48 protein-coding genes (1 of these 48 running past the window's edge) are annotated in these 57,671 nt (G+C 69.5%); 20 read left to right on the forward strand and 28 right to left on the reverse strand.

Annotated elements, in window-relative coordinates; genetic code table 11:
- The 6 genes from WMF29_RS30190 to WMF29_RS30215 all read right to left on the reverse strand — a co-directional run.
- Positions 1–1,183, reverse strand: the 5' portion of a protein-coding gene (locus WMF29_RS30190; RefSeq protein ID WP_437323603.1) for a hypothetical protein. 494 nt of this gene lie to the left of the window's left edge; the window shows 1,183 of its 1,677 coding nt (coding positions 1–1,183); its start codon is at positions 1,181–1,183; the stop codon falls past the left edge of the window.
- A gap of 117 nt (positions 1,184–1,300) precedes the next feature.
- Positions 1,301–1,810, reverse strand: coding sequence for an AAA-like domain-containing protein (locus tag WMF29_RS30195; RefSeq protein WP_437331182.1), 510 nt, complete (start codon positions 1,808–1,810; stop codon positions 1,301–1,303).
- Positions 1,807–4,347 carry an AAA-like domain-containing protein gene (locus WMF29_RS30200; RefSeq protein ID WP_437323604.1) on the reverse strand — a complete coding sequence of 847 codons (2,541 nt, stop codon included), beginning with the start codon at positions 4,345–4,347 and terminating at the stop codon, positions 1,807–1,809. The genes WMF29_RS30195 and WMF29_RS30200 overlap by 4 nt, the downstream gene beginning before the upstream one ends.
- A gap of 343 nt (positions 4,348–4,690) precedes the next feature.
- Positions 4,691–5,035: a hypothetical protein gene (locus tag WMF29_RS30205; protein WP_437323605.1), complete on the reverse strand. Its 345-nt coding sequence runs from the start codon at positions 5,033–5,035 to the stop codon at positions 4,691–4,693.
- Between the two features lie 479 nt (positions 5,036–5,514).
- On the reverse strand, positions 5,515–6,477 hold the full coding sequence (locus tag WMF29_RS30210; RefSeq protein ID WP_437323606.1) for a cyclase family protein: 963 nt from the start codon (positions 6,475–6,477) through the stop codon (positions 5,515–5,517).
- A 52-nt stretch (positions 6,478–6,529) separates the two neighbouring features.
- Positions 6,530–6,982 (reverse strand): CBS domain-containing protein, encoded by a 453-nt coding sequence (locus tag WMF29_RS30215; protein WP_437323607.1) that lies wholly within the window; start codon positions 6,980–6,982, stop codon positions 6,530–6,532.
- Between the two features lie 604 nt (positions 6,983–7,586).
- Here WMF29_RS30215 and WMF29_RS30220 point away from each other — a divergent pair.
- The gene (locus WMF29_RS30220) at positions 7,587–8,138 is read left to right on the forward strand and encodes a DUF1993 domain-containing protein (RefSeq protein WP_437323608.1); all 552 of its coding nucleotides are present in this window, start codon (positions 7,587–7,589) and stop codon (positions 8,136–8,138) included.
- A gap of 227 nt (positions 8,139–8,365) precedes the next feature.
- On the opposite strand, the gene WMF29_RS30225 is transcribed toward WMF29_RS30220, so the two are convergent.
- Positions 8,366–8,785 carry a hypothetical protein gene (locus tag WMF29_RS30225; protein ID WP_437323609.1) on the reverse strand — a complete coding sequence of 140 codons (420 nt, stop codon included), beginning with the start codon at positions 8,783–8,785 and terminating at the stop codon, positions 8,366–8,368.
- Positions 8,786–9,366: 581 nt separating this feature from the next.
- On the opposite strand from WMF29_RS30225, the gene WMF29_RS30230 reads away from it, so the two are divergent.
- On the forward strand, positions 9,367–11,031 hold the full coding sequence (locus tag WMF29_RS30230) for a glycoside hydrolase family 43 protein (RefSeq protein WP_437323610.1): 1,665 nt from the start codon (positions 9,367–9,369) through the stop codon (positions 11,029–11,031).
- 166 nt (positions 11,032–11,197) lie between these two features.
- Here WMF29_RS30230 and WMF29_RS30235 read toward each other — a convergent pair whose 3' ends face one another.
- The 3 genes from WMF29_RS30235 to WMF29_RS30245 form a co-directional block, all read right to left on the reverse strand.
- Positions 11,198–12,427, reverse strand: a complete 1,230-nt coding sequence (locus WMF29_RS30235; RefSeq protein ID WP_437323611.1) for a flavin-dependent oxidoreductase — start codon at positions 12,425–12,427, stop codon at positions 11,198–11,200.
- A 528-nt stretch (positions 12,428–12,955) separates the two neighbouring features.
- On the reverse strand, positions 12,956–13,918 hold the full coding sequence (locus WMF29_RS30240; protein WP_437323612.1) for a hypothetical protein: 963 nt from the start codon (positions 13,916–13,918) through the stop codon (positions 12,956–12,958).
- A gap of 80 nt (positions 13,919–13,998) precedes the next feature.
- Positions 13,999–14,229 carry a hypothetical protein gene (locus WMF29_RS30245; protein ID WP_437323613.1) on the reverse strand — a complete coding sequence of 77 codons (231 nt, stop codon included), beginning with the start codon at positions 14,227–14,229 and terminating at the stop codon, positions 13,999–14,001.
- 98 nt (positions 14,230–14,327) lie between these two features.
- On the opposite strand from WMF29_RS30245, the gene WMF29_RS30250 reads away from it, so the two are divergent.
- Entirely contained in the window at positions 14,328–14,450 is a 123-nt protein-coding gene (locus WMF29_RS30250; protein ID WP_437323614.1) for a hypothetical protein, read from the forward strand.
- Between the two features lie 4 nt (positions 14,451–14,454).
- On the opposite strand, the gene WMF29_RS30255 is transcribed toward WMF29_RS30250, so the two are convergent.
- Complete coding sequence (locus WMF29_RS30255) at positions 14,455–15,108, reverse strand: FMN-binding negative transcriptional regulator (RefSeq protein WP_437323615.1); 654 nt, start codon at positions 15,106–15,108, stop codon at positions 14,455–14,457.
- Between the two features lie 322 nt (positions 15,109–15,430).
- On the opposite strand from WMF29_RS30255, the gene WMF29_RS30260 reads away from it, so the two are divergent.
- A complete protein-coding gene (locus tag WMF29_RS30260) occupies positions 15,431–15,907 on the forward strand; it encodes a helix-turn-helix domain-containing protein (RefSeq protein WP_437323616.1) in 477 nt (158 codons plus the stop codon).
- A gap of 200 nt (positions 15,908–16,107) precedes the next feature.
- Here WMF29_RS30260 and WMF29_RS30265 read toward each other — a convergent pair whose 3' ends face one another.
- The 6 genes from WMF29_RS30265 to WMF29_RS30290 all read right to left on the reverse strand — a co-directional run bounded on the left by WMF29_RS30265 (position 16,108) and on the right by WMF29_RS30290 (position 20,742).
- Positions 16,108–16,785 (reverse strand): hypothetical protein, encoded by a 678-nt coding sequence (locus WMF29_RS30265; protein WP_437323617.1) that lies wholly within the window; start codon positions 16,783–16,785, stop codon positions 16,108–16,110.
- A gap of 70 nt (positions 16,786–16,855) precedes the next feature.
- On the reverse strand, positions 16,856–17,836 hold the full coding sequence (locus tag WMF29_RS30270; protein WP_437323618.1) for an HTTM domain-containing protein: 981 nt from the start codon (positions 17,834–17,836) through the stop codon (positions 16,856–16,858).
- Complete coding sequence (locus tag WMF29_RS30275; protein ID WP_437323619.1) at positions 17,833–18,384, reverse strand: hypothetical protein; 552 nt, start codon at positions 18,382–18,384, stop codon at positions 17,833–17,835. Before WMF29_RS30275 ends, WMF29_RS30270 begins: the two co-directional genes overlap by 4 nt.
- A gap of 694 nt (positions 18,385–19,078) precedes the next feature.
- Positions 19,079–19,621, reverse strand: a complete 543-nt coding sequence (locus WMF29_RS30280) for a hypothetical protein (protein WP_437323620.1) — start codon at positions 19,619–19,621, stop codon at positions 19,079–19,081.
- On the reverse strand, positions 19,618–20,313 hold the full coding sequence (locus WMF29_RS30285; protein ID WP_437323621.1) for a hypothetical protein: 696 nt from the start codon (positions 20,311–20,313) through the stop codon (positions 19,618–19,620). The genes WMF29_RS30280 and WMF29_RS30285 overlap by 4 nt, the downstream gene beginning before the upstream one ends.
- A 105-nt stretch (positions 20,314–20,418) precedes the next feature.
- Complete coding sequence (locus tag WMF29_RS30290) at positions 20,419–20,742, reverse strand: 4Fe-4S dicluster domain-containing protein (protein WP_272094522.1); 324 nt, start codon at positions 20,740–20,742, stop codon at positions 20,419–20,421.
- Positions 20,743–20,921: 179 nt separating this feature from the next.
- On the opposite strand from WMF29_RS30290, the gene WMF29_RS30295 reads away from it, so the two are divergent.
- The 4 genes from WMF29_RS30295 to WMF29_RS30310 all read left to right on the forward strand — a co-directional run bounded on the left by WMF29_RS30295 (position 20,922) and on the right by WMF29_RS30310 (position 25,719).
- On the forward strand, positions 20,922–22,289 hold the full coding sequence (locus WMF29_RS30295) for a sigma-54 interaction domain-containing protein (RefSeq protein ID WP_437323622.1): 1,368 nt from the start codon (positions 20,922–20,924) through the stop codon (positions 22,287–22,289).
- 47 nt (positions 22,290–22,336) lie between these two features.
- Positions 22,337–22,507 (forward strand): hypothetical protein, encoded by a 171-nt coding sequence (locus WMF29_RS30300; protein WP_437323623.1) that lies wholly within the window; start codon positions 22,337–22,339, stop codon positions 22,505–22,507.
- Positions 22,508–23,201: 694 nt separating this feature from the next.
- A complete protein-coding gene (locus WMF29_RS30305) occupies positions 23,202–24,335 on the forward strand; it encodes a glycoside hydrolase family 11 protein (RefSeq protein ID WP_437323624.1) in 1,134 nt (377 codons plus the stop codon).
- 640 nt (positions 24,336–24,975) lie between these two features.
- Entirely contained in the window at positions 24,976–25,719 is a 744-nt protein-coding gene (locus WMF29_RS30310) for a hypothetical protein (RefSeq protein WP_437323625.1), read from the forward strand.
- A 428-nt stretch (positions 25,720–26,147) separates the two neighbouring features.
- Here WMF29_RS30310 and WMF29_RS30315 read toward each other — a convergent pair whose 3' ends face one another.
- Entirely contained in the window at positions 26,148–26,648 is a 501-nt protein-coding gene (locus WMF29_RS30315) for a hypothetical protein (RefSeq protein ID WP_437323626.1), read from the reverse strand.
- On the opposite strand from WMF29_RS30315, the gene WMF29_RS30320 reads away from it, so the two are divergent.
- From WMF29_RS30320 to lysA, 4 genes are all read left to right on the forward strand, one after another.
- The gene (locus WMF29_RS30320; protein WP_437323627.1) at positions 26,647–27,189 is read left to right on the forward strand and encodes a hypothetical protein; all 543 of its coding nucleotides are present in this window, start codon (positions 26,647–26,649) and stop codon (positions 27,187–27,189) included. The two genes, WMF29_RS30315 and WMF29_RS30320, sit on opposite strands and share 2 nt — an antisense overlap.
- Before the next feature lie 284 nt (positions 27,190–27,473).
- Positions 27,474–27,695 carry a hypothetical protein gene (locus tag WMF29_RS30325; protein WP_272094528.1) on the forward strand — a complete coding sequence of 74 codons (222 nt, stop codon included), beginning with the start codon at positions 27,474–27,476 and terminating at the stop codon, positions 27,693–27,695.
- A 7-nt stretch (positions 27,696–27,702) separates the two neighbouring features.
- Positions 27,703–29,259, forward strand: a complete 1,557-nt coding sequence (locus WMF29_RS30330; RefSeq protein WP_437323628.1) for a phospholipase D-like domain-containing protein — start codon at positions 27,703–27,705, stop codon at positions 29,257–29,259.
- A 194-nt stretch (positions 29,260–29,453) separates the two neighbouring features.
- The gene (lysA, locus tag WMF29_RS30335; protein ID WP_437323629.1) at positions 29,454–30,761 is read left to right on the forward strand and encodes a diaminopimelate decarboxylase; all 1,308 of its coding nucleotides are present in this window, start codon (positions 29,454–29,456) and stop codon (positions 30,759–30,761) included.
- A 54-nt stretch (positions 30,762–30,815) separates the two neighbouring features.
- Here the strand turns inward: lysA and WMF29_RS30340 are convergent, their stop codons facing one another.
- From WMF29_RS30340 to WMF29_RS30370, 7 genes are all read right to left on the reverse strand, one after another.
- Positions 30,816–32,084: an AAA family ATPase gene (locus tag WMF29_RS30340; protein ID WP_437323630.1), complete on the reverse strand. Its 1,269-nt coding sequence runs from the start codon at positions 32,082–32,084 to the stop codon at positions 30,816–30,818.
- Between the two features lie 178 nt (positions 32,085–32,262).
- Positions 32,263–33,621 carry an LLM class flavin-dependent oxidoreductase gene (locus tag WMF29_RS30345; RefSeq protein ID WP_437323631.1) on the reverse strand — a complete coding sequence of 453 codons (1,359 nt, stop codon included), beginning with the start codon at positions 33,619–33,621 and terminating at the stop codon, positions 32,263–32,265.
- Positions 33,622–33,907: 286 nt separating this feature from the next.
- Entirely contained in the window at positions 33,908–36,661 is a 2,754-nt protein-coding gene (locus tag WMF29_RS30350; protein ID WP_437323632.1) for a beta-propeller fold lactonase family protein, read from the reverse strand.
- Between the two features lie 269 nt (positions 36,662–36,930).
- On the reverse strand, positions 36,931–38,502 hold the full coding sequence (locus WMF29_RS30355; protein WP_437323633.1) for a response regulator: 1,572 nt from the start codon (positions 38,500–38,502) through the stop codon (positions 36,931–36,933).
- Between the two features lie 88 nt (positions 38,503–38,590).
- The gene (locus WMF29_RS30360) at positions 38,591–41,458 is read right to left on the reverse strand and encodes an ATP-binding protein (protein WP_437323634.1); all 2,868 of its coding nucleotides are present in this window, start codon (positions 41,456–41,458) and stop codon (positions 38,591–38,593) included.
- A gap of 218 nt (positions 41,459–41,676) precedes the next feature.
- The gene (locus WMF29_RS30365) at positions 41,677–42,735 is read right to left on the reverse strand and encodes an ABC transporter permease (RefSeq protein ID WP_437323635.1); all 1,059 of its coding nucleotides are present in this window, start codon (positions 42,733–42,735) and stop codon (positions 41,677–41,679) included.
- The gene (locus WMF29_RS30370; RefSeq protein ID WP_437323636.1) at positions 42,735–43,670 is read right to left on the reverse strand and encodes an ATP-binding cassette domain-containing protein; all 936 of its coding nucleotides are present in this window, start codon (positions 43,668–43,670) and stop codon (positions 42,735–42,737) included. Before WMF29_RS30370 ends, WMF29_RS30365 begins: the two co-directional genes overlap by 1 nt.
- 353 nt (positions 43,671–44,023) lie before the next feature.
- Here WMF29_RS30370 and WMF29_RS30375 point away from each other — a divergent pair, with 353 nt between their 5' ends.
- The 3 genes from WMF29_RS30375 to WMF29_RS30385 all read left to right on the forward strand — a co-directional run bounded on the left by WMF29_RS30375 (position 44,024) and on the right by WMF29_RS30385 (position 48,844).
- Entirely contained in the window at positions 44,024–45,691 is a 1,668-nt protein-coding gene (locus tag WMF29_RS30375; RefSeq protein WP_437323637.1) for a protein kinase domain-containing protein, read from the forward strand.
- A gap of 140 nt (positions 45,692–45,831) precedes the next feature.
- The gene (locus WMF29_RS30380; RefSeq protein ID WP_437323638.1) at positions 45,832–47,031 is read left to right on the forward strand and encodes a tetratricopeptide repeat protein; all 1,200 of its coding nucleotides are present in this window, start codon (positions 45,832–45,834) and stop codon (positions 47,029–47,031) included.
- 1 nt (position 47,032) lies between these two features.
- Positions 47,033–48,844 (forward strand): hypothetical protein, encoded by a 1,812-nt coding sequence (locus tag WMF29_RS30385; protein WP_437323639.1) that lies wholly within the window; start codon positions 47,033–47,035, stop codon positions 48,842–48,844.
- Between the two features lie 209 nt (positions 48,845–49,053).
- Here the strand turns inward: WMF29_RS30385 and WMF29_RS30390 are convergent, their stop codons facing one another.
- Complete coding sequence (locus WMF29_RS30390; RefSeq protein ID WP_437323640.1) at positions 49,054–49,584, reverse strand: hypothetical protein; 531 nt, start codon at positions 49,582–49,584, stop codon at positions 49,054–49,056.
- Positions 49,585–50,075: 491 nt separating this feature from the next.
- Positions 50,076–50,849 (reverse strand): hypothetical protein, encoded by a 774-nt coding sequence (locus WMF29_RS30395; protein WP_437323641.1) that lies wholly within the window; start codon positions 50,847–50,849, stop codon positions 50,076–50,078.
- A 781-nt stretch (positions 50,850–51,630) separates the two neighbouring features.
- On the opposite strand from WMF29_RS30395, the gene urtA reads away from it, so the two are divergent.
- The 5 genes from urtA (at position 51,631) to urtE (ending at position 56,640) form a co-directional block, all read left to right on the forward strand.
- Entirely contained in the window at positions 51,631–52,857 is a 1,227-nt protein-coding gene (urtA, locus tag WMF29_RS30400; protein WP_437323642.1) for an urea ABC transporter substrate-binding protein, read from the forward strand.
- A gap of 134 nt (positions 52,858–52,991) precedes the next feature.
- The gene (gene urtB, locus WMF29_RS30405) at positions 52,992–53,888 is read left to right on the forward strand and encodes an urea ABC transporter permease subunit UrtB (RefSeq protein ID WP_437323643.1); all 897 of its coding nucleotides are present in this window, start codon (positions 52,992–52,994) and stop codon (positions 53,886–53,888) included.
- Between the two features lie 14 nt (positions 53,889–53,902).
- Positions 53,903–55,036 (forward strand): urea ABC transporter permease subunit UrtC, encoded by a 1,134-nt coding sequence (gene urtC / locus WMF29_RS30410; protein ID WP_437323644.1) that lies wholly within the window; start codon positions 53,903–53,905, stop codon positions 55,034–55,036.
- Positions 55,037–55,105: 69 nt separating this feature from the next.
- Positions 55,106–55,933 (forward strand): urea ABC transporter ATP-binding protein UrtD, encoded by an 828-nt coding sequence (gene urtD, locus WMF29_RS30415; protein ID WP_437323645.1) that lies wholly within the window; start codon positions 55,106–55,108, stop codon positions 55,931–55,933.
- Between the two features lie 5 nt (positions 55,934–55,938).
- Complete coding sequence (gene urtE, locus WMF29_RS30420; protein ID WP_272094545.1) at positions 55,939–56,640, forward strand: urea ABC transporter ATP-binding subunit UrtE; 702 nt, start codon at positions 55,939–55,941, stop codon at positions 56,638–56,640.
- 253 nt (positions 56,641–56,893) lie between these two features.
- On the opposite strand, the gene WMF29_RS30425 is transcribed toward urtE, so the two are convergent.
- Complete coding sequence (locus tag WMF29_RS30425; protein WP_437323646.1) at positions 56,894–57,559, reverse strand: hypothetical protein; 666 nt, start codon at positions 57,557–57,559, stop codon at positions 56,894–56,896.
- Between the last annotated feature and the right edge of the window lie 112 nt (positions 57,560–57,671).

Genomic DNA, 57,671 nt, shown 5'->3' on the forward strand with positions numbered 1-57,671 from the left:
GCTCGACCGTCTCGGATATCAGCTTCTCCCGCTCTATTGGATCGGGGAAGGCCCCGGGGATCCGTGTCTTGTAGTAGACCAGGCACAGCTCCGCGTACAGGAAACGGACGCGCTCCGAGCCAGGGAGCTTGTCGTCGACCGCCAGGACCGGCTTGCCGGCTTTTACGGCGTCCTCGATGTACTCGATGAACTTTAGCCTGCTGTTGGCGTCGTTTAGGTTGGCGTCGTTTGGGGGGACACCGCATAAGGCCAGTCGCGGGAGGAAGTCGAAGAGATCGTAGGCCATCGACAGGTATTCGTCGCGACCGATCGCGCCCGGCTGTATGGGATGCCGGTACATGGCCGGCTGGTCCTGGAGCAGCGCGAGGATGATGGAGTACGCCATGAAGAGAAACTCCGTTTTCTCATCACCGGGCGCGTTGCCGTACATATGCTTCGCCAAGGCGTTGAGGCAGGAGTAGAAGTGGACGCATCCCCGGTAGAAGAGCGCCCAAGGATAGAAATAAGCGTATGCTTCGAGGGCCTTATTGATCTGCTTCCGCGCCTTGTCGATGTCTTCGTCACACTTGGTGCCTGCGTCACGATCGCGACCCAGACCGACGCTGGCGTAACGACGGCGATTGACCAGGAGGGCAGCGTAATGAGCATGGCCCCACGGGTAGTTGGGGCGCTGATACAGCGCGATCTCGAAGCACCTCTCGGCGTTCTTGTAATCGGCGAGGTTGTTAAGGTCAGTGAGCCGGACCCCTGGACTCTCGGCCCCGGCCTGGACGCCGTACAACTTGTTCGGGGTGACGGCCAGCGAGGGCAGGTTACCCCGCTGCCGGTATACGTCGCCCAGCCGCGCCCAGGCCCAAGGATAATCAACCTTCGCTCCGGAGGGGTCGTCGGGCAAGCCGGCTTTGGCATCCAGCAGCTCGAGCAGCATACCCTCCGCCTTGTCGAGCCTGTCCTCCAGGTCGCTGAGGGGTAGGTATTGGTCGAGGATCGCCGCGGCGTGATGTGCCTGGATCCACCGCTGCTGAATGCTTGAGAGGTCTTTCTCGTTCTCCAGCTGCGCGAAGAGTTGCTCCGCTTTTTGTGACTTCCTGTCGCGTCGCAGCCCTTCGGCAATCAGGATCTTGTCTCGTAGGTCGCTGGTCATGCGCCCGCCAGCCTTCTCGTCGTCCGCCATCGTCGTCATGCGTTCCCTCCTCGTGCTTCAACCAGCCTTTTTCGAAATAAGCCTGTGCCGCCCAGCTTGCAAAGCAGAAATCCTCCGTCCAGTGCGCCCCCACCGCCCCTAAGACCCCCTAAGACCTCAACCGTTTTCGCCACTCCCATGCACTGGCAGCCGCTCCCCCAGGTACCGCCGGTACAGCTCGCACGCCGCTACCACATCATTGCCCCGGAGCTGCCCCACCCCCAGGCTCACCAGCTTGAACGCGAGGTCCGTGCGGAGCCGCGCAGGCTCCGCCGACGTCATCACCTGGCGCGCCGCTTCGTGCAGCTCCGGCCGCCGCGTGAGCTCCCACAGGAGGTGCTTCAGGTGGTCCGCGAATAGCCCCTGATCCGTGGCGGCCGTCGCGAGCACCTCGGCGAGGCTCATCCCCCTTGCCACATGGTACAGCGCAATCCGCACGAGGTGCGGGTGCCCGCCCAGCAGATCCATCAACGACCGCACCTCCCCCTCCCGGAGGTCGATGTGAATCGTTGTGCCGAGATTGACACGTTCATAGGTATTCCTGTGTCGAGTGTAGAACCGCTTCTCATATAGCCTGTGCGCTTCCGGTCGAGCGCCTGTCCAGCAGACATCGCGCCCGCCCGTCAGCGCTCCGCGTCGGCGGAGAGGCGCTCGCTCAGGTAGCGCCGGTAGATCTCTCTGGCAGGCCGCACCTCGTTGCCCTCGAGCCGCACGAGCCCCAGGCTCACCAGCTTGAAGCCGAGCTCCGTGCGGAGCCGCACGGGCTCCGCGGCCGCCATCACACGCCGGGCGGCCTCGTGGAGCTCCGGCTGGCGCTGGAGCTGCCACAAGAGATGTTTGAGGTGATCGGCGAACAAGCCCTGGTCGGTGGCGGCCGTCGCCAGCACGTCCGAGAGGCTCATGCCCTGCGCGATATGGTACAAGGCGATCCGCACGAGGTGCGGGTGCCCGCCGAGCAGGCTCATCAGCCCGTCGACCTCCGATGCATCCCAGGCCAGCCCATGGCGCCGCGCGATCCCGTGCACCATGCCGGCGTCCCACTCGGACAGCGCGACCGGCAGGCCGACGTTGAACGGCGAGCGGTTGATGTTCATCGGCAGGTACATCTCTGTCGAGTAGGCGAGCACGAGCCGCAGGTTGCGCCACGGCTCCTGGCTCTTGCTCATCTCGTGCCACGCTCGCAGCAGGGCCAGCAGCTCCTCCGCTGTCCCAGGTGACTCGAAGATCCGATCGACGTTGTCCAGCGCGAGCACCAGCGGCTCACCCTCTAGCAAGAGGTGCTCCTCGAAGTAGGCCGTGCAGTTGTCCTTGGCGCCGAAGATCTCGTCCCAGGCGTCGTCGATGCGCGCCGACGGCAGCTTCAGCCGCCGGGTGACGACCGCGCAAAGCCAGCGCAAGAAGCGGTTCAGGTCGCCCACGATCGCGCCGTCGGCCATCTGCAGGTTGATGCTCACGGTGCGCGCGCCCGTCCTCGCGGCGTGACCCAGGAGCCGTGCCATGAGCGAGGTCTTGCCCATCTGCCTGGGGCCCTTGATGCGAACCAGCGCGCCGTCCCGCTTGATCTCTCGCAGGCAGGCCTCCTCGAGCGAGGGCCGAACGACGTAGTACGGCGACTGCGCGCTGACGACGCCGCCCGGGAGCTCGAGCGGGACGTCCTCCGTGGACCGGGGCGTGCTCCTCGGCGGCACCACGGTCGACCCCCTCGCCTCACGCGCTGGCCTGCGCCGCGCCAGGTCGCGCCGACCGATCTTCTCGAGCAGGAAGCGGACGACGGCGGGAGTGTCTTCGAGGCCGCTCCACCCGATTCCTTGCAGATCTTGCAATCGCTCCTGCAAGGGATGGCCCTGCGATGCGCCCTCCGCAACACCAATCCGGACAGGCACGATGTGCGGCCTCCCTGCCTGGCCCTCGCGCAGCTGTCTCGCCAGATCGAGCTCGGCAGCGACCATCTCGCTCACCGCGGCCTTCTCGGAGAGCAGCAGCAAGAACGCGTCGCAGCCGCGCAGCGCCTGGGATACCGCACGCACCCAGTTGTCGCTCTCGAGGACGTTCTTCGGGCCCAGAAAAGGAGACACGCCGGCGGCGACCAGCGCATCGTAGAACGACAGCGCGACCTCGACGTCCTCCGCAACGTCCCCGCGGCAGCTGATGAACACCCTCGGCTCCGGGAGCGCCTTCGAGCGCTCTCCCATGCCCTCGAGGGGCGTCGGCGTGAGCGGAGGCTCGTGCTGCACCTCCAGCGTGGACGTATCCTTGAGGGTAGCGCCCCCCTGCGTCGCACCCGACCGAGGCCGCTCGCCACGCGCGCCCACGATCGACCCCACGGCAGCGGCGAACTCCGCGATCGTCGCGTACCGCCCGTCGCGGTGCTTGCACAGGCAGCGCGCGACCACCTCGTCGAACGCCGCCGGCAGCTCAGGCCGCAAGCGGCTCGGCGATGGCGGAACGGAGGAGAACACGTTCATGATGAGCTCGGGCAGGCCCTTCCCCTCGAAGGGCGGCTTTCCCGTCGTGAGCTCGTACAAGATCACGCCCATGGCCCAGATGTCGCTGCGCCCGTCAACGGTCTTGGGGTCGCTTATCTGCTCCGGCGACATGTAGCGGGGCGAGCCGACGATCGCGCCCGGCTTCGTGAGTTGTTCAGCGTCCTCGGGCTGCTTCGAGATGCCGAAGTCGAGCACCTTCAGAAAAGGCTCACCGTTGCGGCGGCGGGTGAGGAAGAGATTCGCTAGCTTGAGGTCCCGGTGAACAATGCCGAGCGCGTGCGCCTCGGCGATCGCGTCGCACGCCTGCTGCACGAGCACCACCACCTCGTCGAGCGGCAGCGCACCGCGGCTGCAGACGACCTGGCTGAGATCGCTCCCCTCGAGGTACTCCATGACCATGTAAGGCGCGCCGTTGTCCAGGCGGCCCACGTCATACACCCTGGCGACGTGATCGTTGGTGAGGCGCGCCGCGGCGCGCGCCTCGCGCATGAACCGGCTCACGGTGCTGGCATTGGAGCTCGTGCCGCGGCGCAGGAGCTTGATAGCGAAGAGCTGACCGAGGTCGATGTGCCTCGCCGCGAGCACGACGCCCATGCCCCCCTCCCCGAGCACGCGCTCGACGCGGTACTTGTCGAGCAGCGTTTCCTCGAGGCTAACTGTCTCCTCTGCGCTGGACACCGCCTTTATTTGCGCAGGCTACACCCAGTCCTTGCTTTTAGAAAGTGCAGAATGTGACGAGGTGGTTGCGACGTCTCTCTGCGGCTCGCCAGCGACGATCCAGCGAAGCCAAATTCCGCCATGTCTAGAATTGACGCGCCGAGCGCGCGGGGAGTTAGCACTCTCGTCACGAGGTGGATGCTTTACCCAGTTGCAGACAGACTCGTCCGTTCCGTCGTGGCATCGGTCGGCGCTCGATCGGTCGCCCGACGTTAGAGCGACGCCCTTCGCGACCGACGCGCCGCGCGGTGCGGCTCCCTCAGGTGAGGGGGAGGGCGAACCGCACCGCACGACCGGCCCAGCGTCAGTCGATCTTGAAGCAGCGGGTGCTGAGCGTCTGATCGTTCCCGGTCTGCTGGTTCGTCTTGTGATCGTAGCCGTGCGGGCATCCCACGTTGTACCCGTCTGTTCCGATGTAGGGATTGTCGAAGTGGAAGACGAAGTCGCCGTCAGGGGACGTGTAGATGATCGTGCCCTCGTCGCCGGTCATCATGCCATCCGACTCGGCGCAGAACGCCGCCGTCTTGCCAGGCTTGATGACCTGCGGCGGGTTGCTCGCCCACACGCCATGCTCGAGCTTCGACGAGGAGAGGCTCAAGTCGGAAGACGTGGCGTTGGTGATCGTCCAGTTCGTGCTGCGAGCGGCCATGATTCATTCCTCCATTCTTGGATGAGAGCGAGATGATCCGTGGCTACCGGGCTCCCGGTAGTCGAGGGTACCCAGGACCTCCTAAGCGCCCACGCACACGGCAATTGCAGCCATCGTGCCATTGGGGGGGCTTGAGCGATTCAAGGAGATACGCTGAATCCGCCGTTGGATCTGGGTCGCGCGGCAACCGCTTACCGGGGACGATTCGTCCGGCAAGTATTTGCGCGCCAGTGACGGCAGGATGTTGCCGGCGAAGCGGCGCGCGGTTCCGAGCCGGCGAAGCACGCATCTTCTGCTCCCCGCTCCATCACACCTCGATGCGCGCGTGGGTCGCGGCGCAGAACCGTACCTCGACTGCGGGAAGTCGGGCTGGGATGCGAACCGCCATGACGCCACGCGGCGTCGGGGGCTACCCATTGTTTGGTCCACGCTACCAGAACACCGGCCGCCGCCCCCGGCGACGCCTCAGCAACCAGTCCTTACCGCGCGCCGCCTCCCCCGCCCGCCGGCACCAGCGCCAGCACCCGCGCCGGCGCGCCGCTCCCGCGCGCGAGCGGCAGCGGCGCGACCATCACGACCGCCCCCGTCTCCGGCAGCTGGTCCAGGTTGGCCAGGTTCTCGATATGGTACCCACCGGCCCCGAGGAACGTCTTGTGCTGTTCGAACGTCTGGCTCGGCCCGGGATCGGTCGAGAGCGTGTCGATCCCGATGCCGCGCACGCCGCGCTCGTGCAGGTACCGGCTCGCCTCCACCGAGACGCCGGGAAAATGCATGACGCCCTTTGCGTCCTGGTTCTGGTACCGCGCGGGATCGCCCCAGCGCGCCGCCCAGCCGGTCCGGACGAGCACGATATGCCTCGGGCCGAGGGCCCCGTGCCGCGCCTCCCAGCCGCGGAGGTCCTCCACGGTGAGCTGATGATCCGGGCTCGCCGCCACCTTCGCCGTCACGTCCACGACCGCCGCGGACCCCACGAGGTGCTCCGGCGCGATCTGCTCGACGGTCGCCGTCCCGGTCTTGAAGTGCACCGGCGCGTCCACGTGCGTGCCCGCGTGCTCGTCCATCGAGAACCGGTTGATGTAATACCCGTCCTTCTCGACCGTCCCCAGCGTCTGCGTGGCGTACGGCTTGCTCCCCGGGAAGAGGGGCATCTCCGGCGTGATCGGGTGCGACAGGTCGACGACCCGCGCCGACGCGAGATCGATCCCTCCCAGCGCCCCCTGCGCGGCAGCCGTCCCCCCCGCCGCGCCGCCGCCCTCCGCCGGTCCCGCCGACACCGCCGCCGCGGCGGCCGGCGCCGCCGCCGCGCCAGCGCCCCCCGCCGCGCCCGGCCCCCCCGCCACGCAGCCCGCGAGGGCCACCGCCCCCGAACACACCACGCCGGCCGCTGCCCGCCTGGCGCTCACCTGGAACGAGAACGTGCTGAGTTCATCCGCCTTGTGCATGGCGCCCATGTCACCACAGGCCCGCCCACACCACAAGGCGCGGTGCCGCGGCTCACACCTCGTGCAGCTTCACCCGGCGCCGCAGATGCTTGATCAGATCGATGCGCGTCACCAGCCCCACGAACTCGTCCCCGTCCGTCACGATCGGCACGAGCCCGGCGTCGAACATCGGGAGCAGGTCCCGGATCGGCGTGCGCACGTCGACGGTCCGGAGCCGCGTCGTCATCGCCGTCTCCACCGGCTGCTGGAAGCGCGACGCGTCGTCCACGGCGGCGAGCAGCAGGTCCGACTCGTCCAACAAGCCGACGATCTTGCCGTCCTCCAGGACAGGCAGCTGCGACACGTCATAGAGCTTCATCCTCGCGTAGGCGACGAGGAGCGCGTCCCCGCGCTGCACGGTGACGACCGCCCTCTCCGAGTGGCGCCGCGTGATCACGTCGCGCAGATGCCCTGTCGGCAGCCGATCGGTGAAGCCTTGATCGGCCATCCAGAAGTCGTTGTACATTTTCGAGAGGTACTTGTTGCCGCTGTCGCACTCTGCACGTGGTCTTCCTCGACGGGGCTTATCACGAAGACGGCACCGAGCTCGTGTGGAACGAGCTCGGTCACCTGCGAACGCGCGAGGTCGGTCAGGTCCTAGAGCGGATGCTCCGTTACCTCCGGCGGCACGGGCATCTCGAGATCGAGCACGACGTCGAGGAGGACGACGAGCCCGAGGCAGCGCTCTGTGCCTCCGCCGTCTCGGGACGAGAGCCGCGCCACACGTCGTCGCCCCGCAATGGCTCCGCGGGCTCTCGCCGTCTCCTCCGAGCGCGCTCGCGAGCTCGAGCCCGCGAAGCGACCCGATTGTCCCGAAGCGTGGCTACGCCGATGGTGCCGTGCCCCGAGCAAATGGTTCGCGTCGCGCCGTGTTCATGCATCCAGGCGTGACGCCGGACATCCTCGCCACCGGGACGGGGGGAGCGCGCCTCGGGGAGGGGGCATATCCCCGGGGGGCGACCGGACAGGGTGCTCTGGGCGCCGCCGGGCTTCGGCTTCACGACCTGCGTGCACGCCGACGCGAGCGCGGCCGAGAGGCCGCCGACCGACCGAGACCCAAGGAGACGCCCATGACCATCGCCCTGCACAGCCTGACGGCCGGGACCTTCGCACCCTTCCTGCGCAACCTCTCCGCCCTGCTCGACAAGGCAGCGGCGCAGGGCCACGACGGTGCTGCGCTCGCCCAGCTCCGGCTCGCCCCCGATATGCTGCCGCTCTCGATGCAGGTGTGCTTCGTCTGCGACCAGGCCCGCTTCGGCGTCGCGCGGCTCGTGGGCGAGGAGCCGCCGGCGGTGGCCGAGGCCGACGCCGACGCCGACCTCGCCGGCCTCAAGGCCCGGATCGAGCGCACCATCTCCTACGTCGAGTCCGTCGCGGCCGACCGCTACCGGGGTGCGGAGACGCGCACGATCGCCTTCCCGCAGGCGGCCGACCTGTCCGTGGAGTTCACAGGCGAGCAGTTCCTGCGCGACTTTGCGTTCCCCAACTTCTATTTCCACCTGGTCACGGCCTACGACATCCTGCGCAACCAGGGTGTCCAGATCGGCAAGGCCGACTACCTGGCCCACATCGGCTACGCGCTGCGCGGCACCCCGCCTGCCGAGGCAAGCGGACGGCAGTAACCATCAACGGTCGCCCCTCCCGCTGGCGACCCGCAAGGCTCCGGCAGCGCGTCCATGCGAGCGGCGCGCTCGACGGTTCGCCCCGGCGGGACAGTCCCGCCAGGATTTCTGCGACGATGCGGCGGACGCGGGCGGGATATCAATAATTTCAATCTGCTCTGTCTGATTCACGGCAGAGCGCGCGCCCTGCGCGAGGCACGGAGAAGGCGAGAGCGGGGCGCGGCGCCTCAGAAGGCGGCGTCACGGTGCTTCGCCTTGTACTCCGCCTTGTACAGATCATGGCAGGCCTTGCAGCTCGCCTTGGCGCCGTCGATATCGCCCTTCTTGGCCTTCTCCGCGCCTTCCTTCGAGATCGCGACCCACTTCGACATCCCGGGCGGCGGCTTCGACGCCACATAGTCCAGCGCCGACGCGATCTTCGCGCCGTCGCCGCTCGTGGTCGCCGACTGCATCACCGTCTTCATCCAGCCCTGCATCGGACAGGCCTTCTGTCCTTTTGCGCCGCAGCCGAAATCCTTCCCCTCGGCGACCGATGCGGGGACGTCCGCCGCCTCGCCCGCGGCCCACGCTGCGCCCGCAAAGCCGCCGGCAATGCCAATGCTGGCGCTCATGATCATGGCCCCCATCAGCTTCATGCTCATCGACATCTGACGTCTCCTGGTCTGGTGAAAAGCAAGCTCAACCACCCCATCGCAGCACGAAATGTGATCGTTCACATTGCCGACGTCAATCCAAATCGGCCGAGGATGGGGCGAGCTCCTGGCCGGAGCGCGCGCTCGAGTCGACGCGCACAAGAGGCGATACCCAGGGAGCCGGCCGCCCGCGGCATCGAGCGCCAGCCGTCCGTTGACAGGTCGGCGCGGGTCGGCGCGGGTCGGCGCGGGTCGGCATCGAGCGCATCGGGCCGGCGATCACCGCGGTCCGGCGCTCGCCCCGCCCCGTGACGCGGCGCCCCGGATGAGCCCGCCGGCGCTGTCCCCCTTCGGGATCGAGGATCCGCTCGGGCCGGTCGTTTGGGTTTGACACCAGGAATGTGATCGTTCACATTTCGAAAGGGAATACTTGTTCTTTGCCATGGGTGGGTCGTCCTGCGTGCCTTTGCGCGGGCCATCCTCCCATCTGATGGGCGCCTCCGTCGAGTCAGCACCAGGGGTGCGGGGCGCCGGTAATTCCGCTCGCGAGAGGATTCAACGTGCGCCTTAACACAACGTGGTACCGAGCAAGAAGAATGACCCTGTCGGCGATGGCGCTGGCCACCGCCGCCGCGATTCCGTCCCCCGCTCGGGCGGACAACCCGATCGTGCAGACCTCCTACACGGCCGACCCCGCTCCCATGGTGCACGAAGGCAGGTTGTACCTCTACACGTCACACGACGAAGACGTGTCGGTGAACAACTTCTACACCATGAACGACTGGCACTTGTACTCTACCACGGACATGGTCAACTGGACCGACCACGGCACGCCCGCGGGCTACAAGACCTTCAGCTGGGGAACCGGCGACGCGTGGGCGCCGCAGGGTATCGCCAGGAACGGCAAGTACTATCTGTACGTACCGCTGAACAACGCCACCGGCGCGAAGATCGGCGTGGGCGTATCGGACAATGTGGCAGGCCCGTTCATGGACCCGCTGGGAAAGGCGCTGGCCCAGCAGGGATCCGGCAACATCGACCCGACGGTGTTCGTCGACGACGATGGCCAGGCCTACATGTACTGGGGGAATGGCACCCTCCGGTACGTGAAGCTGAACTCGGACATGATCACCACCTCGGGAAACATCACCAACGTGGCGTTGAATGGCTTCACCGAGGGGCCGTGGTTCTACAAGCGAGGGTCGCTGTACTACATGGTCTACGCCGCCATCGCCGGGAGCGAGAAGATCAGCTACGCGACCAGCAACAGTCCGACCGGGCCCTGGAACATCCGCGGCGACGTCATGGACGCTGGCCGCACCTTCACCAATCACCCCGGCGTCGTCGACTACAAGGGGCACTCGTACTTTTTCTATCACAACAGCGCATTGCCGGGCGGCGGTGACTTCAAGCGCTCGGTGTGCGTGGAGGAGTTCAAGTACGGCGCCGACGGCAGCATCCCGAAGCTCACGATGTCCACGAACGGACCGCCCGCCATCGCCACGCTGGATCCGTTCAAGCAAGTCGAGGCCGAGACCATCGCCTTCTCGTCAGGGCTCAAGACCGAGGTGTGCACCGACACCGGCGGCGGCATGAACGTCACGTCCATCAGCAATGGCGACTACATCAAGGTGAAGGACGTCGATTTCCTGGACGGCGTGACCTCCTTCGAGGCTCGGGTGTCGTCCGCAGCCGGCAACGCGAAGATCGAGCTTCACCTCGACAGTCAGAACGGCACGCTGCTCGGGACGTGTGACGTCTCGGGCGCGACGTCCTGGACCACCAAGACCTGTGCGGTCAGCGGGGGCAGCGGGAAACACGACTTGTTCCTGAAGTTCGTCGGTGGCGGCGGCGACCTCTTCAAGTTCAACTGGTGGCGGTTTACCGGACCCACCATGCCGGGTGACGGGGGCGACGGAGGCGGCGGAGGCGGCGGAGGCGGCTCGGACCCGGGAGCGGGCGGCAGCGGTGGCAGCGACGGCGCCGGGGGCGCGACGTCGGGCACCGGCGGCAGCGCCGTCGCCGGGGGCACGACCTCGGGCAGCGGCGGCTCGGTCACCGGAAGCACCAGCGGAACGACCGGCACCGCCGGCTCGGGCAGCAGCGGCAGCGCCGGATCCTCCGGTGGGAACGACGCGGACGGCGACGACTCGGACGGCTCGTGCGCTTGCCGGACGGGCGCGAGCACCGGGAACGGCGGAAGCGCCGTCGCCCTCTGGCTGGTCGCTTCTGCGCTCGTTCTCGGGCGTCGGCGCCGGTAGGCGCTCGCGATCCGGTCGCTGATCGCTGCGAACGGCGGTCGGCATCGCTGCCTAGGTTGGCGAAAACGAACAGGCGTTTGCGGGACTGCGCCTGAGCGGCAGCAGCGGCGAGGTCCCGGCGCAATCCCGCAAACACCTGGATCCGCGAGCGCGCCGGGGGCTCTCGTCAGCGCACGAGGGGCTCCGAGGCGCGCTTCAGGCCGGTCAGCGCCCTGTAGCGGGCGGCGATGGCCTCCAGCTCGCCGGGGGCGAAGACGTCCTCGATACGGTCGAAGCCGTCGGGCGCGCGCTCATAAGCGATCTGCAAGCATTGCTCCGGACCGTTGCGGCGATTGGCCGCGACGATGGCGGCGGTAGCGGGCAGGCGCTCGGCCTCGTAGGCGGCCAGCGCTTCCACCGGATCGGCATGGGCGGCGAGCGCGCGGACCAGCGCGCGGGCGTCCAGGATGGCCTGGCTCGCCCCGTTGGAGCCGTTCGGATACATGGGATGGGCGGCGTCGCCCAGCAGCGTCATGCGCCCATGGCTCCAGCGCGGCAGGGGATCGCGGTCGACGAGCGGGAACTCGTAGATCGCTTCGGCGCCCCGGATCAGGTCGGGCACATCCAGCCAGCCGAAGCGCCAGGCCTCGAACCTGGGCAGGAAGTCGGCGGGGTCGCCCAGCCGGTTCCAGTCCTCCCGTCGCAGGCTCCTGGCGATCGCGAGATCGGCGGCCCAGTTGATCGTCTGGCGGCCGTCCGGCCCCGGTGGGGAGATCGGATAGGCGACGAACTTCTGGTCCTGATGTCCGGCAATGATCATGCTGGCGCCGGTGAGGAAGGGCGCCGCCAGGGTGGTCGCCCGCCAGAGCATGCGACCGCCGTAGATCGGCGGCCCCTCGTCCGGATAGAGGCCGGCGCGCGCCGCCGAGTGGATGCCGTCGGCGCAGATCAGGAGGTCGGCGGAAACCTTCCACGCCGCGCCCGCGCGATCGTGGAAGCGCGCCGCGATGCGGCCCTCGCCCTCGTCGTGGCCCGAGAAACGCCGATCGCAGAGCACCCGATCGGTGCCCAGCCGCTCGACGGCGGCGTCGAACAGCACACTTTGGAGGGCGCCGCGGTGAAGGGAGAGCTGCGGCGTGGCATGACCCGCGAAGCGGCCGCGGGGCTCGCCCCAGATGCGCTGGCCGAAGCGGTTGAAATAGATAAGCTCGCGGGTCGCTATCCCCTGGGCCAACAGGGCCTCGAAGAGACCCAGCTCGCCCAGCACCTCGACGGCGTGGGGCAGGAGGTTGATGCCGACCCCGAGCGGCAGGACGGTGGGCGCCGCCTCGAACACCGTCACCTCATGACCCGACGCGTGCAGCGCCAGAGCCGCGGCCAGGCCGCCGATCCCGGCGCCCGCGACGATCACTTGCATAGGTCCTCCCGTAGACATGCGGCTCGACGCCGCCCCTTGTTGAAGCCGCCGCCCTCTCGATCGCCGTCACGGCGGCCGCGGAGGGTCATCGTCGCAGCCGCCGAGCATTGAAACGAGCGCGCCGAGCGGTCCACAGTTCCTTACCATGATGACCTCGCCGTCGCTCGAGGACAGCACGTACCTGGCGTCCGTCAGCGTGCTCGATCCGAGGAGCTGGTAGTCTCCTCCTCCGGGTCGGCGGGCAGGAAGTCCAAGCGCTTTGTAAATTTCGAGAAACTTCAGCTCCGGTCTCAGGGCCGGGTCGAGCTGACACGATCGCCCTATGCGATCTCGCACGTGTGAGGAAAGGCTCCGGCGGCGAGTCGACGCGAGCGGCGGGCTCGACGTTCGGTCCAGGCCCGTTCACCGCTCAGGTGCCACCGGCAGCCCGAGCAGCCGGCCGATCGCCTCGTGCACGACCCGGGCTGCCTCCGCGTCAGACCATCGAATGGGCGGCGCAAGGTTGGATGCGGCGGGGCGCTCCAGAGCTCACCAGCAGTCGCGGGTGCTCCAGCCGTTCTGAACCACGGTGGCACATGCCCGACCGATGTTCGCCTCGATGAAGGTACGGTTGCTGTTGATTGGCGCCCAGATATTGTCCACGTTGGCACCGCTGCACCCTCCCTTGGAGTTGACTCCAGAAAGGACACCCGAACGAACGGTGCTTTCTGGAGTGGTCGCCGCGCTGGTCAGGAAGCGCAACGGCCCGCCCGAATCGCCGGCGCACAGGTGTGGGTCGGCCTGTGGGACAGTCTTCGTGTAGGCCCCGCCGCTCAAGGCAATACCAGAGAAACTCCCCCCGCGAAGCCTGCCGTCGCTCGCTGGCGAGTCTGCGTAGCCGTAGGCGGTCCCGACGGTCGAGTCACCGCCGGCATTCAGATAGGCTGCGTCCTTCTGCACGATGTTCGCGAAGTTCGTGCCGAAGTTCAACGTGGCAACATCGCGATCCGCGTTGTCGCCGGTCCATGCTTGGGTTGCCGTGTGATACACACCCAGGTACGTCGATGGCACCGCCCAGCTTGCCTGCAGCTGACAACCACCGGCAGGATCCGTGATGCAGGTCCAGGTGCCGTCTTCGTTCATTCGGTAGGCCGCAAACCACGCGGTCCCGGTATCCGGCGGATTGAAGTTGATCGGCGGATTGGCCGTGTCCGGCGTCAACCAGCGACGAATACAATGGGCGGCAAGCACTATCGCGTCACGAGACACGACCTGTCCGCTGCAGCCGGACATGACCCACTGATTCCCGACCTTGAAACCGATATCAACGATGCCACCCGCCCAGCGATTCGAGACGAGCGTTCCGTTCGCCAGCCCTTGTTCAGCCTCACCGAACTCCATCCCGACGACCGCCGGTTCATCACCTGCAACTTCGCCGCCACAGGAAGCAAGGCCCACCGACAACAAGCCCATCCCTGCCAACACCTTGTCTATGCCAAACATTTTGAACATTCACATCTCCCGTACCTGTGGAGGAGCCGCCCCTCCACGACCGCTGCCTGGAGCGCCGAACAGGTTGAATTTTCCTGAATTCAATGCGTTGCGAAGCCCGACCGCTCTGGGATGTCGCCAGGATGCCGGGCAAGCAGCGCTCGCCCCCTCCGACGCCTGATCCCCCCGACGCGGCCGTGGTGCCGCTGCCGCCGCACGCTGTGCTCGTCGGCGTCGGTGCCCTTGCCCGGGATCGCGATCCCGCACCCGGGGGCGACGAGCGAGAGCACCGGGAAGCCGCAGAGCGAAGAGTTGGCTTGCAGGAGCCTCATGACAACGCCTCCCGCCGCACAATCTCCGGGTTCCGTCCCCGCGATCACCATTTCGTCGCGCGCGTGCAGATCCCGGCGCCCGCTTCGATGCGGCCGGCGTGGGGACTGCCCGGGCGCGCTTCGAGGAAGCGCCGCCTCACGTCGAGCGCCGCTCCGCCGTGAGCACGGCGCCCCACGGCCGCCCCGCGCTCGGCTGGGACGGCGGCGGGGAGCGGAGCTGACGGCTCAGCGAGGGCGGGCGCGCTCCATCGCCTCCGCGAGCGCGAGGTCGTCGGGCGTGCCCCGCGCGCGCAGCCCGGCGATGGCGCCGTCGCGATCCTCGGGGCGGCGGTTCTGCGACAGCTTGAGCTTGCCCTCGATCCGCGTGATCTCCATGGAGAGGCCGACGATCGCGGGGAGCAGCGCGGCTCGCTTCTCCGGCGAGAGCTCCGCGACGCTCCAGGGCTCGGCCTGCCCGCGCTCGTTCACGTCGGAGAGGCGCGCGAGCAGCGCGAGGAGCGCGTCGTGGTCCTCGATGGCCCGCGGCGCGCCGTGCGCGTGGACGACAGCGTAGTTCCAGGTCGGCACGTCATCACGCGAGGCGTACCACCCGGGCGAGATGTACCCGTGCGGCCCGCGAAAGACGGCCAGGACCGGCGTGCTCCCGTCGAGCGCGCGACGGATCGGGTTGGCCCGCGCGACGTGCGCGAGCAAGGTGCCGTGAGAGCCGCTGTCACGTTCGAGGAGGAAGGGCACGTGCGCGATCATGGGCACGCCGTCCTCCCCGGGCGCGATGAGCATGCCGAACGGGTGCGCGTCGATGAGATCGTGGAGATCGGCGAGCTCGGGCGCCTCGTAGACCCGGGGGAGGTAGATGGATCGCGGCGCGCCCGTCGTCATGACCGCAGGGTGTACCACGGAGCGCGCGCCGGCGGCGAAGGGGCTCGTCTACTGGGCGGCCTTCATCGCGAGCGGCAGCGGGCAGTCGCTGTCCTGTCCGGAGAGGAGCTGCCCGCGGCGCGAGAGGCCGACGTGCCGAGGACGCTTTTTCTGGATCCAGGGCCATATTACCCAGTTATTTGAATTGATTTTCTTGATATTGCTTTCAATTAGCCTGATTCTGGCAGAAAAATTCTGGATTCGGCCCGATTGCACCCATAAAAGCAGGTTGATTTTCTAGATTCCGTCGACTTTTGTCTGGTTCTTTGGCTAGGATGTCTCGATGCCCCTGGTCCCTGCGCCCCCTGTCGCCCCGCGCGGCTACAGCGCCGTCGAGCTTGCGCGCGCCGCCGGTGTCAGCACCGGCACGATCAAGCACTGGTTCGCGGAGGGTCTGATGGACAAGCCCGCGTTCCACGGCCGCCGCACGACGTACGGCCGCGAGCACCTGGTGCGGGCGCTCGCCATCAAGAAGCTGCGCGAGCGCAACCTGCTGCTCCCGGAGATCAAGCGGAAGCTCGCCGAGATCCCGCTCGAGGAGCTGGCAAAGGAGGTGCTGCCGCCCGAGCTAGCCGAGAGCGCAGCGCCCGGCGCGGGGGAGCGCGCGGACGCCGCTGAGCTCGGCCGGGCGTGGCGGCGCGTGGAGCTGATGCCGGGGCTGGAGCTGCACGTGCGCGCGGACGCCGGCGCGGTGGTGCACCGGATGGCGGTGGAGATCCGTGAGAAGTACGGGTGTGAAGGCGAGGAAGGGCGGCGCTAGAGCACCCACGATGAGGCAGCCCCGAGGAAATCAACAGAAGGGAAGAGAAACGGCGAGGGCGCACGGGGCACGCAGGAAATATCTCGTCTCGGCAAAGCCGCCACGGTGATCGTGTCGGGCGGCCTGAGCTTCGCGTATTCGGCCGGACAGCAGTTCTTCGTCCTGCGGAACCCCGATATCGTCTCCTCGGCGCGCCGTCGCTAGCCGCTCGCCTTCTGCGCTCCCAGCGCCATCATCGCGTCCCAGAACATCCTCTCATACGCCTGAAATAGCCTGGTCGTGCGGCGGATCGCGCGGGGCTCCACGCCGCGGTCGAGCCCGTCCTGCACGATGGCGACCGCGGTGTCCTCGAACGACGGCAGCGCCGCGAACGCGTCCAGGAAGGCGGTGTGCTCGGGGCCGAAGCCGTACCGGTCGCGGAGCGCCTTGCCCATCCTGCCGCAGTTGAACCCCCACGCTGGGAAGTTGATGAGCAGGGCGCACGCGATCTCGGCCGCCGAGGCGTTGGCCGCCGCCCAGGCCATCTGGACGGCGTACGCGAACCCCTCCGCGGTGACCTCGTACCGCTCCAGATCGTCCTTCGTCATGCCGAGCTTCCAGCCCATGGCGGCGATCCCGTCCGGCGCCACGAGCTCGCCCTGGAGGACGCCGCTCCAGAAATCGCGCCAGGGCGTGTCCCCGAAGCGCTGGAGCATCATCGCCATCGAGCGCAGGTCGCTGAGCACCACGTGGTGCTGGTGGCCCGGGAAGGCCCTCAATCCAAGGGCCGTGACCTCTCCCCGTTCGATGGCGTCCGGATAGGGGTGGGCCCTCAGCTGATCGTCGATGCTCCGGAGCTCTTCGCGAATGTCTTTCACCAGCGCGGCCGCGGTCTTCATGGATCTCTCCTCCTGATCGGGCGCCATCCTACTACCGCATCGCCGCCGAGATCCCACGACCTGCGGGGCGCTACCCGCCGGCGCGCTGCCCGCTTGCGCCCCCCGCACCCGCGCGATTGTCGCGCCAGCCATCTGCGCGCACCGCGAACGCAGAGATGGTCAGCACGGTCATGATGGCTCCGAAGGTGCCGAGCCCCATGAAGGCCGCGATGCCGACGTGGAGCGCCACGGTGGCCGCCACCCAGAGCCGCCGGGTGCGCCGCGGCCAGATCATGAGGGGATAGCCGCATTCGATGAGCAGCACCATCCAGCCCGCGCCCACGGCGAGCCATGGATAGCGGGCAAGCCAGGTGAAGTCGCGCTGCCGATACTCGGGCAGGTTGAGCGTCCGCCAGATGGCATCGCCGTTCCACCACTGCTCACCGAGCGCCTTTCCCAGCCCGCTCGCGAGGTAGACGATGCAGAGGTGTATCTGCACCACGCGCAGGGCGAGCCGCGCCATGCTCGTGGGCCCGGCGGGCGCGCGGCCGAGCCGTCGATCGAGCGAGAGCGCCGCTCCCGCCGGCATCCACAGGAGATAGAACAGGAAGATGTTGGCGAACTGGTCTACGCCGTAATTCGTGCTGTCCGCCGTCATCATCAGCATCAGGTGGGCGAACCAGGCGCCTGCGGCGGCCACCCTCGTGTACCATCCCGCGAGCAGCGCGCCGAGCGCGAGCACGTAAAGGGCGCCCACGGCGGCGATGATGGGCGACTCTCCGATTCCGAGCGTGGCGAGGCGGTCTATCAGCCAGCCGAGCCGGACAGACCCCGGCCTCCCGAGCGCGTCGAGGAATGGTGTCTGGAGGATGCCCGATCGCCCATAAAGCTCGAAGAGCGCAGGAGCGACCATCGCCGCCTGGAGGAGAAGAACCGAGGCGAGCCCGATCCGGAGGACGGCGAGCGGCGCCGCCGACGCAGGAGCGAAGGCGAAGCGCTCGACGGCCACGCACGCTCGCGCGATCCCACGCTCGAGCGCAGCCCGGGGAGCAGCCGTCGATCGCGCGTTCACGGCGCGCTCCCGCCGCTTTGCTGCGCGCGCACGAGCTTCGCGCGATGCACGAATTTCGCTCGATAATTCAGCTTCCATCCCGTGGGCTTGCCGTCGCGGTACTCCGCCATCGTGGGGAGCTCGAACGTGTCGAGTCGTACGACGACGCTGTCGGCGTCTGGGTGCCTGGCGAGCACCTTGCCGGCCCAGGAAGCCACGAGCGAGCGCCTCACCATCGGATCGTCCTCCAGCGAGAACATCCCGATGATGTTCCTGACCCGGATATCTGCTTCACGGCTCACCCCCGTCTCCAGGACGTCGGTGGCTTTGCTCCCGTTCGCGCCGTTCACCTGAAAGCTCGCGGAGAGCGTCGTTCCGACCCCCGGAGCGAAGAACGAGTATCCGCTGTCCGCTCCGGAGAGCAGGCCATAAACCTGCACCGCCCGGCGCGCCCAGCCCCCGTCTCCCACGCTGACCTGCAGAGCGCCCAGGCAGACCACCACGAGGTGCGCCGCCGCTGCGGCAAGCAGAAGGATGGCCCGTCCTCGGCCCGTGGCTGTTCCGTTCATGCGACTCACCTCCAGGGTGCCGCGACGCCGGCACCTCTCCCGACCGGACGATCCGCGCTGCCGGCACGGCGGCGCTCGGGCCGAGCGTCGACTCGACCTGCAAGCGCCGCCGTGAACCGTCAGGGATCAGCGCTGACCAGCCGTCAGGCTCACGACCGGAGTCGGGAGCCCTGCCCGCGGAACGTCGGCCCCGACCCCCCGATGGCCGCGGTAGCCGTGATGGCCGTGGTGGCCGTGATGGCCGTGAGGCCCGTGGATGCCGTGACGATCGCTGGCGCTCGCGTCCGCCGAGCCCGATGTGCTCGTCTCCTCGACGAGCGCGAGGTCCTGAATCGGTATCGTGCTGGCCGCACGAGCGAGCGGAGCGACAACAACGACCGCGGTCGCCACGAGAGCGCCGTTCAATCTCGACTGTTTCATTTTCGATTCCTGTCCTTCTGCCCGGGCACGCTGACTTACGTGCCGGGTGATGGTGCGCCCGACGCCCAGAGGGGCAAGCGCACAGCCAAGGACGGCCCGGCGCCGTCCGAGGAGGGGCTTGGACCCGGCGAACGTGCCAGCGATTTCTGGCCTCCTGTGAAGGGGACGAGCGGCCTTGTGCGCTGAACAGGCACGAGGAGCTCCTCCTTCTCGTGCTCGTGCGGCAGCAGCGCTACCGCCGCGCCGCCGCCACGATCTCACATCGCTCGGGGCGCTACCCGCCGTCGCGCTCCCCCGCGTGTGCCCCCCGCACCCGCGCGATGATCGCGCCGGCGACCTCCTCGGCCGGCCAGCCCTTGGCGAGCCAGCGCTGCGGGATGCTGTGGGAGCGATCGTCCTCGCGGATCACCAGCGTGATCGGCTTGGCCGGGGGCTGCAGCTCCACCGACTCGACGCGATCGAGCGGCACGGTGACCTCCCGCGCACCACGGAGCGGATGCATCGACGGCAACGAGATCGATCGAGGGCCAAGGACGATCCGGAACTCCTTGAGCGCCGCAAACCGCGCAGCGCCGACGACGCCGAGCGCGCAGAAGGCCCCTGACAGGATCGCCAGCACCGCGTAGAAGACGTCGGCGCCTCCGGGCTCGAAATGGATGATCCCGTTCAGGATCAGGCCGCGGTCGTTCATCTGGGCCCGGTGGGCGAGGACCGCCGCGCAGACCGCAAAGAAGAAGGCGCTCAGGAGGAGCTCCGGGTAGGGACGGCGGAGCGGGATCTCGAGAGCGTCGTCCGCCGCGTGTTCGCTCGCCTTCATCGATAATCCCCTCCGCTGGCGGCAGCCGCCTCGTGCAGCCGCACGGCCAGGACCTCTGCGTCGATCGCCGCCTGGTGCTCGGTCAAGAGGAAGGTGTCGCCGTCCCGGTGGGCGGCGACCCAGGGGAGCGCGCGCGCGTCGCCGATCACCTTGTCCCGGCTGCCGACGAGGACGAAGACGCCCCGCCCTTCGAGGCCGGCGCCGAGGCTCACGCTGCGGATCTGCGCGGCAGGGATGGTGACCGGAGCGCCGTTGGCGGTGAGACGAACGGCGTCGGCCGAGATCGACTCCAGGCGGACGGATTGACCGTGACGCGGATCGCGGAAGACGGCGATGTCACGCCGGAGCGCGAGGGAGACGCCGGTCGCGCCGGCGCCATAAAGAAGCCAGGCGAACCAGGCGAGCGACGGCTTGAGCCCGGGCAGCGCAGCGCCCCACAGCGCGCCGGCCGCGATGAGCGCGGCGGCCACGATGCAGAGGCCCACGCCGGCGCGGATGCGCCGGATCCTGCCGAGCTCCTCGATCGACGTCCCCAGCGCCATGAGCGCCAGCGCGGCGACGCCCAGCCCCGCCGGAGACGCGAGGAAGGGAAGCACGCCCTTCGGGCCGGGCGGCGCCATGCACGCGAGCGCCGCACAGCAGAGCCCGATGCACATCGCGCGCGCCTGGAAGCTGACCGGTGGGCGGAGCACGTGAGAGAATCATGACATCGCGGCGACTCCGGGCTGTCAATGCCCCGCAGCCACCTCCGCCTCTCCTCGTGTCGCCCGCCGATATCGGCCGCTCCCGAGCCGCGCTCAGGTCCTCTCCGGAGCGCGCTCCGTCGCGCGGTCGTCGAAGAAGCGGGCGTTGATCTCCCGGTAACGCTGCCACTCGGCCGGCAGCTCGTCCTCATCGAAGATGGCGCCCACCGGGCACTCGTTCTCGCAGGCGCCGCAGCAGATGCACGACTCGGGATCGATGTAGAGCTGGAGGCCGGCGAGGCGTGTCTTCCGCTCTGCCTCGGGAATGCGCGAGATCTCGTCCGCCGCGAGCGGGCCGTGGATGCAGTCCACGGGGCAGACGGGGACACAGGCGGTATCACACGTGGCGACGCAGGGCTCGGCGATGACGTAGGCCATGAGGGTTCCTTTCCGCGGCGCGGTCCTCCGCGCGCTCTCCTCTCCCTCCTTCGGCAGGGAGCAGGGAGCGTGCCCGCGGCCCGAGCGGCTTTTCCCGGGCTTTCGACGGCCTTGTGCGGTCCAGGCAACGCTCCTACGGTGCCGCACGACGCCATTTCGTCGGCCTCGCTCCGCGCACGATGACCGCCTCCGCCGATCACGCCCTCCTCCTGCTCGCCGACCTCGGCGAGGCCTCGGCCCGCGCGCACACCGAGGCGACGCTCGTCCCTGCGGTGAGCGCCGCGCTCTCGCGCCATCTCCCGCTGCAGCGGCTCGATCTGCGCCGCGGCGCGGCCGCGCCAGGCGCGCCGGAGGTCCGGCGCGGCGCGGGCGGCGAGACGATGGCCGTCTTCGCGCTCCGCGACGCGGAGGGCGCCGTCGGCTGCGCCACGATGGCGCTCGGCGACGGCGCGGCGCTCGACGTCTCGCCCGCGCTGCTCGAGGCGATCGGTCGCCTGCTCGCCGTGGCGCTGCGGCAGGTGCAGGTCCTCGGGCGCGTCGCGGCGATCGCGCGCCGCGCGCAGGGGGAGAAGCGGACGCTGAAGGAGGAGCTCGATCGCGTCGCGCTGCCGAGGGAGGTGGTCGCGGTGGGCCCGGCGATGCGGGCGATCTTCCAGCAGATGGTGCCGCTCGTCGCGCGGCAGGACACGACCGTGCTGGTGCGCGGCGAGACGGGCACGGGCAAGGAGGTGATCGCGCGCCGCATCCACGCGCTCTCGCGCCGCGCAGAGCGGCCGTTCCTCGCGGTCAACTGCGGAGCGCTGCCCGAGGGGCTCGTCGAGAGCGCCCTGTTCGGCCACGAGCGCGGCGCGTTCACGGGCGCTGCGGCGCGGCACCTCGGGCTGTTCGAGCGCGCGAGCGGCGGGACGCTGCTGCTCGATGAGGTCGGCGAGCTGCCCAGGGCGGCGCAGGCGAAGCTCCTGCGCGTGCTCCAGGAGGGCGAGATCGAGCGCGTCGGCGGCGAGGGCGCGGTGCGCGTCTCGGTGCGGGTGATCGCCGCGACGCACCGGCCGCTCGAGGCCATGGTGGCGAGCGGAGCGTTCCGCGACGACCTCTATTATCGGCTGCAGGTATTCCCGATCATCGTCCCCCCGCTGCGGGAGCGGCCAGAGGACCTGGAGCCGCTCACGCGCGTCATCGTCGAGAAGGTGGCGGCGACCTTCGGCCGGACGCCGCCGCGGGTGAGCGCGGAGTCGATGGCGCGGCTGCGGGCGCACGGCTGGCCGGGCAACGTGCGGGAGCTCGAGAACGTGATCGAGCGGTCGATGGTGATGTCGACAGGAGACGAGCTCATCTTGTCAGCGCCGCTCGCCGCTGCGCCCGGCGCGACAGGGCGCGTGATGACGTACCGAGAGGCCGCTCAGCGCTGCATCGAGGAGGCGCTGCGGGCCGCGGGCGGGAAGATCTACGGAGAGGACGGGGCCGCGGCGGCGCTGGGGCTGAAGCCGACGACGCTGCAAAGCAAGATGCGGAAGCTCGGGATCCGGAAGGGCGGAGAGAAGGGCTGACGACCGAGAGGCCCGTCAAACCACGCGACCCTACCCGGTGTGGGGGCGTGATCCACATGGTCTCCAGGCGGCTCCGCCATCGCACCGACGAGCCCGGCGGTCGAGAGATTCCCCTGGATCCGGAGCGCCCCAGGATCGTCGTATCAGAGCTGCTGCATCAGTTCGACCCTGACGGTCAGGCCCTGTTCCTCGTGGAGTTTCACCGCAATACCGGATGACGCCGATCGTCGCAAAACCGGTTTTCTTCGAGAGTTCGTCGCTTTTCGAGGAGAGTGAACGAATCTGGATTCTATCGTCGGACGTACGCGCGCAACGTGGCTGGATCTTGCGCTCTACGAGACAACCAACAGCAGCACGCCAAGGACGCAGCTGGGCGGGCCGGGGAAAAGCGGACGCGACTTAGAAAAGAGTCTTGACTTTCACCTCCTGTCTGTATGAATATTCTAATCCCCTTTGACGATCCGGACCGTACTCGGCCGGGGGCCGCAGACGGTTGCAGGATCGTACAGAGGTCGACTCCGGGTGACACTGCCGGGGCTACTTGCTTCTTGCGGCTTCGCGTTCGAGTTGTTCTTGCTTTTTCCGAGTTGATGCCCGGCCCCGTCACACGGGGTGTTCGCATGTGAGCATCTGTCCGACAAACATCGTGATTGCCAGGCATGTGGTCGGCGCAGGCCCGCGGGCGCATCCGTGATCACCGGATCACGAGCACGCTGGCCGGGAATTTTGAACTTTAACCAAGGACTCGGAGGGCTCGCGTCTTCCTCGATGGTTCACAAATCCATTTCGAGCAGAGGCCGTGACTCCGCCGATCCGATCATGGAGAAATCTTAAATGCGCATCGTTCCCTTACTTGGCTATCTATCCGCTTCGATCGCGTGTGGCCTGCTGGCGTGCAGCGTCGAGAACATCGTGGACGAGGACATCGAGGCACAGGAGGGCGCGCTGGACAGCGCGGATCGCTCGATGTCGGCGAACGTCGCCGTCACCTCGGACTGGGGAAGCGGCTACTGCGCGAACGTGACGGTCAAGAACAACTCCCGCGGCCCGGCGACCACGGGCTGGAACGTCGTCGTCGGGCTCAACGGCTCGACGAGGAGCAACTCGTGGAACGTGAACGCCACGGATTCGGGCGGCCAGTTCACCGCCACGAACGTGAGCCATAACGGCGCGATCGCCAAGGGCTCCTCGACGGAGTGGGGGTTCTGCGCGAACGGCAGCGGGCGGCCCACGATCGCCTCGGTCACCGGCTCCGGCGGCACGATCGACGGCTCGAGCGCGTCCTCGTCGTCGAGCAGCAGCGCGAGCTCGAGCAGCAGCGCGAGCTCGTCGAGCAGCAGCGCGAGCTCGAGCAGCAGCTCGGGCGCGGGAGGCGCCGGCGGCGGCGGCGGGGCGGGCGGCTCCGGCGGGTCGGGCGGCTCCGGCGGGTCGGGCGGCTCCGGCGGCGGCAGCACGTGCAATTCACCCAACCAGCAGGTCTGCGGTAATCAGACGGGCACCCACTGCGGCTACACCTTCGAATACTGGAAGGACACCGGGAGCGGATGCCAGACCAACACGGCGAACGGATTCAACGTCGAATGGAGCAACATCAACAACCTGCTGGGCCGTAAAGGTCTGAGGCCCGGGTCGAAGAACCAGATCGTGACCTACTCGGCCGACTACCGGCCGAACGGCAACTCGTACCTGGGCGTCTACGGGTGGACGAAGAGCCCGCTCGTGGAGTACTACATCGTCGACAGCTGGGGCACCTGGCGTCCGCCGGGCGGCCAGGGATTCATGGGCACCGTCACCAGCGACGGAGGCACCTATGACATCTATCGCACCCAGCGAGTCAACCAGCCGTCGATCGAAGGCAACACGACCTTCTATCAGTTCTGGAGCGTCCGGCAGCAGAAGCGCACGAGCGGAACCATCACCGTCGCCAACCACTTCAACGCGTGGGATCGCCTGGGGATGAAGATGGGGAACCTGTACGAGGTCTCGATGGTCGTGGAGGGCTATCAGAGCAGCGGTAGCGCCAACGTGAACGTGTCGATGAAGTGAGCGCTCGGCCTTGAGCGTCGCATGACGAACGCGCGCGGGATGGCCATCCCGCGCGCCACGTGCCCGGACTTCTTCAGCCCCAGGCACGACTCCCCACCCCTCTGGCAGACACGCGGCGCGAGCTCGAGCGGCTGGCGGCGGCCGTCGCCGATCGCTCTCGCTCGCAATGCATCGGGCGCGCTCAGCTCGCCTACCTCGCAGGAGCCCCTTCGCCGCTCCCGCGGTGTCACAGCTCCGCCATGGCGTCGCCAACCATCGGCGGCGAGAGGGGCGTCGCCCGCGCACGCCCGGGTGTTTGCCTCCCCGCGAGGGCCTGCCGCTGGCCGGCCGCGCTTTCCCGAGGGCCTCCGGGGCGAGGTTCGGGTTCCTTCCGGCCATTCTCGCAGGTATGGTCACGCCAGGCGTCCTGGCTGCCCTCGTCGTTGACCACCCGGCACGACGACCGCACCCTCCGGGTCAGCCAGGCCTCGGAACAGCAGACCATCGCCCGCACCGAGACCTCGATCCCCGAACGGGGAGCCCTCATGCCGCCCACCCGACCCCCCCAGGTTGACCCCACCCTGCACCTCGGCCCCTCGGCTTCGTCAGCCCTCCAGGCGAGCTTCGGGCCCGGCAAGATCACCCGCGACGGGAGCTTCTGATGAGAGAACACGCAGCAGTCCGGACGACGAAGCCCCTCGCGACGGTCATGGCCGCGGCGCTCGCCGTCGTCTGCTGGAGCGCGGCATGCAACGCGATCTCGGGGGTCGACGATCTCGATTTCTCGGGCACCGCGGGCGCGACGGGCGGCGGCGCTGGCGGCAGCGGCGGTGGAACGGCCGGCGGTGACGCGGGCGGCGGCGGCGCCGGTGGCACGGGCGGCACCGGCGACACGGGCGGCGCCGGCGGCACGGGCGGCGCCGGCGGCACGGGCGGCGCCGGCGGCACGGGCGGCGCCGGCGGCACGGGCGACGACAACTCTTACGTCATCCCCTGTGGTAGCGGCAACGTGGCAGTCGGCGTCCACGGCCGGAGCGGCGGCTCGATCGATCAAATCGGCCTGATCTGCGCGCCGCTCGCGGGCGACGGCACCCTGGGCACCGCCTTCCAGACCGTGACCGCCGGCGGCAACGGCGGCGGGCCGGGCAGCGTGATCTGCCCTGCGAACCAGGTCCTGGTCGGGATCAACATCTGGGTCGACACCCAGGTTTACCGGGTCGAGCTGCTGTGCCAGACGGTCGAAGCGTGGAAGATGAGCGATAGCGTCAATGTCGGCCCCGGCATCGGCAACATGCACAGCACAGGTTTCGGGGTCAAATGCCCGATGGGGAGCGCCATCGTTCAGATCATCGGCGAGGCCGACGACTATGTGCACTCCGTCAATCCTGGTTGTCGCGCGCTGTGACGGACCGCTCTCGTTCCGGGGCCGCGGCTCTCGTGAGAACGCCTCGCAGAAGCGGAGCGAGCCAGCGACGGGAGACGCGAGCCGGCCAAGGCGGCGAGCGCGGAGGACGACCTCTCCGCAGCCACGTGGCCATGCGCTCTTCCCATCCCTGCTGGCACAACTAGGCATACCTTGGCCCTCTCCTGGCGTGACAAGGTCGCCAATGGTCGTCTAGCCCGCCCAGGCGCCGCGCCATCCGCGTTCGCCGCTCCGCTGAGAAATTTACTGCCCATCTGGACCCGGAAGAACGCCTCCCGAGGTGCGGCGAATTCTGCTAGAGCTGTGAGCCGCGTCGGGCGCTGGTCGCGCCTCGGCGCAGCGGCAGCTTCTTAGGATCACCGGCAGACGTGCCGCGCTGCGGCAGCGCGCAGCTCCGGCGAACGGGCCTATCACCTTTCGGGCATCAACATGACTTTCCATCGCGAAATCGCACGCTTCACTTGGGTTGGGATCTCCTGTCTGGCCCTGTCCGCTGCGGCGGCGGGCTGCTCGGACGGCGCTGGCGACTCCTCGGAAACGGGGGGCGCGGGCGGCAGCGGCGCGGGGACCGGCGGCGCCTCGAGCGTGAGCTCGGGCGCGGGCAGCCCCGTCGCCGGCAGCAGCAGCAACGGCACCACCAGCAGCGGCAGCAGCGGCAGCACCACCAGCAACGGCAGCACCACCAGCAACGGCAGCAGCAGCAGCAGCGGCGGCGGCGGCGACCCCAGCAGCACCAGCACCACGAGCACCGGGACCCCCGAGACGAGCGCCACGTCGAGCACCGGCAGCGGGACGCCGACCGGCGGGTGCCCGGCGAGCGCGACGTTCTGCTCCGACTTCGAGGGCGACGGGCTCCCCGACGGCGCGACGTACCGTCCCTCGTACCAGGCGGCCGACGCGCTGAAGAACATGGCGATCGACTCCTCGATCTTCCACGCCGGCACGCGCGCGCTGCGCGTGAACCCCGGTGCCGCCGGCTACGACTGGAGGATGCTCTCCGTCCCGTCGCCCGGCTCGACGTTCTGGGTCCGGCTCTACGTGCGCAGCAGCGTCGATCTCGGCCAGTCCGATCACAACGCCTACTTCCAGGCCATGACGGGCGACGGCGAGCCGAACGCGGGCGACAACATGGAGGTCGCCGAGCAGTACTGCCAGATCGTGCTGAACCTGCACGACGATGTCACCCTGTCCACGGGCGGCGAGACCCGGTGCGGGAGCAACGGTGTGAAGCTCCCCAAGGACCAGTGGCACTGCATGGAGGCCTACTTCGACGGCGCCAAGGGCGGCGTCCAGGTCTACGCCAACGGCACCAAGATCATCGACAAGACCGGCGTGAAGACGCTCAACTACAAGACGTTCAGCTTCGGCTACCTCGGCTTCCACGGCCCGGCGCGGACGATGTGGTATGACGATGTGGCGGTCGCGCCGGAGCGGATCGGCTGCGCCCCCTGACACGGCCGAGCGCCGGCGCGTGGGTGATGCCAGCGCGATGGCCTGACCGCCGTCGCGCGCGCCGCGCGGCCTCCTTCCTGCTCCTCCCCTGAACGCGCACCGCCCCCCGCTCGGGGCACGGCCCGGCGGCGGAGGGCCCCGGCGGCCCCGGGCACGCTTGCTCCCTCGCTCCGCCGGCCCCATAGCCTATGTGGCCAGCGCTGCGCGAACCCGCGCGAGCGCGAGCCGTGGTGGCAGCAACACGGTGGCGACGCGACCGCGATCCCGGCACGAAGGTAGATGCGATGCCGTACCTGGTTTTCCGGAATTTCCCCGACAATACACCCATCCCCGATGACTGCTATAGCTGCGACGGCGCGCCGGACTGGGCAGCGTTGCTGGAGTGGATATGCCCCGATCTCTCGCGCGACGAGGCGGAGCGGCTCGCCGCGATCGGCGAAGCGAGCGGGAGCCGGCCCGACGTGGCGGGGCTGAAGCGGCTCGTCGAGGAGCACCTGAAGCCATAGGCGCGCGATGAAGGGCGCACGGACGATCATCGACCCTCGACGCCACACGTGGTGCGACACCCCGGTGGACGACATCGGCCTGCTGGTCGACGCCGACGAGTATTACCCCGAGTTCTACCGGGTCGCGTCCAGGGCGCGGCGGTATCTGCTCCTCGCCGGCTGGCAGTTCGACAGCGACGTCGCCCTGCTCCGGGGCGGTAGGGAGGAGCAGGTGTCGAGCCCGATCACGCTGCTCAAGTTCCTGAACCACCTCTGCGAGCAGAGCCCCGATCTCCAGATCTTCATCCTCGCGTGGGACTTCCACCTCGTGTTCGCGCTCGAGCGCGAGTGGCTCCAGCAGCTCGTCTTCGAGTGGACGAACCATCGCCTGCGCTTCCTCTTCGACGCCACCCACGTCGAGCGCGCCTCGCACCACCAGAAGTTCGTGGTGGTGGACGGCGAGCTCTCGTTCCTCGGCGGCCTCGACCTCTGCGACCACCGCTGGGACGACCGCAGCCACACGAACAAGAACCCGCTCCGCGTCAGCCGAGGAGAGCCGCACAAGCCGTTTCACGACGTGCAGGCCTACCTGCGCGGCCGCGCGGTCGCGCGGGCGCTGACCGAGATCTTCACGGATCGCTGGCGGCGCGCGGGCGGCGTGGACATCACGCTGCCGGACCTCGACGGGGCCGAGCCGACGTTCCCCGACTACCGGCCCGAGGGCGGCGTCCCCCTCGCGGCGGCGCACGTCACGCTGAGCCGCACCGATCCGCACGGCGCGCCCACCGGCGCCGCGCACTGCACGGAGATACGCGACCTCTACCTCGACGCCATCGACGCCGCGGAGCGCTTCATCTACATCGAGACGCAGTACTTCAGCTCTCACGTCATCGCCGAGGGGCTCGCGCGGCGGATGCGCGCGGAGGGCCGGCCGCTCCTCGACGTGGTGCTCGTGCTCAACATGGAGGCCGAGACGATGAAGGAGCAGATCGCCGTCGGCCTCTCCCAGGCCAAGGTGCTCGGCGGGCTGCGCGACGTGGCGGCCGAGACCGGCCATCACCTCGGCGTCTACTACACCCTGCCGGCGTGCGGCGAGGACGAGACCGCCGAGCGCGCCACGTACATCCACTCGAAGCTGATGATCGTCGACGACCGCTTCCTCACCGTGGGCTCGGCCAACCTGACGAACCGCAGCCTCTCGATCGACACGGAGATCAACGCCTCGGTCGAGACCGACGACCCCGACGACGCGCTGGGCCGCTCGATCCGCGCGGCGCGCGCGTCGCTCATCGGCGAGCACCTGGGGGACACGGACTTCGATCGGGTGGACGACCTCGTCGCCTGCCTCGACGGGCTGGCGAGCCCGGCGAGCGGGCCGCGCACGCCTGGGAGCTCGTGCCGGCTGAGGCTCCACCCCTCGCCCACGGCGGACGAGCGCGCCCTGCTCGAGGTGATCGACCCGCAGCAGCTGCCGTTCGACCCCGCCGCGGTCGAGGACATCGACCAGCGCCAGGGCTCGCTGTTCGTCGGCGGGCTCGGCGCGCTCTGGCGGCACCTCTTCGCCAGCCGGGACCCCGCGAAATAGGCGCGCGCGAGGCGCTCCGGGCGAGGGCGCCTGGGAGGCGCGGGCGCGGGCCCGGGCACCCGCGGTCTTCCTGGACCCCGAGGCAGGGCGCGCCCCTTCCGGCCGCCAGGGGCACATGGTAGGCTGTGCCGCGGAATTGCGAACGGTTTCTTCAGGTTGTCTCTCAAAGTTGAAGCGTTGACGCGACGAGGAGTATGCAAGAGGCAGAGATCAAGATCGGGGGCATTTCGGTCCGCGACCTCGCGGAGCAATACGGAACACCGCTCTATGCCTACGATGCCGAGCGCATCCGGGAGAACTTCCGTCGACTCACGCGGGCGCTGCGCGGCAATTACCCGGAGGTGTCCGTCTTCTATGCCATCAAGGCGTGCAACAACCTGGAGATAGCGAAGCTCCTGGTCGACGAGGGCTCCGGCGTGGACGCCGCGAGCCCGAACGAGATCCGCCTGGCGCAGGCGCTCGGGCTGTCGGGCGAGCGGATCATCTACACGGGCAACAGCCTGTCGGACGAGGACCTCGCCGCGGGGCTGCGCGCCGGGGTGGTCTTCAACGTGGATGATCACGGCATCTTGAAGCGCCTGTTCTCGCTCGGGAAGCCGCGCTGTCTGTCGTTCCGGATCAACCCGAGCGGCGAGGACATCGCGACCCCCGACCTGAAGCCGTTCGCGGGCCCGTCCGCGAAGTTCGGGATCCACCCGCGCTACGTGGAGGAGGCCTATCGCACGGCGCTCGAGAACGGGGTCGAGCGGCTCGGGGTGCACATGATGCCTCACTCGCAGGCGCACAAGCCGGAGAACTTCGCGCACGTCACGGGCAAGCTGCTCGACCTGATCGGCCCGGTGGCCCGGAAGCTCGGCTTCGACCTCGCGTTCATGGACATCGGCGGCGGGCTCGGCATCCCTTACCGGAGGGAGCAGCCGTCGCTCGACGTGGAGGCCGTCGCCCGCGGGATCGCCGCGGTGGTCCGGAAGAAGTGCGCGGAGCACGGCCTGAAGGAGCCGCGCCTCGTCATGGAGCCGGGGCGCTACTTCGTCGGGGACGCGGGCTACGTGCTCGGGCGGGTGATCTCGATCAAGCAGGGATACAAGACGATCATCGGCACGGACATCTCGATGAACACGATGGCGCGCCCGGTGATGTACGGCGCGTACCACGAGGTGCGGATCGACGGCCGCCGCGGCCCGACGGCGCCGATGGCGATGACGGGCCAGGTCTGTGAGAACACGGACATGTGGATCGCGGAGCGCGAGTTCCCCGCGGACGTCGCCGCGGGGGACGTGGTCGTCCTGATGGACGCGGGCGCGTATGGCCACGTGATGAGCTACGACTACAACGGCCGCCTGCGTCCGGCCGAGGTGCTCATCGACGGCGGGAAGAGCCGGCTGATCCGGCGGCGCGACACGTTCGAGGACATGGTCTCGCGGATGTGCCTGTCCGACGAGATCAAGGAGCGCCTGCGCGCGGCGTCGGGAGAGGCGGCAGGCGCGAACGGCTGCGGCTGAGCGGCATACCCCTGGGGCGCACGAAGGTGCGTCCCGCTCCCGCGCACCTGAGCTTCATTGCGGGACGGCGAAAGGGACGCTCGCCGCACCCAGCTCAATGCACGGCCCGAAGATAGTCGAGTACACGCCCCGGACCTCGCGGTTCGGGATCGAGAGCAGGTGCGAAGGCTGTTCCATCGGTCCACGCGAGCGCTTCTCGGCCCTGAGGTATCCCGTGAAGACGAGGAGGCTCCACAGCACCTCGTCGCTCCGGTCGAGCTCCCCGAGCGGCACGCTCTCGTCGAGCACGCGCTCGACGCTGCCGCCGTCGAGCAGCGTCGCGAACGCCGGCTCGAGCGCGAGCGCGCGCCGCTCGAGCTGCTCGCGCACCAGATCGTTCGAGATCGAGTTCACCCAGTAGGGCTGCGGCGCGCCGTCTTCGCGGGAGAGGAAGTTCAGGACGCTCCAGGGGTTGTAGACGACGGTGTCGCCGAACAGATACCCGTTGTACCAGGCGCGCAGCGACGGGAGCCGCTCAAGCCGGCCAGACCTCGTGAGCAGCGACTCGACCTCGGGCTCGGTGAACCCGAAGCAGGTGTCGAACTCCGGCGCGAGCAGCGAGTAGACAGCCACGTTGTTGAGACCTGAAAAGATGCTCTCCTGGGCCACGCGCAGGACGCCGGTGAGCACCGCCTTGAACAGGTGCGGATTGCCCTTGAGGCCCTCGGTGAGGAACGCACGGAAGAAGCCGATGACCTGCGCCGAGTAGCCGTGGCGATACCCGGCGTGGATGGGCTCGTCGTACTCGTCGAGGAGGATGACCACACGCTCGCCGTGGGATCGGTGGAGATAGCTCGACAGGTCGAGCAGCGCTGTCTCGTATGCGATCCTGCCAGCCGTGCCGTCGAGGACTTCGCGATACCGCCGGGCTTCACGCTCGCTCAGCGCGCCGCTGTCGAGCAGGTCGCGGTGCTCGTCGAAGAGGCGCGCGATCCTGTCCTGCACGCCCTCCCAGAACGCGTCGAAGCTCTCGGCCTTCACCCCCTTGAAGGTCAGGTGGAGCACCGGGTAGCGCTGGAAGTGCGCGCGGTACTGCTCGCCGGCCTGCCAGATCCGAAGATCACGAAACAGCGGGGAGAGATCCTGTGCGTGCCGCTCGAAGAAACAGCGCAGCATGGAGAGGTTGAGCGTCTTGCCGAAGCGCCGCGGGCGCGGGAGCAGGACGACCTCGGTGCCCGGCCTGTCGAGGAGTTCCTGGATCAGGTGCGACTTGTCGACGTATTCGAGCCCGAGTTCGCGGAGCCGGCGGAAATCGTCGATGCCGATGGGGACCTGGATGCTCATGGCGCCTCGGGCGGGGCGGCGTGCCCTCCCCGACACTACTCCGCCACCCATCAGCGGCAAGAGCCCTGAGCGAGCGGCACGAGCCCTGAGCGTCCAGCACAGTGGGCCGGGCGTTCTGCTTCTCTGCCGGACCCATCGGCACGGCCAGCTCCACGAGCTCGAGCCAGACCAGGTGCCTTCAGGCCGCCGACGCCCGCGGCTTCGCGCCGGCCGCGTGGCGGTTTGCCGGCCGAGCCAGCCCGAGGTTCTCCCGCAGCGTGCGGCCCTCGTACTCCGTTCGGAACAACCCGCGCCGCCGCAGCTCCGGGATCACCAGCTCGATGAAGTCGTCCAGCCCGCCCGGCAGCCACGGCGGCATCACGTTGAACCCGTCGGCGCCGCCCTGCGTGAACCACGCCTCCAGCTGATCCGCGATCTGCTCCACCGAGCCCACGATCGTCCAGTGCCCGCGCGCTCCAGCCACCCAGAGGTAGAGCTCCCGGATGGACAAGTTGCGCTTGCGCGCGATGTCGAACATCAGCGCTTGCCGGCTCTTGTTGTTGTTGGTCTCGGGCAGCTCGGGGAGCGGCCCGTCCACCGGATACGCGGACAGATCGATCCCGCCCGACAGGCCCGAGAGCAGCGACAGCCCGACCTCCGGCAAGATGAGGTCCTGCAGCTCCTGGTACTTCGCCCTGGCCTCCGACTCCGTCCTTGCGACCACGGGGAACACCCCCGGCATGATCTTCAGCTGGTCAGGGTGCCGCCCGTACTTGGCCATCCGGCCTTTGACGTCGGCGTAAAAGGCCTGCGCGTCTTCCAGCGTCTGCTGCGCGGTGAAGATCACCTCGGCGGTCTCGGCCGCGAGCTCCCTGCCCGCCTCCGACGACCCCGCCTGCACGATCACCGGGTGTCCCTGCGGCGGACGCGGGATGTTGAGCGGCCCTCGAACGGAGAAGAACTTCCCCTTGTGATCGAGCGTGTGCAGCTTCGCCGGGTCGTAGTAAGCCCCCGACGCCTTGTCGCGGAGGAAGGCGTCGTCCTCCCAGCTGTCCCACAGGCCGGTCACCACATCGACGAACTCGCGCGCCCGGACATAGCGCTGCGCGTGATCGGGGTGAGCGTCGAGCCCGAAGTTCCCCGCCGCCTCGCCCCCGCCGGTGGTGACCACGTTCCAGCCTGCGCGCCCCTGGCTGATATGGTCCAGCGAGGCGAACTTGCGGGCCAGCAGGTAAGGCTCCTCGTACGTGGTGGACGCGGTGGCGATGAAGCCGATGCGCTCGGTGACGACCGCGAGCGCAGAGAACAAGGTGACCGGCTCGAAGCTGGCCCCATAAGCGGTGCGGCCCTGCGCTCCGGGCCGGTTCTGCAAGGCGAGCCCGTCCGCCAGGAACACGGCGTCGAACTTGGCCCGCTCCGCCGCCTGCGCAATGCGCCTGTAATGCGCGAAGTTGATGCCTCCGTCCGCCTGCGCCTGCGGGTGCCGCCAGGCCGCCACGTGGTGTCCTGCGCCAGGCAAAAAGGCGCCCAAACGGATCTTCCGCTGATTGTCGCTCATGGATGTCCTCGGTCTCGGTCCTTCACGTGCGCGCGAGGGCGCGTCGCCGCGCGACCGCCGCACGCGATCACCACGCGCTCACCACGCCCAGAGCGCAAGCGCCGTGCCCGGCGCCGGAGCCACGGGCGCAGCGGCGGAGATCGAAGCGCCGGCCCTCCCCTGCCCCCCGACGTGCTGCGAGGGCAGCAACGGATCACCAGCGCTGCGGAAGCATTGCTGTCAGGGAAGCACCCGTCCGCGGCAGCTCACCGGTCGATGGGCGGGTGAGCGCGCGCGATCGTTCCGCTCAGCGATGCGGCCACGGGAACGGCCCGTGCGGTCCCCGTCGCGGAATGCTCTGCGGGTCGGCCGGGTCGCTGCCGGCGTCCCGCTCGTCGCCGTCGCGGAAGCCGTCGCCGTCGCGATCGACGCCGATGCGCTCGCCCGACCCGGGCGGCACGCAGGTATACGTCAGCTCGCCGCCGCCCCTCGTGCCCAGCCAGCGGAGCTCGCCGTCCGATCGCCGCGGCGCGCGCGCGCGGTCGGCGTCGAAGCGGCCATTGCCGATGTACAGAAAGCCCACCTCGTCCCCCTGTGACCAGCCCTTGACCACGAGATCGCAGTCGCCGGCGTCGGCGCGCGCCACGAGCAGATCGACGCGGGGGCCGGCCACCGCCGCGTTCGACGACGTGAGCGTGATCTGCTGGCCCACGATGGGCTTCAGGTTCGACTCCAGCGCCAGCATGTACTCCGCCACCTGGCGCTTCAGGAGCTCCCCCTCGGGATCGACAGGGAAGCCGCCGGGGTTCTCCGGGGTCTGGACGAAATCGGAGAAGGCGTTGAACCGGACGAGCGTATCGACGGCGCCGTCGTGGAGGAAGCCAAAGCCGCGGACCTGGTCGCCCATGTGCGCGTTGGAGCCGCCGAACGGGAACACGAACGACTCCGCCATGCCGAACATCCCGACCTTCTGGTACTGATTGCGCAGGTGCGGGACCTTGAAGAGCTGGGTCTCGTTGGCGTTGGCCGATCCGCCGTCGCTGCCGAAGAAGCCCGGCGCGAAGTCGTCGGGGTTGGCGTCGGGGTCGACGACGTGGCACCCGATGCACGAGGCGCCGAGGATGCTCGACACGGGCCCCCCGAAGAAGTCGCGCCCCGCGCTCTGATCGGGCGTGAGCGAGTCGTCGAGCGCGCGGATGGGGTTGGGTGGATACGTGACCTGGAGGATGAAGTCCGTGAAATCGTCCATCTCCTCCTCCGAGATCGTCTCGTCTCGCCCGAGCAGATCGACGAACGATCCGCTGAATTTCTTGAACGCCGCCCGCTCGTCGAACACCCCGCTGTCCGGCTGGGACGTGGGCGCATCATGGCCGCCCGTGCGGTCGCCGCGCCAGTGCATCGGCCCGTGGTTCGCCATGCCGCGCAGGCTCTGGGTCGTCATCGGCCCCTTCATCGGGTGCAAGCTCGTATCCTGGCCGAAGAGATCGGTGCAGAACGGTCCCGGGTTCTCCAGCGCGGTGCCGTCCGGGTTCCCGAGGTCCCACGCGAGGCTGTCGAAGTCGCCGAAGATATGGCAGCTCGCGCAGGACGAGTCGCCGTGGCTCGAGCTCCGCGACGCGTCATAGAAGACGCGGCGCCCCCGGACGACGCTCGGAGGCTCCGGGTTGTGCATCGGCACGTGCGCGACCTCGCGGCGGGTCCGGGTATCGATGACCGAGATCGCGTTATCGAAGCGCGCGAGCACGTAGAGCCGCTGCCTGTCTTCATCGAGGACGAGGCCGGTCGGCCCGCCGCCAGGGACGCGGATCTGGTTCGCGGCGCTGGGCACGAACGTGTCGTTCTCGAGCTTCGCTGTGTCGAAGACGCCGATCTTGTCCGAGCCGAGCGCCGCGACATACAGGGTCGCGCCGTTGCGCGTCACGGCCATCTGCGTCGGTTGCGCCAGGCTCTTCTTGCTCTCGTCGTTCGGTACCGGCGCGCAGCAGCTGCTGTAATCGATGTGTTTGTTGAGGTGCCTCGGGGCGACGCCGCCCGGACCGAGGACGGTGATCCTGCTCTCGTGCAGGTGGCCGCGCACGCTGTGGCCAGCGAAGATCCCGGGCCCCTCGAAGCGCTGCTCGTTCCGGGCGTCGGTGTTGGACACATAGACCTTCCCGTTCACAGGGTTCACGACCATGTTGAACAGGATGGTCCCCACGCCCGTGAAGAATCCGCCTGGCCCGTCCACCTGGCGCGGCGGGTTGGCGAGCGCGTCGATGACGAAGACGTCCTTGTCGGGCAGCGAGAGGCGCACCGCGTCGTCGAAGGGGCGGCCCAGCTCGTCGACCCAGTGGGCTCCGTTGAATTTAAGGATGAGCCCGACCTCCGGCCGGGGGACTCCCTCGAAGTTGGTGTCGGGCCCTGGCAGCCCGCCCGCGGCCTCCCCGCCGTCCGGCACGAGGCTCTCGTCGATGACGGTCGTGCGGTTCCCCGAGTGGAAAGCGGCGGCGTAGACCCGGCTGCCGTCCGGCGTCACCGCGAGCGCGCGCGGCGTATCGCTGAAGAGCGTCACGATGGAGAGCGGCGTGCCGCCGAGCGACGTCCCGAGCCGCCTCGCATCGAACACCCAGACGTCCGCGCGCCCTATGCCGGGCGTCAAGAGCTGCGGATCGAAGGGGGCGTTCTGCCCGCGGTGGGCCGTGGTGATGAAGGCCCGCGAGCGCTGCGGACCGGCGAACACGATGTCGCGCGGCTCATCGCCCACGAGCAGCGTGCGGACGACGCGCGCCCTTTCGGGGTCTCGAACGTCGACCACGCTCACGCTGTCGGACAGGTGGTTCACCACCCAGACTTCATCGTCGCCCCGGGCAGCCACGGCGACCGGCTCGAGCCCCACGGGCACGGACGCCTTGAGCTGCAGACGATTGGCTTCGACGCGGAAGATCTCCAGCCGGTTGTCGGGCGTGTTCACCGCGAAGAGCAGCTTGCCGTTCGCCGACAGGGCCAGGGGGCGGACCTGACCCGATTCGAATGTCGTGAACGGCGTGGCGGCCGCCGCGGGGAGAGCGGCGGCGAGGAGCATGGCCGTAGCACCTGCGCTCACAGCCAGGAAACGGCGCAGACAGCGTGATGGCAGCATTCTTTCAAGCTATGTAGAATAAATAGAATTAACAACAAAAAAACGTTCGGGCGGTCGCGCCGTCATGGCCAGTTCGCTGGCAGTGTTCTGGCTACGTGGTCGCACAGGGTGACAGTCATGATATCGAGTCTCCGTACGCCACCCTACGCCACCGTGCGCCGCCGTGTGCCGCCTCACCCGCGCGGTCCCGCAGGCGCGCCGGCGAGACGACGTCAGCGGACCTGTCGCAGCGCGTAATCGATGCCGCTCCGGAGCGTCCCCCGGGTGACCACGGTGCTGAGATCGATCTCGAGCGAGACGAGCGTTTGCGCCAGCTCGGGGCGCAGGCCGGTGATCACCGTCGTCGCGCCGAGCAGCCGGAGCGCCGCCGCCGTGGCCATCAGCGTGGTCGCGACCGCGGAGTCGATGATCGTCACGCCCGTGACGTCGATGATCACGACGTCCGTCCGGTTCCCGTGCACGGCGTTCAGCGCCGCTTCGAGCGCCTGCTGCGCCCGGCTGGCGTCGATCGTCCCGATCAGCGGCATGACCATGATCCGCTCGGTGATCGGGATGAGCGGCGTGGAGAGCTCCGCCAGCCGCTCTTTCTGCACCCGGATGATCTCCTCCTGCAGCGCCGCGCGCGCCAGCTCCGCGCGCTCGCGCTCGGTGAGCTCCAGCGTCAGCCGCTCGTTCGTCCTGCGGAGCTCCTCGGTCTGGCGCGCGACCTCCGTCTCCAGCTGCTCGTTCGACCTGCGGAGGGCGGCGTAGAGGAGAGCGACCTTCACGGCCACGGCCGCCTGGGAGGCGAGGAGCCTCAGCGTCTCCAGCTGCGTCGGTGTGTAGGGGTGAGGGACCGCCTCGCGCTCGACGTACAGGACGCCCGTCAGCTCGCCCTGATGCATCATCGCCATGCAGAGGATCGACCGCGGTCCGCTCGCCCCGAGGTAGCGGTCCCCGGCGAGGCCAGGCTCGCCGCGCGTATCCTGGATGAAGACGGACTCCTTGGTCCTGGCCACTCCCTGGATGACCGTCACGGCGAGCTGCTCGTCCGCCTCGACGGGCGTCGCGAGCCCCAGCCGGACCGCGTCCGGGCGATCCCTCGTGATCGAAGCCTCCACGAAGAGCCCGCCCTCGCGCGCGAGCACGAGGACGCACCGCTCGGCGCCGGCGTGCTCGAGCGTGATCCGCAGCAGCCGATCGAGCACCCTGTCGAGGACGACCTCGCCGGCGACCGTCTGCGCTGCCCCGATGACCGTCGCCATATGGGCTTGAGCCTGCGTGAGCTCTTCCAAGGCCCGCTCGAGCTCCGCCGTCCGCGCTGCCACGCGCCGCTCCAGCTCGTGCGTGAGCTTCTGCAGCGCCGCCTCGGCGGCGACGCGCTCCTCGACCTGCGCCGCGAGGCTCTTCATCAGCTGCCTGAGCTTCGTTTGCACCCGGACGCGCGCGAGCAGCTCCTCGCTCTGGAACGGCTTGAGGAGGAACTCGACGGCGCCGAGGTTCAGCCCCTTCACCTTGTCCGCGTTCATCTCCGTGCTCGCCGTCATGAAGATGACAGGGATGTCGCTCGTGGCCGGATCCGCCTTGAGCCGCCGGCACGTCTCGAAGCCGTCGATCCCTTCCATCTTCACGTCCAGCAAGATGAGATCCGGGGCCACTTCCTTCGCGAGCTGGATGGCTCGCAGGCCGTTCGTCGCGGCCGCGATCTCGAACCCCCAGCCCGAGAGGTTGTCGCGGAGCAGCCTCAGGTTGCGTGGCTCATCGTCGACGATCAGGACCGTGCCCGTATCACTCACATTCGTCACACTGCCCTCTCCAGCGGCTAACCTCACCCTTCGCGCCAGCGACGCTGCATGAGGATGACTACGCTCACAGCAAATCCCAAACCGACGCTCATCCGGCGCTACCGTCGATGCGCCCGGCGACGAACTCTTCTATCGACTCCAGCCGGAAGTCCTCGGAGAGCTCGCGCAGGTGCTTGGCGAAAGGCGCGAGCCGCGGGTCGCCCAGCTCGAGCTTGTCCGCGTATTTCTGGATGTGGTTGACGAGCCCCTTGCGCGCGAGCTCGCGCAAGGCCTTGAGGTCCTCGTCCGGGGGCAGGACGACATCGGGGGGGCTGGTCACACCCGAGCTGGGGCTCGGCTCCGTCTCCTCGCTGGCGCCGTCCTGCCGCTCGTAGATCCACTCCAGCTTGAGGTGCCGCTGCAGCTTCTCGAGCAGCTCGTCCATCTGCAGCGGCTTGGCCAGGAAATCGTCCGCGCCTGCTTCCAGGCTCTTGTCCTGGTCGGTGATGAACGCGCTGGCGGAGGACGCGATGATGACCGTCCCTCCGAGCTCTGGCACCTTGCGCATGCGGCGCATCATCTCCCAGCCGTCGAGCACGGGCATCGCGAGATCGGTGATGATCAGATCGAACCTCTCGCTCGCCGTCCTGGCCAGGCCCTCCTGGCCGTCGTTCGCCTCCGCCAGCTCGAACCCGAGGGTCGCGAGCATGTTGATGACCACGGCGCGGTTCTCCGGCTTGTCGTCCACAACGAGGAGCCTCCGTCGCGGGCCCCTGTAGCCCACGATCTGCCCCTGCGCCGTGCGCCTCACCGTGTCCGTCCAGTTGGGCGCCTCGGCGAGCGTCAGGTCCACCCAGAAGACGCTGCCTTTCCCGAGCTCGCTCCTGACCTGGATGGAGCTGCCCATCAGCGTGACGATGCGCTGGCTGATCGCCAGCCCGAGCCCGGTACCCTCGCGGTGACGACTCTTGTCTCCGACCTGCTTGAAGGGCAGGAATATCTCGCCCAGGTGTTCGGCGCTGATGCCGGTCCCCGTGTCCTCGATCTCGAAGCGTATCCTGTGCATCTGGGTTCGCGACTCGGGGCTCGCGCCGCCCTCCGGGAGCTCCTTGCGCGCGCCTTGGGGCCCGCATGGCACCTCCACGACCGTGAAGGTGACGCTGCCGTTCTCGGTGAACTTGATGGCGTTGCCGAGCAAATTGAGCAAGATCTGACGCAGGCGCCGCTGGTCGACGCGCACCCCCGCGGGCAGCGTGGGGCCGGGCTTGAACACGAACGCGATCCCCTTCTGCTCCGCGCGGATCCGGCAGATCTCGGCCGTCGCGTGCAAGAACGACGGGAAATGGAAATCGTTGGGGTGAATCTCCATCGTCCGCGACTCGATCTTCGCCAGATCGAGGACGTCGTTGATGAGGGTCAACAGATGAGCGCCGGACTCGGCGATGACCTCGACGCCGCGCAGATCCTGCTGGCCCAGGCTCTTGGAGCGCCGCAGGATCTGGGCGTACCCGAGGATGCCGTTGAGCGGTGTCCGCAGCTCGTGGCTCATGTTGGCGAGGAAGTCGCTCTTCGCCCTGTTGGCCGCGTCCGCGGCGACCGTCGCCTCCTTGAGCTCGGCGGTGCGCTGCTCGACGCGCTGCTCGAGCTCCTCGTTCGTCTTCGCCAGGGCGGCGAACGTCTCGCGGAGCTGCTGGGCCATGCCGTTCAGCGCGTCGCCGATGTGCACGAACTCCCGGGTGCCTGACGCCTCGAAGCGCTGCTCGAGGTCACCGCCCCGGATCCGCTCGGCCGCGGTGACGAGCTGGCGCACGGACGGCAAGGTCACGCGCATGATCACGAGCACGGGCAGCGCCACGAGCGCCAGGATCGAGAACGCCGCGATCAGCCAGTAGTCCCAGTACAGCCCCTTCACCGACGAGAGCAGCGCCGCCCGAGGTACGTCGGTGAGCAGGTACCAGTCCGGCGCGGCGATGCGCGCCGCCACGATCACCCGCTCGTCCGTGCGGCCGACCACGTGCGCCGCCACGGCGTTGTCGCGCTTCGCCGCCTCGAACGCGCGCTTGAGATCGTCGTCGCCGATGGAGTCGACCGTCAGCGTCCCTTTGCTCCCGTGGATCTTGTCCTGGTGCACGCTCGAGACGAGCACCGTCCCGTCGCCCCTCACGAGGGCGTGCTCCGTCCCCGGATACAGCGAGAGCTCCCGGAAGCTGTCCATCACCGCGTTGACCGTGACATCGTGCCCGGCGCTGCCCGCAAACACCCCGTCGTGGAAGAACGGCACCACGACGCTCACCATCCACTCGCGCGCCCCTGGGTCGTAGCTCGTCGGCGTCCAGCGCGGCTTTCCTTCAGGGTTGTTCGCCGGCAGCACGAGCGTCGTCCACTCCGAGTTGACGAAATCGACGGTCGTGTCGACCTGGTCGATGTAGCTCGTGTAGCTGGGCCAGTACATCACGAGCCCGTTCCGCCTGGGGATGAGCCAGGTGTTGATGGGCTCCCCCGGCGCTCCGGCCGAGTACAGCTCGGTCATGCGCTTCAACTGCAGGAGAAAGACCTTCTCCTGGTCGTCGAGCGGGTACCCGGCGGGCAGCCAGATGATGGCGTCTCGCTTGGGCTCGAAGCCCGCGTTGCGCGACACCATGCCGCCGTCGCGCGACGACCCGACGAGGGCGTCGAACTTCTGCGGGGACTCTCCCTCGACCTCATGCAATGCCGAGGTGAGCAGGCGGCCGTACCGGACGACGCTCGCCTCGGCCTGGATGAGGCGGTCGTTCATGCGGCGGGTCCACTCGTCATGCGTCCGCGCGAGGACGCCCAGCTCGTTCTTCAGGATCGCGCCCTCGATGGCCCACGCCGCGATCCACAGCCCCGGCCCGACGAACACGAGCAGCGCGACGGCCAGCGGCCCCGCGACCCAGAAGGACAGACTCGGTGCGGTGCGAGGGCGTTGGCCGCTCCGCTCCCCCCGTTCATTCATGCGGTCATCGTACACGATTACAGGACCGCGCCACTTTGGAAGGTCAATGTCCCGAACAGAAAATATGGACACACGGTAGGATCATGCGAGCCTCACGAGGACTGCTCCGCCACCTCGACGCAGGTTGACTGACATGCTGACTCAGCGAGAGATCGATTGGCGCACAGCGTGCGCCGGTGAGCTCGCGCACCGTGGCCCGGTGGCGCTGGCCGCGGGGGCTACTCCCAGCGGAAGAGCTTGAGGGCGAGCGCGAAGGTCGCGACGCCCCAGGCGAGGAGGAGCGCGAGCTCGGGCGCGATCGCGGCGAGCGGCGCGCCCTCGAGCATCACGCCGCGGAGCGCGTCGTTCAGCGCGGTGAGGGGCAAGGCCTGGACGAAAGGCTGGATCGCGTCGGGGAAGCGATCGGCCGAGAAGAAGACGCCGGAGCAGATCCACATCGGGAACGTGACGAGGTTGCCCAGGCCCGAGATGCCCTCGAGGGTCCGCGGCCGCGCCGCGATGAGCAGGCCGACCCCGGCGAACGACAGCGCGCCGACCACGGCGACCAGCGCGAGCGCCGCGAGCGAGCCGGCGATCGGCACGCGGAGCACGAGGACCGCGAACAGGAGCAGGGCCGCGACCTCGAGCGCCAGGAACACGAGCCGCGCCCCGAGGTGCGACGCGAGGAGCTGCCACCGCGGCATGGGCGACGCGACGAACAGCTTCAGGAGCTTGCCGATGCGCTGCTGCACGATCGCGACCCCGATCCCCCAGATCCCGGTCAGCATCACGTTCATGCCGAGCAGCCCGGGCACCAGGAAATCGACGTAGCGAGAGCCCCTCTCGGCCTCCGTCACCTCGAGCGCGGCGGGGCGGAAGGCGTCGGCGCGGCCCGCCGCGCGCTGGAGCGCCTGGTCCACCTCGAGCCGGGCGAGGCGGCTCTCCGGCCGCGCCGGATCGAACCAGTACGTGGGCGGATCGGTGGCGAGCACGACCAGCGCGACCTTGCCCGTCCGGAGCTCCTGCTGCGCCTGCGCCCGCGGGACCACCCGCGGGACGACCTGCCCCGACGCCTCGAGCGCCGCGCGCCGCGGCTCGGCCTCGGCGCCCTCCTCGACGCTCACCCGCACGGGCTCCGCGGGCTGGTCCCTGAACGCGACGGCCAGCGCCGACGAGAGCAGGATCGGGAACACGAACATCCAGAAGATCGCCTCGGGCTCGCGCAGGAACTCCGCGACCCGCGCCCGGATGAGGAGCGCGAGCGACGAGGCGCGCAGGGAGCGGAGCCACCGCGCCATCACGCCGCCCCGTCGTCCGCGAGCGTCCGCCCGGCGAGCGCCATGAACACGTCCTCCAGGCTCGCGTGGTGCGTCGCGAGCCGCTTGGGCGTGGCCCCGCGCGCCGCGCAGAGCGCGAGCAGCGGCGGGATCACGCGCGCGACGTCGCGCACCGTCAGCCGGAGCGCCCCCTGCGCGGAGCGCACGGCCTCCACGCCCGGCAGCCCCATGAGCTCCTCCTCGGCGATCTCCGCGTCCACCTCGACCTCCACGACGTGCTCGGCGCCGAGCGAGGCGACGAGCGCCGCCGGCGTGCCGAGCGCGAGCAGCCGCCCGCGATCGACGATCCCCACGCGGTCGCAGAGGCGCGCGGCCTCCTCCATGTAGTGCGTGGTCAGGAGGATCGTGCGGCCGCGGGCCTTCAGATCCTCGACGATGGCCCATATCTGACGGCGCGACGCGGGGTCGAGGCCGGTGCTCGGCTCGTCGAGGAACAGCACCTCCGGATCGCCCGCGAGCGCGCAAGCGAGCGACAGCCGCTGCTTCTGCCCGCCCGAGAGCGTGCGCACGAACGCGCTCGATTTCTCCTGCAAGGCCACGCAGCGCAGCGCCTGCTCCGGCTCGATGCCGCGCGGGTAGAAGCTGCGGAACAGCGCGATCACCTCGCCGACCCGGAGCTTGTCCGGAAAGCGCGTCTCCTGGAGCTGGATGCCGAGCCGGGCGCGCAGCGCGATGCCGTCCCCCACCCAGCGCTCGCCCAGCACCTCGACCTCGCCGGCGTCGGGGCGGCTCAGCCCCTCGAGGATCTCCACCGTGGTCGTCTTGCCCGCGCCGTTCGGGCCGAGCAGGCCGAAACACTCGCCGCGCTGCACCTCGAGGTCGAGCCCGTTCACGGCCACGACGTCCCCATAACGCTTGACCAGGCCGCGGCAGACCAGGGCGGGAGCGGCAGACACGGCACGTCTGTATCGCAGAGGACGGCAGAAAGGAACCGGGACACTTCAATCCATCGCGGCCGTCGGCGCGGCCCATCACGGCCTCCGGCGCGACGACGCGTGCTGGGCGGAGGCGCCCTCGGATCGCCCTCAGCAGATGAAGCGCACCTCCACGCGCCCACAGGAGCGCCGGAAAATTCGACAGACGACGCGACGTATCGCCTCTCCGGAGAATCGAATCTCACCAGACACCTGCGGCGAGCGCGTCGAGCGCGGCCCTGCAAGGAACCATCCGGTCCGAGATCGCGGCTGGCCGGTCTGCAAGCTCAGAGCGACGGAGTGGGGGGCGCGTGGTGAGCGATGAAGAGGGAGTGGTGCCCGTGCACTGCGGCGAGGTCATCGCAGACCGCTACCGGGTCGAGCGACCGCTCGGCATCGGCGGGATGGGGGCCGTCGTCGCGGCGCGGCACCTGTCGCTGGGCGAGCTCGTGGCCGTCAAATTCATGCGGCCGGAGCACTGCGGCAACGCGGCGCTGCTGAGGCGGTTCCAGCGCGAGGCGCGCGGGATGTTCCGGATGAAGACGGAGCACGTGCCGCGGATCTACGACCTGGGCGCGCTCGCCCCGAGGCCGGGGATCGCGCTGCCGGTGCCGTACATCGTGATGGAGCACCTCTCGGGCAACGACCTCCGCTCGATCCTGGAGCGCCGCGGGCGGCTGCCGGTCGACGAGGCGGCGGAGTACGTCCGTCAGGCCTGCGTTGCCCTGACGGAGGCGCACGCGCTCGGGATGGTCCACCGGGACCTCAAGCCTGCGAACCTGTTCCTGACGTACCGGACCGACGGCACGCCGCTCCTCAAGGTGCTCGACTTCGGCGTCGCGAAGTTCACGAGCGCGAAGCCGGAGCACGACGGGCTCGAGATGACGACGGCGCGGTCGGTCATGGGCTCCCGCCGCTACATGGCGCCGGAGCAGATGCTGACGCCCAAGGACATCGATCTGCGCGCGGATCTGTGGGCGCTCGGGGTCGTGCTCTACCAGCTCGTGAGCGGCACGCTGCCGTTCGGCGCGGAGACGCTGGAGCAGTTCGTGCTGGTCGTGTCGGAAAAGGCGCCCCGGCCGCTCCGGAGCGTGTGCGCCGATGTGCCCGAGGGGTTCGAGGAGATCGTGATGCGCTGCCTCGAGAAGGACCGGACGCGTCGCCCGGCCTCGGCCCGCGAGCTCGCCGCCGCGCTCGCGCCGTTCGCGCTGCGCGGAGCGCCCGACGCGACGCTGCCCACGGGGGTGCACCGGAGCCAGCCGACGTTCACGTGGCTCGACGATGGGCCGCCCACGACCGCCGCGCGGCCGCCCATGACGTCCGCTCGGCCGCCCATGACGTCCGCTCGGCCGCCCATGACCGCCGCTCGGCCGGCCGCGATCTCCGCGAGGCCGCCCACGACGTCCTCCGGGCCTGCCGAGACGAGGCGCGAAGGCCGCCGCCCCAGGCGAACCTGGCTGGCGGCCACGGCCGGCGCCGTCTCCGCGAGCGCCACGCTGGCCGCGATCCTCCTGTCGCCCGGGTGGCCACGGGCAGCGGGATTGACCTGGGCCGATGGCACCGGGGCGCAGCACCTCGCGGCGGTGCCGCAGGGGCTCGCCGCGGTGCCGAAGGAGAACGCGGTGGCAGCCAGGTCGTTCCAGGAGCCCGATGACATGGCCGAAGGTGCACCGCACGACGGCGCTGCCAGCGCGTGCGACGCTCCCCAGGCCGACGCCAGAGGCGCGCGCCCGGCCGCGCGCAGCGGAGCCGGCGCCGTCCTGTCCACGAGGACCGCGCCGCCCGCACGGGCGGCTGCGGGGAGTACGCAGCGCGCGCCAGCGCGCGGGGCGCGCGCGTCTGAGACGTCGCCGGCGCCCGCAGCTGGAGCCGCTGTGCGGACGGCGGCGGATGCGCCGGCGCTCGCCCGGGGCGCGGCTGCAGGCGCGCCGTCCCTCGCGGCAACGCCCGGTAGCGGCGCTGAAACCGCGACGCCGGCGGGCACGCCGGACAGCCCGTGGTGATCGCCATGCGCCGAGGAGCCCTGCCGAAGGTCCCCTGTTGCTCGCGCCCGCGAGGGCTCGCTTCCGCCCTCGCAGCCCTGTCGCTGTCGATCGCGCCGGCGAGCGGCAACGCTGGCGGGCCCGGTCCGGCGCAGTCCGACATGGCACAGACGAGCCCTGATCTGGCACAGCCCAACCTCGGACAGCTCAACCCGGGACAGGCCAAACCCAACCCGGGACGGCTCAACCCGGGACAGGCCAAACCCAACCCGGGACAGCTCAACCCGGGACAGGCCAAACCCAACCCGGGACGGCTCAACCCGGGACAGGCCAACCTGGGACAGATCAAACCCAACCTGGGACAGCCCGACCTGGAGCAGCCAAAACCCGACCCGGGACAGCCGGGCGGGCACAAGGAGCAGGTGCTCGCGCTCTATCAGGCCGCGACGCGCCTTCTCGAGGCGGGCCGCATCGCCGAGGCGTGTGCCATGCTCGAGCAGGGCCGGACGCTCGATCCAACCGCCCTCAACCTCCTCCTGCGGCTCGGCGAGTGCCTCGCGCGCGCAGGCAGGACCGCGGGCGCCTGGAACGTCTTCAGCGAGACCGCGGCCATCGCGAAGAGCGCGGGAGATCCCCGCGCCGCGCGCGCGGCCGCGCTCGCGGCGGCGCTCGAGCCGCGGCTCTCGCGGATGGCGATCGCCGTGCCCCCCGGGAGCGCCGCGCCGGGCCTGGAGATCCGCCGCAACGGCGTGCTGCTCCTGCCCTCCCAGTGGGGACAAGCGCTCCCGGTCGACCCGGGGACACACACGATCGAGGCGCAGGCGCCCGGCAGGAAGCGCTGGTCGGTCGTGCGCGTCGTCCCGCCCGACGGCGCGGGCATCGTCATCGAGCTGCCCCTCCTGGCGCAGGAGCCGCCTCCTCGCGCGCTCGCCGCCGCGCCGAGAGGCCCCAGGACGCATGCGCCTGCCGTCCTGCCGATCGACGACCGCGGAGGCGACGCCGGCGCAGGGCGCGTGCAGCGCGTGATCGCGCTCGCGACCGGCGGCGCCGGCCTGGTCGGGCTCGGCCTTGGCGCCGTCTTCGGCGCGGAGGCGATCGCCCGCAGGGACGCCTCGAACCGGGGCCACTGCGACGCGCGGAGCCGCTGCGACGCCGTCGGGGTCGCGCTGCGCGAGGACGCGCAGAAGGCCGGCACCGCCTCGACGATCGCGTTCTCGACCGGCACCGCCGCGCTGCTCGCGGCCGGCCTGCTCCTCTGGACCGCCCCGCCCGGCGCCGCCGGCCCGCCCTCGCGCCGCGCCACGGCGACGGCCGCCGCCGGCCCCGGCGCGTTCTCCCTCGTCGTGGGTGGGAGTTATTGACGTGGGCGTACGCGGCACGACCGGGCTCGGCCTGCGGTTCACCCTCGTGGCGCTCGGCTGCGCCGGCTGCAACGCGCTGCTCGGGCTCGAGGACGGCATCCTCGTGGAGGAGGGCTGCGCGCCGCTCTCGACCATCGCCTGCTACAGCGGGCCGCCGGCGACCGAGGGGGTCGGCGCCTGCCAGACCGGCCTCATGCGGTGCAACGCCGCCGGCGACGGCTACGGCCCCTGCGAGGGCGAGGTGACGCCTGCGCCGGAGCGCTGCGGCAACGCGGCCGACGACGACTGCGACGGCGCGATCGACGAGGCGGACGGCGACGGCAGCCACCCCGAGGATCCCGCGGCCGACGGCGGCAGCGCCGTCTGCGCCTGCGCCCCCGGGACCGTCGAGCCGTGCCCGTACGGAGGACCGCCGGGCACCGTGGGTGTCGGCGCGTGCAGCGCCGGCAAGCGGACGTGCGGCGTCGACGGCCGGTGGGGCGCCTGCGCCGGCGAGGTCACGCCGCGGGTCGAGGACTGCACGACGCCGGCCGACGAGGACTGCAACGGCGGATGGGACTGCGGCGCGGTGCTCCCCGGCGGACCGCTCGGCGCGCTCCTCGGCGGCGCAGGCCAGGAGAGGGCGCGCGCGCTCGCGGCGGGCCCCGGCGGCTTCGCGATCCTGGGCGGCGAGTTCGAGGGCTCCCTCGATCTCGGCGCAGGGCAGGTCGCGACCGGCGCGGAGCAGGACGTCTTCGTGGCGCGGCTCGATCCGGACGGCGCCGTGCCGTGGACGCGCCGGCTCGTCGACGAGGGGCGAGGCTCGCTGCAGGCGCTCGCGGTGGATCTCGAGGGAGAGGTCGCGATCACGGGCGAGCTCGTGGGGGTGATGAGCGCCGTGGGGCTCACCGCCGACGCGCCGCAGGGCTTCGTGATCAAGCTGGACGCCGGGGGCGGGCTGCGCTGGGGAGCGAGGCTCCCTGGCAGGCCGCAGGACGTCGCGGTCTCGGCGGCAGGCGAGGTCGTCGTCGTCTCGACGCTGATGGAGCCCAGCGGGACCGACGTGGCGGTGACCAAGCTCAGCGCCGCGGGCCTGCAGCTCTGGACGCACCAGTTCGGCGGCGCGGGGAACCAGGAGCCGACCGGTGTGGCGGTGGACCCGCGCGGCGATGTGGTCATGACAGGGACCTTCGAAGGCGAGCTCCAGCTCGGCGAGGAGGCGCCCCGGCTCTCGTCCGCGGGGATGAGCGACGTGTTCCTGGCCAAGCTCGACGAGCGCGGCGAGCACGTCGCGTCGCTGGCCTTCGGCGACGGCCGCCGGCAGCACGGGGGCGACATCGAGATCGGGCCGGGCGGCGAGATCGCGCTGAGCGGGACGTTCGAGGGCCTGCTCGATCTGGGCGGCAGCGCGCTGTTCTCGGAGGGGATGTCGGCGTTCGTTGCCGAGCTCGGGCCTGCGCGAGAGCACCGCTTCAGCCGGGCTTACCCCGCGGAGCGGCCGCCGCGCCTCGCGCTCGAGGCGGACGGCGGGCTCGTCCTGGCGGGCGACGTCGATGGCCCGACCAACCTCGGAGGCGGGCCGCTCGACGGCGCCGGAGGCGGCAGCGACATCGTCGTGGCGCGGCTCGACGCCGGGGGGCGCCACGTGTGGAGCAAGCGGCTCAGCGCGGCCGCCGGGACCCGCGGCGGGAGCCGGTCCGCGGCGGGGGTCGCGTCGTTCGTTGACCGCGGCCACATCCTGCTGGCCGGAACCGTGGAGGGCAGCGTGGACCTCGACGGCGCCACGGCGGAGTCGACCTGGTCCGACATCCTGGTGGCGCGGCTCTCGCCGTAGGGCGCCGACGATCGCCGGCAGGGTCGCATCCGCCAGGACGGCTCATCGCAGGGGGGCTCCTCGGCGCGCTCGACCCTCGATGGTCGCCGGCAGGACGGTACGCGACAAAACAGGACAGGCGATCTCGTCGAGATCGCCTGTCCTGTCCGGCCGGCTCGGATCACCTCAGGATCGATGACGCACGACGCCGGCTCGGCGCCTGAGAGCCATCACTGGCAGGTGCCCAGGCACTCGAGGTACGGGCTGCACGCCGCGTCGTCTTCGCAGGCGGCCGCGGCGGCCTCGATGCAGGCATCGTCCTCGGCGAGGTCATTCAGGCACGCCACGCAGTCGGCGTTGTTCGCATCCAGGTTGATGGTGCCGTCATCATTGCAGACGTCGCTCGTGGCATCGGTGGTATCGCACACGCTGGCGCACGCGGAGTCAGCCGCGCAACCGCACTGCTCGAACCCGTGAATCCCGAGGGCCTCCACCCCTTCCGCGTACGTCTCATCACAGCAGTCCGAGCAATCGTCCGCGGTCTCGGCGTCGGCGCACACTTCGCCCCCGCCCCCCGCGCCGCCCTCGCCTCCGCCCGTCCCGCCTGATCCGCCCTCGCCCGTGGTGGCCGACGACGTGGTCGTCGAGCCCGAGGCGCCCGAGCCGCCGTCGCCGCTCGTGTCGCCGTCACCGCTCGTGACGGTACAGGCCGCCATCACACCCACGCTGATCAGGATCGCTGCGAAACCGAAAGCTTTCATGAATCCACCTCCAGACGAGTAGGGTCGCGCCGCGCGGCTCGTAACTCGGCATTACACGTCGAGCGACGTCGCCGGGCCACGCTCCCTGTGCACTTCAACGCCACCGTCGGCGCCGGGCGCTGTTCCTACACCAGAATTTTACGTGATGGTATCTGCTTCGTGCCTACAGCTGCGCCCCCGCGCCGCAAGCGGCCGCGCCAGGAGCACGCATGTCTCTGCACAATGTGCGCACAATCCACCGGGACAGATCGGTTGTCAGCCGTTTTATGCAACAGGAGCAGACCCTAGCACAGGGCAGGTGCGGGAGATCAAGCGGCTCTGCGTGGATAACCTGCTCCAGGGGAACGCGCTGGGCACGCGGGCGACCTCGACGGCAAAGGTGAGGCAGAAAGCGCCAACCAGAGCTCACTGGTGGCCTGTCGCGCTCCGAACGATCGAGATCTCGATGGAACGGCGGGGAGCTCTCGGCCCTTCTGCTTCCGCGCGCGGCGTTACGAGCCGCCCGCGGCGCGCCGCATGGCGCAGTCGAGGTCGCCTTTGCAGGGGTCGCCCGCTGTACGCGCGCCGCCTGGGCTCGCCGGCTGCGCGGCGGCCGCCGGTCCACTGCTCTCCGCGGCGCGCCTCGCCGACACCTTGCCCCCGGCTGCGGGGGCGGCGGGTCGGGCCTTCGCCCCGCCCTCGCGCGCCTTGTCGCCCTTCTTCTTCTTGGCCGGAGGCGCCTCGGCGGGCGCGGCCGCGACCTTCGCCTCCACCTTCGGCAGCTGCGTCAGCGCCGCGCTCGCCGCGTGCCGCACGCCGGGCTGCGCAGCGGCCTGGAGCGTCTCGCGCGGGGCGCCGAACCACACCGCGCCGGCGACGACCGCCGCTCCGAGGACGCCCACGATTAGGTAGCGCACGCCCGCCGCCCGTCGCGCGCGCGGCGGGCGCAGGTCGATCGGGACCTCGGAGGGCACGGGCGTGAGATCGGGTGGCCTGAACGCTGGCAGCTCGGAAGGCACGCCGAACGGAAAGATCTCCAGGTAGCTGCTGCGCTCTCCGTCGCCTGCGCCGGACCCGTGGAGTTCCGCCATCCCGGAGCTCCTCGCGCCGTGATCGGCCCGCGCGCCGTTCGTTGTGGTGGCGGCCTTCTCCACCGCGAGCAACGCGCTCAGGGAGATCACCACCGAGTTCTCGTCCCGCGGCCCGGCCGCAACGCCATCCGGCGCCGCTCCGCCGCTCGTGGATCGGCCATCCGTCTCGCCGGGCAAGTGATTGGTGCTTCTCATACGCTCCACCCCGCCTGCCCTCCGTGTCGACCGAGCACAGGGCGCAGACAGCATCTACCAGTGTACTCGCCATTTGCCGCTCTTGATACAAGTTTTTTATTGCACTGGAGAGCGCACCTCATCGCAACCGCTCGCAACAGCTCGCAACAGCGCCGGAGCGCTCGGCGTTCGTGCGCGCAGCGGCCAGAGCGCCCCACACCGTGTCGGCTCAAGCGACATCGGGCGTGACGACCCGGGGCGAGGTCGAGCGTGCGCGTGCAACGGCCTCGCGCCCCGCGCCCCGCAGCCGCTCCCCCGTCGCCCCGCGCCGCGCGCCCCGCGTGCGGTGCATCACACCGGAGCCGGAGCCGGAGCGATTCTCGAGCGGAACGGGAACAACGATGGATCGCGCGACGCGCTTTGTGGTCAGAAATCCAAACGGCCCGCGGAAAACGCACCGCGCCTCCCGGCCGGGCGACATTTCACGTCGGCGAAACCTCGACGAAACATGCCACTCGGCATAAGGCCTTTCACCACGACGTCGTGTGGCTGGCCCTTGTCCGGGGACCGCGCTCTGCTGCGCAGGGCGGCCCTCCGGTGTGTCCAGCCGGGAGTCTCCACTGGCCGGCTCCCGAACTCCCAACGGCTCTTGTGCAGTCGAATCGCCGCGCCGCGTCGATGCAGGGCATTGGACGCGCCCCCGGCACCCAAGGAGGATGCGTTGAATATGTACACGTCTGGGTTGGACGTTGAGGATCGGCCGGCGGCGGGCACCTCTCGGCGTCGGGCGCTCTGCGTCGCGATGGCGGCGCTCGCCGGCGCGGCCCTGCTCTCTGCGTGCGGCAAGGCGAACGAGGAGGCTCCTGCGCCCGGGACGACGCCCGCGGCGCCCGCCTCGGACAGCGCCTCCATCAAGGTCGGCGTCCTCCACTCGCTGAGCGGCACCATGTCGATCAGCGAGGTGGCCGTGAAGGACGCGACGCTGCTCGCCATCGAGGAGATCAACAAGGCGGGCGGCGTGCTCGGCAAGCAGCTCGTGCCCGTGGTCGAGGACGGCGCCAGCGACTGGCCCACGTTCAACGAGAAGGCCAGGAAGCTCGTGCAGCAGGACGCGGTGGCGGTCGTGTTCGGCGGCTGGACAAGCGCCAGCCGCAAGGCGATGCTGCCCTCGTTCGAGGAGCTGAACGGCCTGCTCTTCTACCCGGTCCAGTACGAGGGCCTGGAGCAGTCGCCCAACATCTTCTACACCGGCGCCGAGCCGAGCCAGCAGATCGTCCCCGCGGTCGACTACCTGCTCGAGAAGGGCAAGAAGCGCATTTACCTGCTCGGCTCCGACTACGTCTTTCCGCGCACGGCCAACAAGATCATCAAGGCTCAGCTCGCGTCGAAGGGCGGCGAGCTCGCCGGCGAGGAGTACCTGCCGCTCGGCGGGACCGAGGTCAGCACGATCATCAGCAAGATCAGCGCGGCCAAGCCGGACGCGATCTTCAACACGCTGAACGGCGACAGCAACGTGGCGTTCTTCAAGCAGTTCAAGGACGCCGGTTACACCGCCGACAAGCTGCCGGTCCTCTCGGTGAGCGTCGCCGAGGAGGAGGTGCGCGGCATCGGCGCCGACAACATCGCCGGACACCTCGTCTCGTGGAACTACTACCAGACCACGGACACCCCCGAGAACAAGAAGTTCGTCGACGCGTACAAGGCCAAATACGGCGCCACGCGCGTCACGGACGATCCCATCGAGGCGGGCTACTTCGGGGTCTATCTGTGGAAGATGGCCGTCGAGAAGGCCAAGTCGACCGAGGTCGCCAAGGTGAAGGAGGCCGTGAAGGCCGGAGGCATCGAGTACGCCGCGCCCGAGGGCCTGGTCCGGCTCGACGGGAAGAACCAGCACACCTGGAAGACGGTCCGTATCGGCGCGGTCCGGAAGGACGGCCTCATCGAGGAGGTGTGGAGCTCGGGCAAGCCGGTCCAGCCGGATCCGTACCTGAGCGCGTACCCCTGGGCGAAGGAGCTGGCCGCGAAGTAGCGGGGCGCGGGCGCGAAGCCTGAAGCCCGGACCACTGAGCCGCGGAGGGCGCGGGGCCTCGTCATGATGCCCTCCGCGCCTCCGCAGCTCGAACCCCTCTGTGCGCGGCGTCTCGATCGGTTGGGTGCTCTAGAATGAACGAAGTTCTCCTCCACGCCTTCAACGGCCTGAGCCTGGGCTCGATCCTCCTGCTCATCTCGATGGGCCTCGCGTTCTCCTTCGGGCTCATGAACGTGATCAACATGGCCCACGGCGAGTTCATCATGGCGGGGGCGTACACGACGTACGTCATAGGGCAGCACGTCGCGCCGCTCGTCGGGGGGACCGAGGCCGGGCTCTGGTTCCTGCTCGCGCTGCCGGCCTCGTTCCTCGTGGCCGGCGTGCTCGGGCTCCTGCTCGAGCTCTCGATGATTCGCTTCCTCTACGGCAGGCCGCTCGACACGCTGCTCGCCACGTGGGGCGTCGGCCTCGTGCTGCAGCAGGCCGCGCGGAGCCTGTTCGGCGCGTCCAACGTGCAGGTCTCGAGCCCGTCGTGGCTGAGCGGCGGCGTGGCGCTCTCGGGCGGCGTGCAGCTGCCTTACAAGCGGGTCTTCCTCATCGCGCTCGTGATCGCGTGCATCGTCGCCGTCTACACGTACCTGCACCGCTCCGCGGGGGGCAGGCGGCTGCGGGCCGTCATGCAGAACCGCGAGATGGCCTCGTGCCTCGGTGTCCGCGCGCGCCGGGTCGACGCCGCGACGTTCGCGCTCGGCGCCGGGCTCGCCGGGATCGCGGGGTGCGCGCTGACGCAGCTCGGCTCGATCGGCCCGTCGCTCGGGACGAACTACATCGTCGACGCCTTCATGGTCGTCATCCTCGGGGGCCTCGGGCGGCTGCCTGGCACGGTGGTGGCCGCGCTCGTGATCGGCGTCGCGAACACGCTGCTCGAGCTCTCGACGACGGCGTCGCTCGGCAAGGCGCTCGTGTTCGCGCTGGTGATCGCCTTCTTGCAGTGGCGTCCGACAGGCCTGCTCGCCCTGCGCACACGATAGGAGAGGACATGGACATGGCCCCCCGAGACTCTGCCCTTCGCACCTTCGTCTGGACCTGGGGAGCGCCGCTCGCCGTCGCGTTGCCGCTCCTCGTCGCGCCGCTCGTGCTGTCCGACTTCCGCCTGAACCTGCTCGGCAAGTTCCTCACGTACGCCATCGTCGCCCTGGGGCTCGATCTCATCTGGGGCTATGGCGGGATGCTGAGCCTCGGGCAAGGGCTCTTCTTCGGCCTCGGCGGCTACGCGATGGCGATGTACCTGAAGCTGGAGACCTCCGGCTCGCGGCTGCCCGATTTCATGAGCTGGAGCGGCCTCGAGGCGCTGCCGATCTTCTGGGAGCCGTTCCGCTCGCCGGTCGTGGCCCTCTGCGCCGTCGTCCTCCTGCCGATGGCGATCGCGTCCGCGGTCGGTTATCTCGTCTTCCGGAGCCGCGTCCAGGGGGTGTATTTCTCGCTGATCACCCAGGGGCTCACGCTGATCGCGTCGATCCTCTTCATCGGCCAGCAGGCGGTGACGGGCGGCACGAACGGGATCACGAACCTGAAGACGATCTTCGGCTTCACGCGGGGGGCAGCCGGGACGCAGACGGTGCTCTATTTCGTGACGCTCTTCTGCCTCGGGGCTCTCTATCTCCTGTGCCGGAAGCTCACCCAGTCGCGCTTCGGGCGCCTGCTCGTGGCGATGCGGGACGACGAGAACCGGGTGCGCTTCCTCGGCTACAACCCGGTCACGCTGAAGACGCTGGTGTTCGCGCTGTCGGCGGGCATGGCGGGCGTCGCGGGCGCGCTGTTCGTCTGCCAGGTCGGCCTCATCTCGCCCTCCTCGATGGGCGTGATCCCGTCGGTCGAGATGGTGACCTGGGTGGCTGTCGGCGGGCGCGGCACGCTGATCGGCGCCGTCGTCGGGGCGATCCTGGTCAGCCTGGGCAAGAGCGCGCTCAGCGAGTCGTACCCCGAGGTGTGGCAGCTCGGCTTCGGCGCGCTCTTCGCGGCGTCGGTCATGTTGCTCCCGAAGGGCGTCTCGGGCTTCCTGCAGCGGCACGCCGCGAAGCTCTCGCGCCGCGGCACGGACGTCGCGGCGGGGCCGGCGGGCGGGGGTGAGGTCGACCCGGCGGCGGGCCCAGAGGCGCCGGCGACGACGGGGCGCTGAGGGGGAGGCGCGGAGATGAGCGGAAGCGAGCACGGAAACGAGCGCGGAGACGAGGAGAGGAGCAGCGCGATGAGCCGCGGCAACATCGTCGAGGTCCAGCGGGTAACGGTGAGCTTCGACGGCTTCAAGGTGCTGGACGAGCTCGACTTTTCCATCCAGCGTGGGGAGCTCCGGTTCCTGATCGGGCCGAACGGCGCGGGGAAGACGACGCTGCTCGACATCCTGACCGGCAAGACGAAGCCGTCGAGCGGACGTGTGGTGTTCCACGGAGGTGGGGAGTCCGGACAGGAGGCCGTGGAGGTGAATCGCCTGCCTGAGCACGCCCTGGTGCGGCTCGGGATCGGGCGGAAGTTCCAGACGCCGGCGGTGTTCGGGAGCCTCACGGTGCTCGAGAACCTGGAGGCGGCCATGGGCTTCCGGGAGAGCGCGCCGGGGCTGCTCCGCGGGCTGTCAGCGCCGCAAGAGAGGGAGATCTCCGAGACGCTCGATCGCGTCGGGCTCAGGCGGCGCGCGGACGTGCGGGCCGCGGTGCTCGCGCACGGGGAGCGGCAGTGGCTGGAGATAGGCATGCTCCTCGTGCAGCAGCCGAAGCTGCTCCTGCTCGACGAGCCGGTGGCGGGGATGACCCGGCGCGAGCGCGACCGCACGGGGGAGCTCGTCCAGGAGATCGCGAAGCAGCGGTCGGTGCTGGTGGTGGAGCACGACATGGAGTTCGTGCGGCGCTACGCGAGCACGGTGACGGTGCTGCACGCAGGCAGGCGGCTGTGCGAGGGGCCGGTCGAGGAGGTCCAGCGCGATTCGAAGGTGATCGAGGTCTATCTCGGGCGGGCGCACGACGCGGGGCACGCGCGCGGCGGGGCCAAGGCGCCGGCCGAGGCTCAGGCGGAGGAGCGGTAGCGAGCATGCTGGTTGTCGAGGATCTCGCGGTCTATTACGAGGAGAGCTGCATCCTGTCGCAGGTCAGCCTGGACGTCGCGCCAGGGCGGGTGTCGTGCCTGCTGGGCCGCAACGGGGTCGGCAAGACGACGTTGCTCAAGGCGATCATGGGCGTGCTGAAGCCGCGGCGCGGCAAGGTGACGCTCGACGGGGCGGACCTCACGGCGAGGTCGCCGAGCGACAGGGCTCGCGCGGGGATAGGCTATGTGCCGCAGGGGCGAGGGATCTTCCCCTACCTGACGGTGCGAGAGAACCTGCTCATGGGCTTCGAGGCGAAGAGCGATGCGACGCCTAGCCCCGCTGCGCTGGAAGAGATGATGGAGATGTTCCCCATCCTCAAGAAGTTTCACGCGCGGGCGGCCGGGACGCTGAGCGGCGGGCAGCAACAGCAGCTCTCGCTCGCGCGCGTGCTGCTGAGGAAGCCGAAGCTGCTCTTGCTGGATGAGCCGACGGAGGGGATCCAGCCGTCGATCATGCAGGAGATCGGGGAGGTAATAAAGGGGCTCGGGAAGAAGGGGGATATGGCGATACTGCTGGTGGAGCAGTTCCTGGATTTCGCGCTCTCGACGGCGAGCGAGTACTTCATCATGGATAACGGGGGGATCGTGCGTCGGGGGAGCGTGGCGGAGTTCGACGACGAGATCGCAAGGGAGTTTTTGGCGGTCTGAGGGGCCCCTCGAGGGCGGCCCGGCCCAGGGAGAGGGAGCTCGCGGCGTGGCGCTGGGCGGGGGCCCCGCCGAACTCGCCTGGGACGCCCTCTCGCCGGCGCGCTGCGCACGCCGGCGAGAGGGCGTCAATTGGGCTCGGACATCGGCCCATCCCCCGCCCAGCGCCACGCCGCGAGCTCCCTCTCCCTGGGCCGACGGTGTGTCGACGAGCGGATCGTTCACCGCGGGGCTTCCGCGAGGGAGGCTTCAGGGTTCACTGTTTTTGCTCTTCGATCTCGGAAGCGTCGGAGCAGCCGAGCTTGCGCTGCAAGTCCTTACGCGTCTCCGGTGATACTGGCATGTGCTGTATCATGGCGAGCACCCATTCCGCATCTCGCCGAAATGCGACCCACTGGGCGAAGTCGTCGAGGGCTCGTCCCGAGCGCGCCATCATGAACGGCACCAGGTCGTCCAGCAAGGGCAGCTCGTTGGCGGCGATCCACAGAAACTGAAACGGCGAGGGCCCGATGCGGTAACAGCCGGGCGCGAAGCGCTCCAGCACCCACACGCCGGGCAGCCACGACGGCACGTCGGGAGCGACGATCCACAGAGGCTCCTCGCCCATCCAGGGCGGCGAGCTCGCTTCGATGCGCTCGATCTCGCGCACCTGTCGCCGCAGCTGGGCGCGTTTGACCTCCGCCACGTCGACGTGATCGCCGGCGAGCTTCAACTCGATCCACACTTCCTCATGCTCCCGAGCCTCCGGCCAGGGCGCCGCCAGCCTGGCCAGGCCCTCGGGCCGCAACACCCGAAGAAGGCCAGTCGCCGGCGCGGGCTCACGCCGCACCTCCGGCGCCAACCACCGCGCGGCAGGGCCAACAGCAAAGCGCACCGCCCCCGCCGCGAACGTCTGCTTCGCGAACCTATCCAGCTTTCCCATGCCGCTCGGCTATCAGCTCGCACACCGCGATGCACGTGCAATAACCGCTCTTCCTGGCTGATATAAAGACACTGATCCGGCGGCATGCTCGTAATTCCACGAGCGGAGGCGA

It is taken from the genome of Sorangium sp. So ce381, from assembly GCF_051473845.1.
Lineage (GTDB): Bacteria > Myxococcota_A > Polyangia > Polyangiales > Polyangiaceae > Sorangium > Sorangium atrum.

Bases quoted from the DNA above. Each gene is read 5' to 3' on its own strand.
- WMF29_RS30280 (WP_437323620.1), bottom strand. From the start codon at position 19,621: ATGAAGGCGAGCGAACACGCGGCGGACGACGCTCTCGAGATCCCGCTC.
- urtC (WP_437323644.1), top strand. From the start codon at position 53,903: ATGGCCCCCCGAGACTCTGCCCTTCGCACCTTCGTCTGGACCTGGGGA.
- WMF29_RS30425 (WP_437323646.1), bottom strand. From the start codon at position 57,559: ATGGGAAAGCTGGATAGGTTCGCGAAGCAGACGTTCGCGGCGGGGGCG.
- WMF29_RS30220 (WP_437323608.1), top strand. From the start codon at position 7,587: ATGACCATCGCCCTGCACAGCCTGACGGCCGGGACCTTCGCACCCTTC.
- WMF29_RS30255 (WP_437323615.1), bottom strand. From the start codon at position 15,108: ATGACGACGGGCGCGCCGCGATCCATCTACCTCCCCCGGGTCTACGAG.
- WMF29_RS30310 (WP_437323625.1), top strand. From the start codon at position 24,976: ATGAGAGAACACGCAGCAGTCCGGACGACGAAGCCCCTCGCGACGGTC.
- WMF29_RS30340 (WP_437323630.1), bottom strand. From the start codon at position 32,084: ATGAGCATCCAGGTCCCCATCGGCATCGACGATTTCCGCCGGCTCCGC.
- WMF29_RS30215 (WP_437323607.1), bottom strand. From the start codon at position 6,982: ATGTACAACGACTTCTGGATGGCCGATCAAGGCTTCACCGATCGGCTG.
- WMF29_RS30290 (WP_272094522.1), bottom strand. From the start codon at position 20,742: ATGGCCTACGTCATCGCCGAGCCCTGCGTCGCCACGTGTGATACCGCC.
- urtA (WP_437323642.1), top strand. From the start codon at position 51,631: ATGGCGGCGCTCGCCGGCGCGGCCCTGCTCTCTGCGTGCGGCAAGGCG.
- urtE (WP_272094545.1), top strand. From the start codon at position 55,939: ATGCTGGTTGTCGAGGATCTCGCGGTCTATTACGAGGAGAGCTGCATC.
- WMF29_RS30275 (WP_437323619.1), bottom strand. From the start codon at position 18,384: ATGAACGGAACAGCCACGGGCCGAGGACGGGCCATCCTTCTGCTTGCC.
- WMF29_RS30295 (WP_437323622.1), top strand. From the start codon at position 20,922: ATGACCGCCTCCGCCGATCACGCCCTCCTCCTGCTCGCCGACCTCGGC.
- WMF29_RS30225 (WP_437323609.1), bottom strand. From the start codon at position 8,785: ATGTCGATGAGCATGAAGCTGATGGGGGCCATGATCATGAGCGCCAGC.
- WMF29_RS30315 (WP_437323626.1), bottom strand. From the start codon at position 26,648: ATGTTCTTCAGCGCGTCGGCCGCCTGGTACGAGGGACGGTACGTCGCG.
- WMF29_RS30205 (WP_437323605.1), bottom strand. From the start codon at position 5,035: ATGGCCGCTCGCAGCACGAACTGGACGATCACCAACGCCACGTCTTCC.
- WMF29_RS30245 (WP_437323613.1), bottom strand. From the start codon at position 14,229: ATGAGGCTCCTGCAAGCCAACTCTTCGCTCTGCGGCTTCCCGGTGCTC.
- WMF29_RS30330 (WP_437323628.1), top strand. From the start codon at position 27,703: ATGAAGGGCGCACGGACGATCATCGACCCTCGACGCCACACGTGGTGC.
- urtB (WP_437323643.1), top strand. From the start codon at position 52,992: ATGAACGAAGTTCTCCTCCACGCCTTCAACGGCCTGAGCCTGGGCTCG.
- lysA (WP_437323629.1), top strand. From the start codon at position 29,454: ATGCAAGAGGCAGAGATCAAGATCGGGGGCATTTCGGTCCGCGACCTC.
- WMF29_RS30360 (WP_437323634.1), bottom strand. From the start codon at position 41,458: ATGAATGAACGGGGGGAGCGGAGCGGCCAACGCCCTCGCACCGCACCG.
- WMF29_RS30395 (WP_437323641.1), bottom strand. From the start codon at position 50,849: ATGAGAAGCACCAATCACTTGCCCGGCGAGACGGATGGCCGATCCACG.
- WMF29_RS30240 (WP_437323612.1), bottom strand. From the start codon at position 13,918: ATGTTCAAAATGTTTGGCATAGACAAGGTGTTGGCAGGGATGGGCTTG.
- urtD (WP_437323645.1), top strand. From the start codon at position 55,106: ATGAGCCGCGGCAACATCGTCGAGGTCCAGCGGGTAACGGTGAGCTTC.
- WMF29_RS30325 (WP_272094528.1), top strand. From the start codon at position 27,474: ATGCCGTACCTGGTTTTCCGGAATTTCCCCGACAATACACCCATCCCC.
- WMF29_RS30350 (WP_437323632.1), bottom strand. From the start codon at position 36,661: ATGCTCCTCGCCGCCGCTCTCCCCGCGGCGGCCGCCACGCCGTTCACG.
- WMF29_RS30235 (WP_437323611.1), bottom strand. From the start codon at position 12,427: ATGCAAGTGATCGTCGCGGGCGCCGGGATCGGCGGCCTGGCCGCGGCT.
- WMF29_RS30345 (WP_437323631.1), bottom strand. From the start codon at position 33,621: ATGAGCGACAATCAGCGGAAGATCCGTTTGGGCGCCTTTTTGCCTGGC.
- WMF29_RS30260 (WP_437323616.1), top strand. From the start codon at position 15,431: ATGCCCCTGGTCCCTGCGCCCCCTGTCGCCCCGCGCGGCTACAGCGCC.
- WMF29_RS30390 (WP_437323640.1), bottom strand. From the start codon at position 49,584: ATGAAAGCTTTCGGTTTCGCAGCGATCCTGATCAGCGTGGGTGTGATG.
- WMF29_RS30380 (WP_437323638.1), top strand. From the start codon at position 45,832: ATGGCACAGACGAGCCCTGATCTGGCACAGCCCAACCTCGGACAGCTC.
- WMF29_RS30320 (WP_437323627.1), top strand. From the start codon at position 26,647: ATGGCGATCGACTCCTCGATCTTCCACGCCGGCACGCGCGCGCTGCGC.
- WMF29_RS30210 (WP_437323606.1), bottom strand. From the start codon at position 6,477: ATGCACAAGGCGGATGAACTCAGCACGTTCTCGTTCCAGGTGAGCGCC.
- WMF29_RS30230 (WP_437323610.1), top strand. From the start codon at position 9,367: ATGACCCTGTCGGCGATGGCGCTGGCCACCGCCGCCGCGATTCCGTCC.
- WMF29_RS30265 (WP_437323617.1), bottom strand. From the start codon at position 16,785: ATGAAGACCGCGGCCGCGCTGGTGAAAGACATTCGCGAAGAGCTCCGG.
- WMF29_RS30365 (WP_437323635.1), bottom strand. From the start codon at position 42,735: ATGGCGCGGTGGCTCCGCTCCCTGCGCGCCTCGTCGCTCGCGCTCCTC.